Origin of the sequence: Streptomyces sp. RKAG293, from assembly GCF_023701745.1 — a bacterium.
Taxonomy (GTDB): Bacteria; Actinomycetota; Actinomycetes; order Streptomycetales; family Streptomycetaceae; genus Actinacidiphila.
Genome location: NZ_JAJOZB010000001.1, coordinates 4,488,483 through 4,543,334, shown reverse-complemented (window position 1 = coordinate 4,543,334; position 54,852 = coordinate 4,488,483). Strand labels below are relative to the sequence as shown.

The window sequence follows — 54,852 nt, the reverse complement described above, 5'->3', positions numbered from 1 at the left end:
ACAGCCAGCAATCGCCGGCCGCCCATTCGTGGAGGTCCCACAGAGCGTGCGCGTTGGGTTCGCCGACGAGGATGTCCAACGGGCGCCGGGTGGGGCGGTATACGACATCGGGGTCAGGGCGTGCTGAGGTGACAAAAGCGGTCGCGTTCATCGCGCGACCTCCGCCCATACGGCCTTACCAAACGGGCGGTCCGTCACGCCCCAACAGGCCGCGAGAGCTTCGACGATGAACAGGCCGCGGCCCCGTTGGCGTTCCTCTGATTCTGGCCGGAACTTTGGATGCCGGCGGATCGGGTCGTGCACCTCGACGCGTAATCGCTGTACGGAGAGGTCGAGAACTACGAGCAGGGAGTCGCCCGGTTCCGTGCCGTAGCGCACTGCGTTCGTGACCAGTTCCGAGACGATGAGCAGCATGTCGTCAACTTGGGCAGGCGCAGTTTCCGGCAAGTAGTAGTCGATGAACTCACGTGCGTACTGGCGAGCGTGGCCGGGTGCCTCGGATCCACCATCGAGCGCGAGGCGCTCCGGGGGTGCCGCCGAAAGGTGACAGCGGGCAACTTTTCGCCTCTTCGGGAGCATGGTCACCATGCAAGTCCCCTCATGAGCGTGAGCGGGCAGCACAAAATTGGCTTGTGCTGGCGTGACACAGTCGGGTTTCGTCATCACAGAGTGCCGCCCCAACTACGCACAGCGCAACCTGTCTCACATGAAAATGAGAAATTGCATCTTCATGTGAGAGTTGCCGTGTAGGGAGGGGTGGGCCGCGTGACACCGGATGAGGCCACACGGCAGACTGTCGAGCAGGACATCGACCAGGGAGGGGAAAGCGTGAGCGCACCCACCGTGCGACGGCGCAGGCTCGGCGCCAAGCTGCGCGGCTTGCGCGACGGCCTCGCCATGACGCTGGACGATGTCGCGGACAAGTCAGCCGGCACAATCACTACGGCCAAGTTGTCGAGGTTGGAAACGGCCAAAAGCGCCGCGAAGCCCGGCGACATCGAGAAGCTGCTCGACCTGTACGGCGTCGAGGAAACCGAGCTGCGGTCGGCCCTGCTGGCTCTCAGCCGGGAAGGGGCACGCCGCGGTTGGTGGCAGTCGTACCGGGCCGTCCTGTCGCCGGTCTACGAGGACTTGATCTCTCTGGAGGACGACGCCACGTCTGCGCGCACGTGGCAGATAGGCGTCATTCCTGGACTGCTACAGACAGCCGAGTACGCCCGCGAGTTCATGACGAGCATCGGCATGTCCGCGGCCGTCGAAGAGAAAATCGACGCGTTGGTCGAGGTACGCCTCGCGCGACAGTCCGTTCTGACATCGCGGGAGAACCCTCTCAACTTGTGGGCAATCATCGGCGAGAGTGCCCTGCGCACCCGGTGCGTAGGTGAAGGCGTGATGCTGGATCAGTTGACGCGGCTGCACACGTTGAGCCGCCGTCCCAACATCAACATTCAGGTCTTGCCTGCCGACGCACCGCCCCACGTGGGACAGATGGGCTCCTTCTCGATTCTCGGCTTTGAAGAGCATCCCGACCTCGACGTCGTACACGTCGAAAGCCTGACGTCGGCGCTGTACGTCGAGGAAGGCGAGCAGGTCGTCGCCTACCGGGACGCGTTCGAGCGGTTGACGGCGGCGGCCCTCTCGGTCGAGGCATCCGCAGAACGCATCGCACAGATAAAGGAAGACCACAGATGAGCCACATCGACGACGCCGCGACTCTCCCCGTGACCTGGTGGAAGTCGTCGGCGTCCGGCACCCAATCGGACTGTGTCGAGTGCGGTGTCGTTGACGCACAGCAGCAGATCCTTGCTGTCCGAGACAGCAAAAACCCGACCGGGCCGGCCCTGCTGTTCTCCTTCGCAGCGGTCAATGATCTCGTCGACGCTCTGCGCCGCGGCGAAATGCAGTAACCGCCCACCACAACGACGAAGGCGCCCCCGTCCCGGCATGAGCCGGAACGGGGGCGCGGTGCGTCAACGGGCAGCTAGCTGCCATGCGGAGAGGATGAGGCCGGCGACGCCGAGGACGGCGGCGATGCTGGCGAGGGGCCAGCGGGAGCGTTCGAGGGTGTCGAGGCGGCGGTCGTGGTCGTCGAGCTTCTTCTCGGTCTGGTCGGACCGCTGGACGAGGAGTGCAAGCGAACCGTCGGTGCGGGCGAATCCGACCTCGACCGCGCCGCGCAGACGCTCCAGTTCGACGGCGACGGCGGCCGGGTCGGGGTCGGTCACTCGACGTCGCCACCCTTGCGGAACAGGGGCAGCAGGGACTCGTCGCGGTCCGGCGCGGTGCGGAGCCATGCCGGCATGAGGGCCTGGACGCCGGGCAGGGCCATGACGCGGGCGAGGCCGCCAGCGACGGCGAGCGCGCCGGCGACCCACGGCAGGGCCGCGGGGATGCCAGATGCGTCGACGATGGCGGGCAGGATCACGGCGATTGCGACGGCAGTCTGCACGATGGTGCGGGCGGTGCGACGGGATGCGTCGGACATGTGGATCTCCTTCGGTTGGGGTGGGTTAGCTGGTGTGGGGGACCTTGAGCGCGTCCCATGAGGCGCGGCCGGGCCAGCCGTCGGCGGCGGCGCCGGTGTAGCCGAGGTGGCGCTGCCACTTCGCGTAGCTGCGGCGGTCGGCCTCGGTCCACTGGGCGCCGGGGCCCGAGGTGTAGGCGGAGCAGCCGGCCGCGACGAGCCGGCGGCCCATGGCGGTGATGATCGGGGACCGCGGGTAGCTCTTGAAGAACTCGTCGCCCGGGAATCGCTCGTACGTCGGGGCCGGCGGCGGGGTGCCGGGCTTGGTGCCGAGGCGGGCGTCGATGCGCTGGCGCATGGTGTCCATGTCGATGCCCCGCGGGTCGTTCTTGGTCGCGGTCCATTCCTTGTGCCCGATGACGCTGCCGGCGGTCCATCCGTAGGTGCGGCAGATCGCGGCGGACACGCGCTCGATGGCATCGAGCTGGGCGGCCGGCCACGGGTCGGCGCCGTTGCCGAGGTTGATGCACTCGAAGCCGTAGAAGTGGCTGTTCCCGTCGGTGTCCTGCTCGTTGGGCGCCGGCAGCTTGGTCTCGGCGATTACCGCGGCCAGTACGTCGCCGTCGCCGGAGCCGGCGTGGTTGGTGCGCCCGTTGCCGACGAGGTACACCGTGCCGTCCTTGGCGATGACGCCGTGACACAGCGGACCGGGCAGGCCGGCGTAACCGTCGAAGCACATCGACACCGAGGAATCCGTGCCGGACGAAACGGTGTGGTGGATCACGACGCCGTTGATCGGGCCCCAGGCGCCGTGTCCGGCGCGGTTGTGGGTGCGCCAACTGCCGTACTCAACGACGTGCACCCCCTCGGCGCGCAGTGCGGCGACGAACTTGTCAGCGGTCATAGGTGTTGCCATGCGGAGGTCTCCAGACATGAAAAAAGCCCCGACCGGTGACGGCGGGGCGTACGGGATGAAGGGGCGGAGTGGGCGCGCTACTGCATGCGCGTGATGCTGATCCAGCTACCGGCCTTGACGGTCGCCGGCAGGCCGGCGGCGTTGGTGACCCCGAATTGCAGGGTCAAGGTGGCGGGGCTGGCGCCGGTGGCGAGGGTGCCGGTCGGCGAGAGCGTCATCACCGTGCCGGAGTTGGCGGGGAAGTCGCGGGCGGCTCCGTTGGCGGTCAGGACGGTCTCGTACGTCGTTCCGCTGGTGATGTTGGCCGCGCCGCGCGAGGTCCAGTTCAGGACGGCGCCGGCGGTCGTCAGCCACCCGATACGAACGCCACTGTTCGCGGCGCCGGTGGCCATGTTCTGCGTGTACTGGATGTGGCCTTGCAGGACGTAGATCGCGCCGGCTTCGGCGGGAAGCGTCAGGTGGTTGTCGGGCTGCAAGACGGCGCCGGGCACGGCCTTATCGGCCGTCTTGTAGGCGAACGGAGGTTGCATGGCGGTCAGCAGGCCGGCGGTGATCTTCATGCCGGGCTGCCACACCGTGAACGGCATGGGGCTCCTCTACAGGGCGAAGACGGCGGGGTGGGCGAGGCGCACGTCGGCGCTGGCCGCGTGGGCTTTCGTGATCCCGTTGACGGCGCGGACGACGGTGAACGTCTGCGGGGACGTTGCCCCGGTGACCTTGGTGACGGTCATGACCTCGCCCCCGATCCGGATGTCCCACGGGGGCTCCGCGGCGCTGGTGGTCCAGGGCCGGCCGGCGGTGGTCTCCACGGAAAGCGTCACCGCGCTGGCCGTCGCCGCGGTTTTCAGGCGGCTTCCGTCGGTGTCGACGCGGTCGGCTTCGGTGACGGCGACGGTCCATGGGCCGGCGGGGGTGCAGGTATAGAGCAGGTCCCAGTCGAGCAGGCCGAGGGATTCGGTATACCCCTGCACGATGACGTCGATGGGGTCCGGGGGCAGCCACGGCGGGGGGTTGGCGATGGTGATGCGGTCGCCGATGTCGACGGCGAGGGCCTGGCCGATGAGGTGCGGAGCGGCGGCGAGGTTCACGTGCACCGTGGGATAGCGCGCTTCGTCCCAGGTCCCCAGGTGCAGACGCCACGCGGCGAGGTCCGACAGTTGGTCGTCGGACCGGACGGCGACGCTCTCGCTGGTGTTGTACCGGCCGACCCCGTTCGGTGGGGGCAGGACGGACAGGGGCCCGGTGTCCAGGACGGCGCGCGCGGAGGATCCGCCGGGCCGGGTGAGGGTGATGTCGTTGCGTACGGCCTGGTCGTCGTCGACAGGTTCCAACGGCGGGGCAACTTCATGGCGGGCGGCGTAATCCAGGGCGAGCGCCGGCCGCTGGTTGTACAGCGACACGCGACGCCGAAAGGCCAGGGCCGGTGTGGCGCGGTGTTCGTAGAGGATGCCGAGGTCTGCGTCGGCGGCCTCGCCGAGCAGGTCCAGAACGGCGCTGGTGCGCTGCGGACCGACCGGGGTCGTCGGGCCGGTCCCGGCGGGGAAGACGACCGGGATTCCCTCCTCTGCGCACAGCCGGTCGATACGGGCGGTGGCGTCGTCCCAGATGAACCCGGTGTCGGCGTCGTCGTAGACGCTGGTATCGGTGGCGTCGAACACCGCGAGGTGGCCCACCTTCATGCCAGCGAAGGTCTTCCAGTCGCCGGCGATGTTGAGGACCTTGCCGACGGTGCCGGGGTAGCTGGTCATCACGGCCCCGGATTCGGTGCCTCCGATGACGACCCATTGCATGGTCACCTCGACGTTGCCCCCGTTTTGGCGGCCCTTGATCTGCAAGCGGCGCCACCCACCCGCAAAGGCGGGCGCGGGGACTTCGTTGCTGCCGATGTCGGCGCCGGCGGCGTTGAAGCACCGGATACGAGCGGCGCCGGCGCCGGCACCGACGTAGACGTATGGGGTGTCGCTGGTCTGGATTTGCAGCATGAGGTCGACGGTCGTAGGGGCGGCGGGCAGGTTGTAGAGCATTTCGATCCGCCAACCCGCACCCGTGGCTGAGCCCTTGGGGACCAGGGCGGAGACGTACGCGCCCGTCCCGACGGTGGGTAGGGCTTTCGAGCCCGGCAGGGTGTCGTCGCTGGCGAACTGGAACCCGGCCACGGCCAGCGGGGTACCGCCGGGCAGCGCCGAGGCGGCGCTCGTGGCGGCCTGCTCGTCCTCCATCGACCAGTACGCCAGTGGTGCCCCGGTGGGGATGCGGCGGCGCAGGGTGGAGTCGAGGGGGGAGGCGCCTTGGCCGAGGCGGCGCAGGATGCCGGCGGCCTCGATGGGGACCTCGACCGCGCGGCCGGAGACGTCCCAGCGCGACGGCCACGCGCTCACGTCGCCGGTAAATCGGTAATCGCGGTCCGTGATCTCCGCGGTTCCGGCAACCGTCCAGAGCCGGCCGGCGCCATCGGTGAACGAGGATGCGCCGGGGGCCTGCGGGCGAAATATCGGGTTGGCGACGACCGGGCCATTGATGCCGGACCGGACCTCCGCGGCGTGGACCTTGCCGACAGGCGGGGCGAAGACGCTGGACGTTGTGCCGGTGCAGTCACCGATTTCCAGGGGCGCGGCGCTGTTGAAGACTTTCGTGGTGAACGGTTGGGGGATCGCGGCGAGGACCGCCCAGGGGCCGGCCATGGTGGGGGCGGTGTAGAAGGTGACCACGTTGCCGCCGGCGCCGTTGTCGACGTCCAGCGTTGCGCGGACGGCGAGGCGCCCGTCGGCGGGGACGGGGAGCCCTTGGAACCACTCGGCGTAGTTCGTGGTGGTGCCGTCCTCGGACCACTGGAGGTAGATCCCGCCGTAGCTGTCGAGGGTCAGCCGCCAGGACCGGGCGCCGGCGGCGCCGTATTTGCCCATCAGATCGACGGCGTGAGTGCCGGCCTGCCAGGTGGCGAGGGTGACGTCGAGCCGCACGTCGAGATCCCCGGTGATGTCCAGCGGCGCGGCGTCCGGAGTGGCGATCCGCGCGCCCAGGTCGCCGGGAAGGCGCAGGTACGTTTCTGCGGCCGGCACCGAGACCCGGATCGGGGTGTTGCGGCCGATCCGTTGGTAGAGGTCGGAAAGCGGGTTGCGGGGGCTGTAGCGGCCATCGCGGTTGATCAGGGTGAAGGCGCAACGGGAGGGGCCGACGCGTGATGCCTCGTCGGCCCTGCCGCGGTTGATGATGATGCGGTCCCGCAGGCGGACATCGCCGGTGATGTCCGCCCACGTTCCGCCCGCGTTGATCTCGACGGCTACGCCGAGAGGCTGGTCGGGGAATGGCAACGCTCCCCCTTTCCTAGGTGCCGAAGGCGGTTTGGACGTTGCCGCGGCCCTCGATACGGACCGTCTTACGGAGCCAGCGCGTCAGGTCGTCGCTGCCGCGGGCGTCGAAGACCACCCGGATTTCCGGGCCGGCCGCGGTCGAGCCGGCGGGGCCGGCCCCGGGGGTGCCCGCGGTGATGCCGAGGGCGGCCGAGGCGCGGGGAGTGCTGACGAGATTGGCCATGGCGTCGTCTACGGCGCCTTGCCCGGAGGTGATGCCGGCGACGAGGCCGGCGGGGATGTGCCGGCCGATCTCGTCCCGCATCACCCGCGACGGCGAATGAATGCCCAACGCCTTAGCGATCGGGCCCGGGATCATGCGCGATGCCCACGACATGAGCGTCGAGCGCAACCACGGACCCATGCCCTTGATGCCGTTCCACAGGCCGTAGACCAGATCGCGACCCTTGCCGTACAGGAGCGATCCGAAACCGGAGAAGTAGCCGGCGATAGCGCCAGGCAGGCCGCGGACGTAGGCGAGCATTTCGCCGGCCTTGCGCTGCGTGCCGTCCTTGATGGCCTGCCAGTGGCTGATGATCAGCCCGTACAGCGTCCAGTTCAGGAAGAGCGAGTACAGCCGGCCCGGGATGCCCTTGACGAACCCGAGGGTGGCATTCCACCCGGCAACGGTGCCGTCCTTGATCGCTTGCCAGTGGCTGAGGATCAGGCCGACCAGGGTGAAGTTCAGGAAGATGTCGACCAGGAACCCGGCAACGGCCTTGACCTTCGCCCAGATCCAATCCCACGCGGCCACGGTGGCGGAGACGATGGTGTCCCAGTTCGCCACGATGAGCGCGACGAGCCCGACCACGAGGGCGATGATCAGCCCGACGGGGCCCATGGAGATCAGCCACGCGGCGGCCATCCGGCCGGCTTGGATCAGCGACTGCGTGCCCATGATCACCCAAGCGGCCACCACTCGGAGCGCGGCCAGTCCTGCGGCGGCGCCTTGGGAGATCCAGCCGGCGAGCATGACGGCGTTGGTGATCAGGAAGCGGCCGGCGGCGAGCGTGCCGGCCGCGGACTGTGCCACCCATGCGGCGACCGCGGTCGCCGACGTCGTGACGGCCTGGACGGCGAGGACGATCAACGTCGGGAGCAGGACGGCGGTGATCATGCCGGCGAGAATCGAGAACGCGAGGCGGTGTTCGTCGACGTAACCGGCGCTGGTGCGGAGCTTGCCGCCCAGGGTGCCGAGCACCTTCGCGAAGATGATCACGCCGGGGATGACGTACCGGCCGAGGAGCTGCACGAACCCTTGCGTCAGGGATCGTTTGAAGACCTCGATCCTTGTGGATGCGTTGTCGCGCATGGAGTTGCCGGCGGCGTCGGTGGCGCCCTTGACGTCGCCCAGCGCCTTGACCGCGGTGGACGGGTCGAGCTTGTACAACGCGCCTTGAAGGTCCTCGGCCTTGGTGCCGAACAGGGCGACCGCTGTTGCGTTCCGCTTGGCCGGGTCCTCAATGGCCTTGATCCGCTTGAGGACGTCGCCGAGGGCGGCGGACGCGGCCGGCCCGCCCTTGGTGAAGACTTTCGCCATGGTGCCGCCGTTGAGGCCAATGGACTTGAACGCGTCGACTGACGTCGTCGACATGTCCTTGCTGCGGATCGCAAATTCCTTGAGGGTGTCCGCGACCGTGTCAGCGTCGCGGGCGCCGCCCTTGAGCCCCTGCTGCATCAGGCCCATGGCGGTCTGAGCGTCGAGGCCCAGGTCGCGGAACTGCGTCGGGTACTCGCTGAACGTGTCGAGCAGGTCCTCGGCGGCGTTGACGCCGTTCTGTGACCCGCGTACGAGTACGTCCATGGCCTCATCGGCGGACTTGGCGATGCCGGTTTTCAGCATCGTGCCGACCGCGCGGGAGACCTTGCCGACGTCCTCGCCCATCACCGCGGCGGTATCCGCGACGCGCTTTCCCATGGTCTGGATCTGCGCTTGCGTGGCCTCGGGCGGGAGCAGCCCGTTTTGAGCGATGCCCTTGATGATGTCGGCGCCGTCTTGGACGGATTCGACGATGGCGCCGGCGTACAGGGCGCCGGCCGCTTTGCCGTACTTCGCCGCTACCGGTCCGGTCGCGCCGAGCTGCGCCTGTAGGTGACCGGTGATCTTGGCCTGGTCCATGGCCTCGTTGATGCCGGCCATGAGCGCAATGCCGATGCCGGCGCCGATCGCGGCGGCGGCGAAACCCTTCAACTTGCCGGACAGGCCGTTACTGGCCCGGTCGGCTCCGTCGTTGGCGCCGTCGGCGAGGCCGGCGCCGAGCTGGTCGCCGGCTTGCTGGCCGGCGCGGTCGGCGGTGGCGACCATGCGGTCGCCGCCGGCCTGCATGGTCTGTTCGGCGCGCCGCACGCCGGCGGTGGCGCCGGAGTCGTCGACGCTGATCGTTGCGGCCAGTTCTCCGACCAGGAGCGCCATAGCGGATCACCCCCGGTCGGTCGGGCCGGCCCTATGGGGTCGGCTTGTCGGGTGGGGGGTTGAGCACGCGGGCGAGGCGGGATTCAGCGGAGAGCAGGCCGAGCACGCGCACGCGCAGCCATCGCCAGGAGCGGGTGTGGAGGATGCCGGGGGCGCCGAGGTCGAGCCCGTAGATCTCGTGCAGGTCGGCCTCGATGAGGGGCCACTGCTGGAGGATGCGACGCCAGTTCAGGTCGGGCGCCGGGCCGCGGCCTTCTTGGCGGCGGGTGCCCGGCGGGTACTCGTACCACTCGTGGAGCCCCGAGACTTCGTCGAGTTCGCCGCACCCGATCGGGTCGCGCGGCGAGCTGCTCGGTTCGGGGCCAGTCGAGAAGGGTCGCCGGCCGCGTTCCAGAACGTCTCTGCGGCGGCCTTGTCCTGTGCGATCCACACCATGGCGGTGATTGCGGCGTGCTTGAGCGCGGGCCAGGATGCGCCGTCGGCGAGCAGCTCGTCGTGAACGGGTCCGAGGACGTCGCGGTACAGGTCGCGCTCGGCGGCGTCGCCGAGTACCTGCTCGTCCACGTGCCCGCCGTCGGCGGCGACCGCGGCGGCGTGGATGAGGGTCTGTGTGCGCAGGCCGATTGCGGCGGACGGGGCCGGCACGGTGTAGAGCTTGCCGGCGATCGGGAGGTGCAGGGTTTCGTCGAGTAGCTCGTCGAGTGCCTCAAATGCCATCAGGCATCACCCCCGGCGGTCTTGAGGCTCTTTGCGGCGAGGGCGAACGTGCCGCCAGCGGCGGCCGGGTTGGTGATCTCCAGAAGCGGGCCGGAACCGGTCAGGGTGACTTTGATGGTGTCGACGGCGTCTGGGCCGCCGCCGTCCGGCTCCCACGTCACCAGGGCGTTGCCTTCGTAGGCGTCGGCGGCGCCGTTGCGGTCGTAGTACCGCACGTGCACGAACGACGCTGCGCCGAAGGAACGGGCGGCCTTCCTGAGCTTTTCCTGCGCGGCGTTGAACGCGCCGGTGGTCGGGTGTGCCCGGTGCGCGAGGGTCGTCTCGATCGACCACGCGAGCATCGTGACCGCGGACTCCGACCAGCCCTCGGCGTCGTAGGTGGTCACGTCCTGCTGCGTCGGGTCGGTCTTGGGGGTGAACTCGGTGACGCCCGGAACGAGGGACCATGCCGGGGTGCCGGGGGTGGTGCCGGTGTCGAGTTCGAGGCGGTAGCGGCGCGCGAGCGCGGTCACGGTCTCGACCGGCGGCGTTGGGGTGCCCATGAGGCGCCTCCTATTCGAGGTGTGGGGCCGCGCGGTGGGCGCGGGCGTAGTAGTTGGCGGATCGCTCCATGCGGCCGGCGGAGTCCGCACCGATCGGCGCGGCCGAGACGCGGAACAGGAGCTGCACGCGGGCGGCGCCCAGGAGCAGCGGGCCGGCGCCGTGCAGCACGTCGAACACCGCGTCGTCGAGGGCGTCGACGACGCGCGGGTCGGGGCCGGCGCGGGTGCGGACCTGGATTCCGGTGGTGGTGTCGGTCAGCACGGGGGAGTCGGTGACCGGGTACGCGGAAAGGCAGATCACGCGATCCGGTGCCGGGGGGATGGTGGCGATGGTGATCGCGGTCTCGTCGGCCGCGTACAGGCCGTCGGGCCGGTAGATGCCGGCGCCGGCGGTGTCGAGCAGGCGGGCGAGGCCGTCGAGCAGGTCGACGGTGTACGTCATCGCAGCGCCCGCCGTACGGCTGCGGCGAGCAGCTCGGCGACGGCGTGGCCCTGTTGGGTGGCGGCGCTTTCGAGGTACTTCGCTTGCCGGCCTTGGTCGTGGCGGGCGGTGAGGTCTTCGTGCACGCGGACGGCGTAAGGGGTGTCGTAGGCAACGGCTGCGGTGAGCTGCTGCTCGTCGACCGAGGTGGAACCGGAGCGTTCTAGGGTGCCTTCCTCGATCGGGACGCGACCGCGGGAGACCTGTAGGACGTGTTCGGCGCCGAGCAGCAGGCCGCGGGCGGCGCCAGCCCGGATGGCAGAGGTTGCGGCCTGCCCGTTGAACCGCAGGCGTGCGCGCTGCGTCATTCGCAACTCACCTCCGTGTTGGCCGGCACAGGCAGGCCCGGGGCGGTGTGGTGAGCGACGGTGATTGCGGTGGTGGTGCGCCCGCCGGGCAGCGTCAGGCGCGAACCGGGCGGGCAGTCGAGGGCGGGGCCGGCGATGACGGTCGCTGAGGCGACCACCTGCCGGCCGTCCGGGGCCCGTACGAGCCGCGGGGTCTCGTCGACGAGTGCGGGCACATCCGGGATGGGGTGGCGGTACTGCGGCCCGTACGCGGACTCGCCGGCATACGACTCGACGGTGATCCGGTGGCGCAGCAGGGCGACGGGGACTCTCACCAGATCACCCCCGGGAGCAGGCCGGCCCGTCGTAGGGCGCGGTGGGCGCGGGGGGCGAGGTCGACACCGGAAGCAGCGGCCGGGCCGGCGGTGCGGCCGGACATTGAGACCGGTCCGATAGAGACGGAGTCCCATTGGCCGGCCGCTCCGGTGCCGTCGTCGCCAGCGGCGAGCTGGTACTCGACCTGCGCGCACGTAGCGTCGACCAGGGCGCCAGCGACGGCCGGGTCGATCGGTGCGCCGTCGTCGTTGGTGGCGTAGCAGGCGGTGAGCAGGGCCGTGTCGATGTCTTCGGACGCGCGGGCGAGCAGCCGCTCGGCGCCCTCCGGGGCGGGGGCGCCGGTCCACGCGGCGAGCTGCTCGGGGGTGGCGTAGACGCGGCCCACGTTCACCCCCTCGTTGAGGTCTTGCCCGGGGCAGCAGAACGCCCCGCCAGCTGTGGGGCCTGCGAGGCGGTCAGGGGCTGCTCGTCGGCGCCCTGCTCGGGCGGCGGGGCATCCGGGGGCGGCCGGTGGTGCCGGCACAGGATCACGCCGCGGCCCCCTTGGTCTTGAGCACGACGATTCCCTCGTCGTCGAGGCGGTGCGTCGCGTAGTGCACGTTCGTCGTGACGACGGTGGTGCGGGCGAGGATGTCGCGGTCGGTCTCGACGACGGGGCGCCGCTTGTAGAGCAGGCCCAGGGCGCCGCGCCGGATGAGCAGCGCGTTATACGTCATGGTGGCGCCGGCGCCGGCGGTGGTGATGCGGTCGGACACGAAGATGTTCACGCCGCCGGCCTGGCCGATCACGCCGCGCGGGATGACGGCGTTCGCGCCGAGCTTGTCCGCGCTGATGAAGTTGGGATCCCGCAGCAGCGCGGCGCGCTGCACGGAGTGAATGACCAGGCCGGCCATGTTCTCCGGGTCCCACTCGTCGCCGAACTTCGCGATACCGGACACCATGACGTCCCAGGACAGGGCGGAGGTCGAGGCGTCCACGGTAATCACGCCGGCGGCCTCGGCCGCGGCGCGCAGGTCGACGTCGACCTTTCGGGCGATGAGTACGCCGAGCTGCCGCTGCGTCTCGGCGTACGGGTCGCCGAACGCGACAAGGCGGGCCTTGTCGGTGATCTCAACGGCCTTGCCAGCTTCCTTGATGGTCGCTGAGTTGCCCGGGTTGGTGCCGAGCTGCTCGGGGGTCATCGGGGTGCCCTCGACGAGGTCCTCGGCGTCGCCCAGGGCGGTCCACTTCGGGAAGGCGACCGAGTCGCCGGGCTTGCCTTCCAGGGTGTTGTCTTCGGTGGCGAGGGCGCCGAGGATCATGGCGCCCTTGAACTTGGCCTGCACCATGTCGGCCCAGACGTCGGGAACGATCATCTGTGCGGCGGTGGTCTTTCCAGCGGGCATGTGGCGCCCTCCTTAATCGGATGCGGCAGAGAGCTGCCGGTACAGGTCGGGGTCGGACTGGTGCAGCGCGACGCGGTCGCCGTAGGCCATGGCTGCGAACTGGGCGGCGGTCGGCGCGGCGGTGGTGCCCGGGGTGAAGTCGGCGCCGGCCGCGGGCGGGCCGGCCGGGGTGCCCTCGGCGCGCAGGTGCGGGCTGGCCTCGACGGCGGCCGTGATGACGGCGGCGAGCTTCTCGCCGAACTTCGCGTCGGCCGGGTCGAGGTCGGCGAGCTGCTTCTCAACGGTGCGGGAGTCGAGCAGTCGGCCCGGGTCGGCGCCGGCCCCGTGCGCGGCCTGGTGCGCGGCAAGCTCCACGCGCAGCCGGCGGGACTCGGCGAGGGCGGTATCGCGCTCGGTGGTGGCCTGCTCGGCGAGGCGGGCGGGGTCGGTCTCGGCGGCGGCGCCGGCCGGGTCCAGGACGCGGCGCAGGTTGGCGAGCAGGTCGTCGCGCTCGGTGGTGGCTTGCTGCGCGGCCTGCTCGGCGGCGGTGGCGCGCTGCTCGACCGCGGGGTCGACAACTGGTGCAGCCGGTACGGCCGGTGCCGGCGGGGTGGGGGCCGGCGGTAGGGCCGGCGCTGCGGGAACAGGCGGGGTAGCGGCCGGGTCGGTGGCGGGGGTGGCTGGGGCGGCGGGTGCCGGGCTTTCGGGCATGGGTGATCGGCCCTCCGTGACCGTGTGGGGACATGCGAAAGGGCCCGCCATCTGGCGGGCCCCTCGGGGTGTGCGGGTGAGGTGGAGCGGGCTATTCGGCGGGCGCGGCGCCCTGCCCGTAGCCGCGGAACCATGCGGTTCGCAGCAGCGTTCGGGGCGGGTGCGGGCACGTTGTTGGGGGCTGTTGGGTGCGGGCCGCAGTCTTGCCGGCGAGCACTGCGCGCGTGAGTTCAACGCGGCTTCCCATGCCATCCCCCGATCATCCGTCGTGCCTGCTCTGAGCTTCCCACAACGCCTGTTGCGCCTTGCGGATATCGCTCATGTTCTGGCCGGTGACTTCCGCGGTGAACTGCGCTTGCGTCTTGCGGGGGTTGAGCCGCCAAAACGCTTTCAGCTCGTCGGACGCATACGCGTAGGCGATGCGGGCCGGCCCGGTGAACAGGGCTGCCGGGTCGATGCCGGCCGCGGTGCCGCGACGGTTGAGCAGGTAGCCGCGCGTCGCGTCCTCGGCGGTTTGCATCTGCACCATGGCCCAGTCGAAATACATCTCGCGGGCCTCACGCCGGGTGACCCGGGGTGCGGGGGCATCGGCCGGCACCTCGTCGACCAGGTGCGCAGCGGCCGGCAGAGCGTCGTCCGCAACGTCGGCGTACTGGCCCCATTGGGTCGGCGGCGCCCCCGGTGCGAGGGCGTCGTCGAGAGCGGCCGAGGCGGCGAGGACGTCGTCGACGTCGTCCCCTGTCGGCAGCGGGTAGTCGGGAATCGGCCCGGGGTAGCGGCGGTCGAGTTCTTCGGCGATGCGCAGCAGCTCGTCGTCGGTGGCGTGCTGCTGCGCCCATGCGAGGACGTCGTCGCCGGGGCGGGTGAGATCGTCGAGCAGCCGGCCGTCGGGGAAGACAGCGGCGCGCAGGTCCGCGGCGTCGCGCCGGTCGGCTTCGCCGGCGATGCGGGCGACGTCCTGGTCGTCGAGGACGCCGGGGCGCAGGGCGCCGGCGAGCTGCTCGTCGCTCAGCTCGCGCAGCGTGACGTCGTCGCCGGCGCGCACGCGGGCGGCCTGCAGAACGTCGTCGGGGGGCGCGGTGAGCTTGGTGGGGAGGTTCGAGGCGCCGGGCTGCTCGCGGTGGCGCAGGCGGCGAAGGTCCGGGTGGGCGGTGAGGTGGTCGCGCATGGCACCCTGCCACTGCCGCACCTTGGCCTCGGCGGCCCGCTTACCCTCGGGGATCACGGACGCGGCGGCGCGCTGCTTGTACTGCCTGATTCGCCGCTCGATGGCGCGCTGCCGTTGGCCGGCTTCATAGCCGGCCGGGTCCGGGGCCGGCTCTTCAATGCGGGTGATGCCGGGAGTGTAGGCCGAGACGCTGTGTCGGCAGTTGGGGTGTTGCAGGCCGGACGCGCGGGCGTCTTCCAGGCTGCCGGCGACGTCCACGCGGACCATGCGGCCGTCGTCGACGGCGTGCTCGACGTCGACCGTGTGGGCGCCGGACGGGCCGTTGATCGACAACACCTTGCGCTCCCACGGGCGACACAGCGGGCATTCGCGCGGGGAGCTGCTGACGACGACCAGGTCGACGCCGGCCGCGGCGAGCGTCGTCATGTGCGCTTCGGTCGCGGCACGTCCCACAGAGGTACGCACCGCCATCTCGGCGTAACTGGTGAGTTGCCAGCGGCGGCCGGCGCGGTCGCGGAAGCTCGATACGCCGCGGTCGGCGAACCGGGTCATGGCCTGTTGTGTGGCCTGCCGGCGCGACTCGGTGCCGAGCAGCGGAGCGGCGGTGACCTCGGAGACGACTTGGCGGTATCCGTCCTCGACGCCGCGCAGGATCCCGCGGTGGGTGGCGGTGACGGTCTCGATCGTCTCGGCGGCGAGGCGGTCGACGGCCCGCGTGTTCGGGGTGCGCTCGGCGGTCAGGCGCCGGTCATGGTCGGACAGCACGTCCAGCTCGGCGAGCGCGGAGTGCCAGCCGCTGTCGTATGCCTCGGCGACGGCGTGCCGTACCTCGGTATGGACGCGGCCGGCGAGGGTGTCGAGCAGCGTGTCGGCCCTACGTCGCAGGGGCGCGACCGCGGCGAGCTTGGCGACGGCCCACCCGGGCGCCTCCATGCCGGCGGCGAGCTGACGCGCGCACAGGGCGAGCAGTCGCCGCTCGACATCGGCGTAGAGGTCGGCGGTGACGGCGGCGAGGTACTCGACCTGACGGGGGGACACGGGCACTGGAGATCACCGCCCAACGATCAGTCACAATCGGGAATCGGCCACCCCGTCTTTGCCCCAACTCGTTGCGCGATGACCAGTTTTGGGACCAAGCTGGTCTGGCCCAACGGTCGACCGCAGACCGGAGTAACGCGCTGGTGCAAACCGGCGCCAGTGCAACAACTCAATAGCGGGACGGGAGATCAAGGTGAAACGAGCATCAAGAGCGCTGCGCCGTATCAGCCACTTGGTACGGACGTATCGCACGTGCTTCGCCCCACCGACCGATGCCGAGGACTCGGCGCCACCTGCACGAGCGTGCTTTATGACGCTACGGTGCGCGCAGATTTCGGCAGCGCTGTTAGTAGCGCTCGTAACTGGCTTATTCCGGGTCGATGCGGGATGCGGCCAACCGCACTCACTCCACGCAGCTCAAAAACTGTGCGGATGGGTCGGAGCAGCACAGCCATCCATTGTGGTGGCGCCGCAGCCTCTACGGAATGTTACGAAGGTTTGACGGTCCCCCGGGCTGCCCCATGATGGACTAGGTAGCCGGGACCGGCTCGCGCAATCGTGCTTGCGCGGGTCGTTTTTACGTCTACAGCGGGAACGTCCCCACAGGATCGGGGGCGGCCTGGCCGGTCTCGGCGAGGATCCGGTCGACTTCCTTAGCGACCGCTTCGTCAGCCCAATCTGGATGCAGGATGCGCACCTTCGTGTCGGTGCTGACGGCCTGCGCCTGGGCGAGGAGCGAGAGCGTTTGTGCGGTGCTCCCGGGGTCCTCGGCCACGCCCGATCCGAAGTCGACGGTTGGCCGCTCCGGGGTTGCCTTGCCGGCGAATTGGGCACGGTCGACAGCGAGCAGGACATACAGGATGTCGGCAATCGCGCGACGCCAGTACCTCACCTTCTTGCCCCGGGTCACCATCGACCGATGGTCACGTGCCGCGATCTCCGTTGCGGTGACGGCGGCGCCGTCGCCGTCGAGGCCGAGGGACGTCGGGGAGTAGCCGGCCGCGGTTGTGGCCTGTCGCACGATCGCGTCGGCGGTCGTACGGTGCTCTTCAACGCGGATGGCGAACTGCGAGAGCGTGATGCCGTTGCCCTGCTCGGTCGGCGGGATCGCGAGTGTCTGCCAGACCTCGCGGTCGTCATCGAAGATGGCGCCCTTGCCGGCCCCGGTCGAGCGCAGGTACCCGTCGGGAACGATGAGCCGGGCCCGTGCGAGGCGGATGTCGCGCAGCCACGATGACCAGGTCTCGTCGAGTGCGTCGAGCAGGTCGTGCACGCCCTGCAAGTCGGAGCGGCCCCATGGTGCGCCGCGGTGCTTTCGGTTGGGCCCGATGTTCGGCACGTAGACGGCCGTGATCATGGGAACGCCGGTTGTAATGGCGTCGCCCTCGGCGCCGAGGGATGCAGCGAGGCGGGCTGTTTCGGGGTGCTCGGTGAGCGGCACGCGCCGGCCGAGCTGGTCGTCGGTCCCTTCGTACAGGCCGTGCAGGATCGTTCCGGGCTCGTGCCGTTCGAGGTGACGCCATACGGCGGACCCGGTCGAGGGCAGAGCCCGCCAGAAGGTGACGGCGGTCATGATCCCAAAGCGCCATTCGGGCACGGCTTGATCGGGGTGAACGACGGTCAACAGCGGCCGGTCAGGGGCGGCGTCGCGGTCCCAGGTCACGCGCAGGAACACACCGGACAGGGCGGCGGCGGTCTCGGCCGCGGTGAGCAGCAGCTCGGCGACTCCCCCGACGTCGAGCAGCTCGTCGAGGCGGTCCTGCGCCGCGGTGTCCGTCGTGGTGATGACGGGGGTGTCGGCGAACAGCAGGTCGGCGCTGGTCTGCGCGATCTCGCCGGCGAGGGGGATGTGCAGGCGCTGCTCGCGCTTGCCGGGCTGCGGGTGCCGGCCCCAGAGCCGGCGCCGGCCGTCCTTTCGGTGCTGCGGTCCGTGCCGGTAGACCTTGGCGAGGCGGTCGGCGTCGCCGGAGTACCACGCGTCATCGACGACGATGTCGGCGTACAGGGGGGCAATGCTGCGGGGCGGCCAGGCGGCGCCGTTGGCGGGCAGGGTCACGCGGCCTCCCTTGCTGTGGTGATCAGGTGGCGCCACTCGTGCGCGGTGGAGTGCACGGCGTAGCGCAGGGCGTCGACGGAGTGGTCGGCCGTCTTGATGGGGCGGTCTTCGCCCTTGGCGGAAGCGGCGGGATCCCATGAGTAACCGGGGATCTCGTCGAGCAGGCCGGCACAGGAGCGGTGGACGTAGAGCAGGCCGCCGGCCAGGACGCTGGAGACGGACCGTAGGCCGGCCTTGACCTCGTTGTCGGCCCGGGTGACGCCGGGGTGCCCGTCGGCCCATAGCTGCGTCTGGAACGATGCGGCGCTCGGGTCGATGAACGTCCACTCGGGTTCGATGTCCTGCCGGCCAAGCCACGCGCGGACGGCCTCGCTGTACTGCGCGTCGGTCATCTGCCGATGCGCGGCCTTGCTGTCGTGGCGCCACTCGCTCACGACGTACAGCCGGTCGTCGGCGCCGAGGCCCAGCACCAGGGCGGCGAACGGGTTGGTGGTGCCGTAGTCGGCCGCGGCCCAGTAGCGGAGCATCGGGGGCAGGGTGTCGACGACGTGAGCGCGCTCGTCCCACATGTCGAATACGGCGCCCTCGGCGACCACCCATGCGCCGTCGATCATGCGGCGGCGCCACAGGCCGACGTATTCGGCGGACAGGTCATCGACGTATTGACGCGTCAAGCTCGGGTTGTCGGAGAGCTTGAAATGCCAGTGCCGCAGGTTCAGCTCGTGGGCGCGGTCGAGGTATCCGACCTTGAGCCAGTGCCGCGGGCTGTCGGGGTTCGTGGTGGCGAGCAGCCGCGCCCCGGGGGTGCTGAGGCGGGCGAGGAGCTGCGTCCAGAAGGATTCGGGAACGAGGGTGGCCTCGTCGACGTAGGCGAGCTGCGCCGTCAGACCTCGCAGGCGCCCCTCGGCGCGGACGTCCGATGCGCCGATCAGGTGCACCGTGCGGCCGAGGATGGTTGCCGTGGTGGCGCCGCGGGTGTGGTGGATGTGGCGGGCGAGTGGCCCGAACAGGCTTGGGTCGGTGAGCGGCTCGAACACGTTGCGCTCGATCGTTTGCAGCGACCGGCCACAGATCAGGATGAGTCCCGACGGGCCGGCCGCGGCAACGGCGATGACGAACGCGAGCAGGGAAGCGACGGTCTTACCGCTACGCACCGACCCGTGCCACAGAGAGATACGGGCGGTGGCGCGGCCGATCGAACGGAGCTGCTTACGCGACAGGGGCAGGGTGAGTTCGGGGGGCAGGCGCACGGCTCACCCCCCGTCGTCGGCCCCCTGCTCGTCGTCGGCGAACGCGTCGGCGAGGACTTCGCCGAGGGTGCCCAGCATGGAGCGGACGTCTTCGGCTCCCTCGCCGCCCTCGGACGGGGCGAGCTTCAAGGACTTGTCGACGGCGATGGAGGTAGCGGCGAGGATCTGGCGTTGGTCGGCGAACGGCGGCCGGTCGAGGTCGACCTGCGCCCACTCGTTGTCCTTACCGCCGAACGCGCCGATAGTGCAGGGGGCCCAGAGCTGCGCGCGCAGCCGCTCGGCGTCCTCGTGCAGCGCCTCGGCGAGCTGCTGCCGGCGGGCGGCGAGATCGAGCCGGCGGGCGTCCGTGGCGGCAACCACTTCGGGACCGCGGGCGAAGCTCAGCCCTTCTTCGCGGGCGATCTTCGAGACGGTCGAGCCGCTACGGCCCAGCTCTCGGGCGATGTCGTTGCGGGCGCGGCCGGCGGCGTGCAGGGCCCGTACGCGGGTGCGCTCGGCGTCGGTGATCGGCTCTCGCACGGTTCACCTCCGGGCGCGCCAACGGCCCGACAGCAATGCGCCGTCGGGCCGTTGAGTGGAGCGGGTCAGTTCTTGGGGCAGAGGTTCGTGTGTACGGCCTTGAGGATCTTCTCGGCCTGCGCGGTGGTGAACTCCGTTGCGCCAGAGAACCGGACGCGGGTGGTCTCCACCTGCTTGGCATGATCCTTGGGGAACGAGTGAATGGTGCCGCAGGTGTCGCGCCCGCGGCTGACCGCCCGGTCGGGCTTACCGTTCACGATCTTGGTGGAGATCGCGTCAAGCGCCGCGAGGTACTTCGCTTGCGTGGCGGCGTTGGGCTTGGCCGGGATGCCGGTGTTGTCGGCGGGGGCGGTGGTGGCCTTGTCCGGGAGCGCAGACGGCGCCGCGGTCGTGGTCGCCGGCGCGGTCGTCTTGGCCGGCGCGTTGGCGTCGCTGCTACTGCTACACGCGGTGAGGCCGGCAGCGGTGATCACAACGGCGGATATGGCGATGGTGATGCGGCGGTGCATGGGCCCCCCTGGGCATACGGACATGATCACTCATCCTGGCATGCGAACGCCCCGTCACCAGGGGGGTTTGGTGACGGGGCGCCGCGGGGGGTGCAGTCTCATGGGTTCCGGGCATGCCGGGGACGGCCCCATTAGATCACGGATTGATAACGGTGCGCAATCCGGTGACCGCCGGAAGCCGCGCCGGCCGATCCCTGTCCGACGCGGCTCCCTGCTGCGCACCTACGGGCGCAAGAGCTGTCCGACAGGCGGGGCCGGCAACCGGCGCGCAACCGGCCGCGACCGTCCGCCGGTGTCCGACACGGCGTCATACCCGCTGCTCGGGGCCGGTGCGGGCGGCTGCTGCGACTCCAACTGATAGGCGAGCAGACGCGGCGCGGATCCCTCGGCGCAGACGCCGTGCGCCCACGCGGTGCGGTACATGTCCGCCAGAATCGCGACGGCTGCGCGCAAGGCGTCCGACGCGGTTCCGCCGGCGGACATGATCACGCTCAGATCGTCGGACATGGCGGCGTCGATGCGCACCGACGGCCGGCTGCCGGCAGCCGGCGCTTTGGGCGTAGCGGACTCGGTAGGGTTCTTCTTACCCATGGCGGGGTTAGCTCCCGTGTGGTGAGGGCCCGATCGGTGATGTGCAGTCGCCGGTCGGGCCTGCCTTGTCGGTGGGGTTACTGGTTGTCCGGGTCGGGCCACAGGACCGTTCGCACGGCCTTGTCGTCCGGCTGGTTCTCTTCCACCCACAGCAGCACGCGCAGGCGCGGTTCGCCCGCGGGCTTGGCGTGCTGCGGACGGGCCGCTAGGTACTCGTTCAGCACTGCGTCGGCGAGCAGCTCCGGCTCGTTCACGGGGGCGACCCGTTCCCCGTCCTCAAACCACTGCCACCCCGGGCCCGTCTCTTCGCCGTCGCGGATGTCGAGGCGGTACAGGTAGGCGACGTTCTCGCGCAGCACGCGGTATACGTACGTCTCGGTCATGCCGAGTTCCGCCGCGATCTGTGCCGGCGTCGCGCCCCCTTCGTGCCGAGCGTCGTAGATGATCTGCGCCATGCGCGGCTTGTAGTCCTCCTCCCACTTACGGCGGACACGGCCAGCCTCGCGAAGGCGATCAAGGGCGCGGCTTTCCGCGGTTCCCCTCTCGTCGGCGTGCCGCTGCTCGGCGAGCAGGGCCTCGACCCGCTGCTGCTCTTCGGGCGTCACGGCCCGTCCGGTCCGCCGGGAACGCACCTCGGGCCCACCAAGGAACTCGGCGAACAGGGCGAGCAAGTCGTCGCGGGCTTCCTCGTCCGACTCGTATCGCCTCGGCTGCTTGCTGGCCTTGGCCGCGCGGGCGACTTGGGGGCCGGTCCAGGTAGTTCCTCCTCCGTCGGGGGCGGCCTGCTCGTTCGGCTCGCTGCTCATCTGCTGCTCTCTCTGGGACGGGCCCGCCCCCGCGTGGTCACGGGGGCGGGCGGAACGGTCGGCCGTTAGGCGAACAATGCGCCCTGCTCGGCCTCGGCGGGAAGGGCGATCAGGTAGGCGTCGGTCGGCTCGGCGGGGATCCACTGTCCGCGCCACGTTCCGTCGACACGCTCGGCCTGCTCGATCACGTCGAGGGTGTCGTCGAGTTCCACACTGCGGGCGCCGGCCTCGGCCTGCGCGTTGGCGGCGGCGTCCTCGTCGTTGCACTCCTCGCAGTCGTCGACCTGCTGCCCGCTGTCGCGGTGATCGGCGCACAGCAGGTCCCATGTGTACGTCGGGTCGCCGGCGGGAGCGTCGTCCCTGACGTTGGCCTCGGCGGCGCGGTTCGCGGCCTGCACGGCGCAGTCGTACGCCTCGACGCATCCCTCGTCGTTGAAGACCCCGGCTTCCTGGTTGGGCTGCTTGCGGGCACACGCCGTGATCGGGTCGCCGGACACGTCCGCGCGGGCGGCAATGTGGTGGAGGCACTCGCGCGCGGCCGGGGCCGGCTGCTCGACGACGGCCGGCTCGACCGCGGCCGGCGCGTCGTCCGCGCCGGGGCGGTGGGCGGACACGCACTGCGAAGAACGCAGCAGCTTCTCGACGGTCCAGCCGGCGCGCACCATCGACCATGCGAGGCAGTCGAGAGACGCGCCGTGCCGCACGTCGTCGCGGCGGACGATGCGGCCCTCTTCGAGCCAGTACAGGGCGACGCGCCCCTGCCCGCGGGGTTCGGCCAGGTACCCGCGCACTGTGCGCTCGTCCTCGGTCGGTGCGCTCACATCGTGGTGATCGGTCATGGTCGCGGCGGCGAGGCCGGCGAGGACGGCACGGGCGGCGGCGATGTCGGGGTGCCCGGCGGCGCTGGGGGTGCTGCCCTTGGCGGTGCGGTGCTCCTCGACCTGGACGTCGTCGACGGCCGGCTGCGCGGCGTGGCGGCGGATAAGGACAGGGTCGGCGGCGGGCATCGGGTCGCAGACGTCCCACGGTGTGTCGGTGGCCAGGATGACGACTGGTCCGCGGTGGTCGGCCAGCATGGCGCACCCGTCGCAGCAGCCGGCGCCGGCGAACGGGGTCGGGTCGGCGGTGTAGGGGTTGGCGTGGGTAAGGGCGTGGTTGGCCTCGGCGCTTTCGACGGTGACCCCTTCGGCGAACCCTCCGAGGACGGTGTCGCCGGCCTGGACCTGGTCGGCGCGGACGATGATCGGCGCGGGTTCGGTGGCCTGCTCGATGGTGTCGACCAGGGCGACGACTGCGGCGGCGAGGGGGGATCCTGCGGCGAGGCGAGCGGCCTCGGCGCGCTTCTCGGCGGCGCGGTGGCAGGGCGCGCACAGTTCGTACCCGTTGTCGAACAGGGCGACGGCTTCCTCGACGGTCAGGTACGCGGTGATGGCGCGACCGCACAGGCCGTCGTCGTTGCTCGGCGAGTAGTGCACGCGCTTGCCCTTGCCGATTGCGGCGTACTTGACGCCGGCCTGCTCGGTGAACGTCTGCTGCTCCATGGGGTTAGCTCCCGTGGTTGTGGTCGGTGCCGGTGTGCAGCCGGCGGGGTGAACGAGGTCGACTGTACTAGGTTCAGAACTAAGTTCACAAGAGGGCCAAGCAAAGGGCCCGGGGTCAATTCCGGGCCCTGCTCGGTGCGTTGGGGGTCACGCGGCCCGGGGGGTCCCGGCATTCGGGGCCTCGGGGGTGAGCAGCAGGGGGAGGCAGGCCGGCCACCCCCACGCGCGCCGGCCGCGGGCGTCGCGCCCGGTGTCGGCTCCGCACGCCTCCCCCGTTCGGCAGACCACCATGGGCGGTTCGGACGGGGCGGCGCGCACCGTCAGGGCGCCGCCGCATCCGGGGCAGGGGGTCGGCAGGGTGCGGCTCCCGGTGATCGCGTCGGGGGCGACGATGCGGGCGATGCGCTGCTCGCAGGCGCGGGTGACGCGGGCGGCCTCGGCGAGCAGGTGCTCGGGCAGGGTGGCGAACGGGGCCGATACGAGGGTGCCGTCGGCGAGCAGCTCGGGGGCGGTGTCCTCGTCGAGCACGCGGGCCTCGACGTACACGCAGGCCCAGTGCAGCCCGTGTGCGCGCGATCCCGCGGCGCTGCGCGCGTCCGGTGCGCCCGGGTCCTGGTAGGTCCACCTGCGGGCGTCGTGGGGGCCGGCGTGCTGCACGGCGGCGGCGAGCGTGTCCGCGAGGTCGAACACCTGCTGCTCGACGAAGCGGCCGGCGTCGAGGGCGTCGAGGTTGGCCGGCGCGGGGTGCTCGCGCAAGACGAGTGGTGCACGGTCGGCGACCATGAGCGCCCCCTCGTCGGTGCTCCCGGTGTGTAGGAACGCCCGGGTCTCGACCGGCGGCCATGCGCGCGATGCGGGCGAAGTCTCGACGGCGGCGAGCAGGGCGCCCCACTGCTCTCGGATGGTGCGCAGGCGGGCGGCGGTGTGGTGGGCGACGGGATGCGGCACGGCTGGTGTTCTCCTCGGCAGGGCGCGGCTGATGGGTCGAGGGGCGGGGCCGGTTACGCGGCCTGCCCGGGGTGGATGCGGTCGCGGATCGTGTCGGCGAGGGCCGGCCAATTGGGCGCGCCGCATGCCCGCTGCGCTGCGGCGAGATAGTTCGCGTACCGCAGGCCGGCAGCCTCGGCCTCGGCGAGCTGCGCCCGCACAGCGGCGAGAGCGGCCTCGGCAAGCTCCGCGCGCTGCTCTTGCTCGGCGGCCTCGGCGCGGGACCGCCTGCGCTCGGCGGCGGCCTGCTGGGCGAGGCGGTCGCGGTCGGCCTCGGTCTCGACGATGGCCTGCTCGGCTGCGGCGAGCTGCCAGCGCAGCCGGCTAACGGTGGCCTGCGCGCCGCCGGCGCTGCGCCGGGATCCGTCGAGCCGGCGGATACCCGCGCGCAGCAGCTCGGCCTCGACAGGCAGCAGCCGGCCCTCGGCGCCGCGGTCGACGAGGTGCAGCAGTTCCTTCGTCGACGGGGCCGGCTTCATCGGAACCCCAGCACGGGAGCGAGCTTGGGCTGCTCGGTCTTGGCCGGCACGACGTAGGCGACGACGAGGGCGGCGTCGTCGAGGCGCAGCAGTGCGTCGGATGCGGGCCGGCCGTCGGTCACCAGCTCGGTACGGACGACGTCGAGCAGCTCGGCCACGTCGACGAGTGAGGCCGGCAGAGACAGGGCGCGCTCGGCCCTGGTCTCGTACACGGTGACGCGGGGCGGGACGTTCACGGGATCACTCCAAAGTGTGCGGGTGGCGCTCTCGCGCGCACGGGGGCGGCATCGACCGGTCGCGGGCGAGGGTCAGTACGGGGGCTCGTCGTTGTAGCCGTTGGCGTGCCGGGTCGGCTGTGGCTGCTGAGGACGCTGTGCGGGGCGTTGCTGCTGCTGGCTGGTCCACTGGTCCGCGGCCGGCTGCTGGCCGCTGGTGCCCGTGGTCTTGGTGACAGCGGCGGTCGCGCGGAGCAGGGAGGGGCCGACGTCCTCGACGTCGAGTTCGAACACGGTGCGCTTGACGCCCTCGCGGTCGTCGTAGGTGCGCTGCTTGAGCCGGCCCTGCACGATGACGCGAGATCCGCGGGCAAGGGTCGCGGCGGCGTTCTCGCCGAGGGTGCGCCATGCCGAGCAGGACAGGAACAGGCTCTCGCCGTCTTTCCACTCGTTGGCCTGCTTGTCGAACGTGCGCGGGGTGCTGGCTACTCGGAAACTGGCGACGGCCACGCCTGCGGGGGTGTACCGCAGTTCGGGGTCGTCGACGAGGTTTCCAACCAGGGTGATGACGGTCTCGCCAGACATCGGCGTCCCTTTCATTTGTGAGACGAAAGCGCGATATTGAATCGTACGTGAAATCTACCGGGCATGGGTCTGCTCTGTCGTCCCGTTTGACCCGGGGGGTTAGCGGATTCCGCGACCGCCGACTACGTGCCGGCAGGCGACGCGTCCGCGGTGGTCACGGCCGTTCGGGGCCTGTCGCATGAGCCGCTCGTACAGGTCGCTGTCGTCGACGTCGTCCTCGACGGCCGGCGGCGGAACCTCGACGACGGGCGCCGGCACCTTGACCGCCGGCGGCTCGTAGGTCTTGACGTGACGCCACTGCCAACCGCCGACGTCCTGCTCGACGGTGGCGGTTGCGCCGGCGGCGGCCCACCTGCGGGCGAGGGCGCACACCTGGGCGCGGTCGGTCTTCTCGTACGTACTGTCGGGGGCCCACGGCCATACGGCGGTGACGCGGAACCTGGGGCGGGGACGGCTCATGCGGCGTACTCCTGACGGTTCAGTGCGGCGGTAGCGAGGTCGAGGCGGGAGGGGTGGGGGGTGGCGCGGCGTGCGTTGCCGCGGGCGCCGCCGTCCAGGTCGGTTCGGCGGGCGCGGCATGGTTCGCCCTCGGGGGCCTTGCACCATTCGCATCGGACGCTGAGCGGGTCGGGCCGGCCCTCGACGGCGGCGGCCTCGCGTGCGGCCCGGGCCGGCCGGTAGCGCGACAGTTCGGCGCGTATGGCCGGCGGGATTACGGATCCGATGGCGCGCAGGCGGGCGGCGAGGTCCGGGTGCGGGTTATCGCTGGTCAGTGCGCGGCTTTCATGCGGGGGCCGTTGGCCGGCTGCGACCGCGTGCCGGGTGCCGAGCAGTTCGGCCCGCCATGCGTGCGGGTCGTCCGGGTCTGCGGCCGGCGTCGGGTCGGTGTGCCGGGCGAGGCGGTCGCTGCTGTGCTTGGTCCACTTGCGGGCGATGTCCACGGGCAGGATCGGGTACGGCGACGACAGGACGTGCGCCCGGATCGCGTCGCGGGCGTCCCACCCGTAGGCGGTCGCGAGGGGGACCTCGCCGAGCAGCTCGTGCCACTGCTCGATCTGGTCGCGCAACTCGTGCTGATCGCTGCGCATGGTGCGGGGGTCGAGCCGGCCCATGTAGGCGAGCAGGCCGGCAACTTCACGGCGTTCCATGGGGTTACTCCGTTCCTGTGGGGTCGTCGGCGAGGGCGGCGAGCAGGGCGGCGGTGTGCTGCTCGGCGCGGGTCATGCCGGCCGCGGGGGCGGGGGCGCCGCCGGGCAGGGCGTAGAGGTTCGGGCGGCCGGTGGCGGGGGTGCGCTCGCGTGCGATCCACGCGCGCCAATCGGCGGCCCATCCGGCGGCGGTGCGGGGAGCAGCAGCAGCTCGGTACGCGCGCCACTTTCCGTCGGCCGCGTCGAGGCCGTCCTCGCCGAGGCGGTCGAGGTGGCCGTGCTGCTCGGCCCACGCGAGGGCGTCGTCGTCGACCTGCCACTCGGCGGCGGGGGCGGTAGAGCTGCTCTTACCGTTCACCTTCGGTTCTCTTCTGTTCTGGGGGTCGGAATCCGGCCCCCCTCCGGGTCGGTATCCGGTCCCCCCCGGGGTCGGAATCTGGCCCCCCGGGTCGGTATCCGGCCCCCCGTCGGATGCGTCCGCAGGGTCGGAATCCGATCCCCCGGGGGCCGGTTTCCGGTCCCCCTCGGCGGCCTGCTCGGCAAGGAATTGAGCGGCGGCCGGCAGGTGGTAAAACGTTTCCCCGCGGGGCCCTCGGCGGTTCAGCAGCTCGTCGAGTTCATCGCCGGCGAGCAGCGTGTCGAGGGCGGCGCGCACCGCGGTACGGCCGGCGTTGCACCGCTTCATCAGGGCGGGGACGGACGCGTACGCCACGCATCGGCTGTCGACGCACCGGTCGGCGATGGCGAGCAGGATCATGCGGGCCGCGTTCTTCGCGGTGCTGTGTTCCCACACCCATTCGCGGGCGGCGTGGCTCATCGGGGGGTGTCTCCTAGGTCGAGGTCGAGGGCGAGTTGCTCGGCTTGTGGTGGCCGGCAGTCGTATGGGGGGAGCAGGCCGGGGCGATGCGGGTGGTGGCCGACCGGGGGCCGGCGGCCGAGGGCGCAGGCGATGACGTCGGCCGGTTGCATGCGCCGGCCGTTCGCCCGGGTGACGGCGAGGGGGTGCGCGGTGGGGTCGAGCAGTTCGCCGGCCGGCGTGCGGATTACGGGGACGCCGCACGCCGGGCAGGGGATCGTCGAGGCGGTCAGGGCCGCTTCGCCCGTCGGGTGGGTGGCGGAGGGGTCGAGGGCGGTTCCGGCAGACCCGCGAGGGCGGCGGGGGTGTGCAGGGGGCACCGGTAGCCGGGGATGTAGCGCCGGGCCCCGGGGATGCGGCAGTACCGGGCACCGAGCCAGCGACCGCACGTCATGCGGCCTCGCGGACCAGGGCGAGGGCGTCGACCTGCCCGGGGCCGGCGACCGGCTGTGCGTCCGGTCGCGCGGTGCGTCGGCGACGTTTGCGCGGTCCGGTCGGCAGCGTGTCGGGGTACGGCAAGTCGGCGCCCTCGATGCCGAGCTGCACCGCGGGCGGCGGCAGCAGGTCGGGCCACTCCACGCGGGCGAGGGCGGCCCGGTTGATCGCCGGCGCCTTGGCGAGGGGGTCGCCGAGCCAGTCATGCCCCATGGCCAGCAGCGCGTACGCGTCGCCTTGGTTGTCGTCGCGCAGGGCAACGCCGTACCGCGCGCCGATGGCATCGACAACGGCCTGCTTGCCGGCCCGCCCGTTGCCGGTGGCGTACTTCGCGCGGGCGGTCGGGGTGACGACGGCGACGGGGATGTCGAGGGCGGCGAGGCGGTCGACCACTAGCCACCACAGGCCGGCGCGATCCCAGGTGCCGGCGCCGCGCGACCCGTAACTCGGCCCCTCGACGACGGCGAGATCGCACGGGGCGACCGCCTCGACGATGCGGTCGGCGAGGCGGTGCAGCCGCACGCGCCGCATGGCGTAGGTGTCGGCCCGCTTGCCCTTGCTGCCGAGGGTCTGCGCCCAACCGGCGCCGGCGATGCCGGCACCGGTCAGGGACAGATCGAGTCCGCGAACGATACGGCGGCTCATGCTGCGGCCTCGCTCTCGTCGACCGGGGCCGCGGGGGCGGCCGGCGGGGCGAGGGCGGGCAACACGATCGGGGCGAGGATGCCGGCACGCCATGCCTCGGCGACCAACTCGCGGCCGGCCCGCTTCACCTTGCTTTCACGGGTGAAGTTCACCGAGTGCGTGCGGGCGCGGCTGGGCTTGATCTCGACGCCGGGCACGTCGAGGATTTCGCCGGTCTCCTCGTTGTGGACCTGCGCTTTGCCAGCGGCCGTCATCCGTTCGAGCAGCAGCGTCACAAATCGCGGCTGCACGCCCTTGACCAGCCGCGCCGGCACGGGCCGAACCAACCTGGTGACGGCCTCGCTCGGGAACGTCTTGTGTGCCCACTCGACGAACGCGCGCTCGTCGAGGATCTTCGCCGCCGCTTCCCCACTACTGAGCCGGACGTCGCCGACCTTGGTCCCGTCCGGCAGAGACGCGTCGAACTTCGTACCGCCGGTCGTGCGCTGCTGCTCGTCGAGCATGGCCTGCACCTCCGTGCGGGCAACCTTGTAGGCCGTGTCGACCTGGTCGAGCAGGGCCTTAAGGACGGCCTCTTTCGTGGTGGCGGACCGGATCTGTTCCGCGCTGTACTTCGGCGCCTCGGCGGCCTGCTCGGTGCTCTTTTCGGCGCTCACGCGGCGACCCCCTCGGCCGCGGCGCGCAGGTCCGCGGTGAGGCTGGCGAGCTGCTCGACGGTGCACTCGGCGGCCGGGCAACCGGCCTCGACACGGGCAATGTCGTCGAGGTGCGACGGTTCCAGCGCCAGAACGGCGCCGGCGGCGAGCAGCTCGGCCAGGGCGACGCCGTGTTGCTGCGCGGCGTCGGGGCCCGCGGCCGGCGGTGCAGCCGCGGGCCGCGAGGCGCCGGCCTTCTGCTGGCCGGCCTGCGCCTTCTGCTGCGCGATGGCGTCGAGTTGGGCGAGGTACTCGGGCGGCGCGCCCTCGGCAACGGCTGCGGCGCGCACCTGGTCGAACCGCTCGCGCGATGGGGCGGCCTGCGCCTCGACGAGGTAGTCGCGTGACGGGCCGGCAGGATTGGCCGGCGGGTGGTCCGGGACGGCCCGCGGGCGTTGCTGCGGGGGCGCCGGCTGCTTCTGCGGCGGCGGGGTCTCCCACGGCCCACCCTCGGCGCGCTTGCCCCGCTGCACCTGCTGCTCGGCGGCCGGGGCCGGCTCGACGACGGGGGCCGGCTCCGGCTTCACGGGCGCGTCATCCGGGACCGTGGGCGCCTCGACGTCGGCACTCCTCGGCGCGGTGTGCGCCGCCGACCACAGACCAACGGCGGCCCGCGATCCGTCGTTGTACAGGCTGAGCCCGAACTGATCACCCAAGTTGACGGCGCACCGCTTCAACGCCTGCGACAGGGCCGTTTTCATGGCCTGGTCGTGGGCGGCGCCGAGGGCCGGCTGATTGCGGCTGTCGCCCATGGCGGCGTCATCCCACGTCGACAGGGTGCGCCCGTCGATCGTCCGCACGGTCAGGCGCACCTGTGCCCTGTAGATGACGGTCCAGCGGCCCGGGTTGATCTCCATCTGAGCCACGCACACCAGTTCGAGCGTCTCGTCGGACCAACCGCCGAATCCAAATACGCGGTTGAGCCACCGACGGTCGTCCCACGCTTCGAGGTGGGACTGCCCGTGCAGGTTCTGCACGCGGCTGGGGTTGATCGGGGCGAGCAGCGTCTTTACCTGCTCGACGGTGAGGTCGGCAGGGCCGGCGGTCGCCGGGGTAGCGCGGCGCTCCATGGGGATGACGGTCACGGGGCACTTCCTTCAAGATCGGCGGGCAGGGCGAGGACGGCGAGCAGGTCCTCGCGGGCGGCGTCGTACGCGGCACCGGCGCACTCGCGCCCGTAGTCGGTGGCGGCCGGGTAGTGCCGCATGTGGTCGGCGTGGCCGGCCGTGTCGGCGAGGTCGAGCAGCAGGCGCTCGACGAGGGCCGGCTCGTCCGCGTAGGCGGCGGCGACGGCGTCGAGGACGGTCTCGGCGACGGTCATCGGGCACCCCCGAGCAGGGCCGGGGTGGTGCGCAGCAAAGCGCCGCGGCGGACGTCGTACCGGTACTCGTCGCTCGTCCACGCGGCCCGGGGATAGGCGCGGCGCAGGATCTTGTACGCGGCGCGGTGCTCGTCGGGGCCGGCGGCGAGAGGCAGGCCGAGGACGTCGACGAGGTGGACGTGCACGGCGACGCGGGCGCCATGCTGCGGAGACTCGGCGTAGACCGGCGTCGTCTGTGCGACGTCGACCTGCGGAAGACGGTGCAGGAATTGCCGGGCGACCATGACGGCGCGCACGGCCTCGGCGGCGGTGAATCGGCGGCGCTGCATGGGATCTCCCGGAATGGGCGGGGCGTCGGCGGGGCGCTGCTGATGGGATGGGCGGGTACGGTGCATGGGGTGACCTCACGTGCGTGAAACGGGTGGTCTCGCGGGCCGCCCCGGGTGCAACCGGGGCGGTTTTTTCGTGGCTCAGGCCGCGGCTGCGGCGGGATTCGCCGGCACGGGGCGGCGGTCATTGCCAGCGGCGCGGTGCAGCCGGCGCAGAATCAGCTCGATCTCGTCCGCGGTGCGGAAACTGCCGACGGCGGCCTGCTCGGCGGCCTGCCGGATCGACAGGGCATCGCGGCGAGCGCGGGCCTGGTCCAGGACACGGCGCGCGTTGACGAGGGCCTGCCCGCGCGGGGTGATCGCGTTCATGTGGTGGGGTCCTCTCGCATCAGGTCTGCCGGGGTGAGCCCGTACGTCCGCTCGATGGCCGCGAGGCCGTTCGGGCTGGGGGCGTGCCGGCCGGTGGCCCACCGATAGACGGCGAGGTACGGCAGGCCCATACGCCGGGCCATGTCCGCGGGCGTCTGGTCGCCGGCCCTGTGGGCGGCGGCGAGCAGGGCGGCCGGGGCGTACGCCATGACAGATTCCTTTCGCGAGAGGACCGACTTTGTCTCTCTCATGCATGAAACATAGCAGGTTCGTTTCGCACATGAAATCGACTGCGCAGCACAACCATTCACGCGACACAAGAGTCGTCAGAATCGGGCGCAACCGTCCCACCAGGGACAAGCGTCCTGTCAGAGGGTGGCAGTACGGTTACGGAGGTGACAGGGTGGACGTCGCGTCCTAAACTCCACTCGATAACGTGTTCGAGAAGACGGAGGGACGGGCGACGGCGCGCACCAACGGGGGAGGGGTGGACTATGCCAAAAAGCATGGGTCGAGGTGTGCAGGCATTTCATGCGCGATATGTTTCATGCATGACACAAGACGGCCCCAAGGCCCCCCACACCCCCCAGAGCTTCGCCGCATGGCTGCGAGATCGGCTCTTGAAGCGCGGCTATCCAGAGCGCGGCGGACAACAACGCTTCGCCAAGGAGTCGGGCATCAGCCCAGCGACCGTCTCGCGGTTGCTGCGCGCTGAGGGGCTGCCCGACGTACGCACCCTCGGCCTACTCGCCGAGGCACTCCGCGTCCCCCTCGGCGAAATCCTCGTACGCGCCGGCGTCGCCACCCCGGAAGACCTCGCCGCCGCCGCCCGACCCATCAACCCCAATCCGATCACCGCCGCGCAAGCGGCGGCCGAACTAGGCATCACAGACCCACAATCCGTAGCAGCGTTCGAAACGATGGTGGCCGCCCTGCGCGCCACCCGACCGGACGACCGCAGCGCCAACGGATAGCACCAGAAAGGCACCGCCCCTGATGTCCACCCGTGAGCAGCTCGCCGTCGTCGCATCGCACGCCGTATTCGCCGCCGGCCTCTGCATGGTCGTACTCGCCGCCGTAGCCGGCGATCGACCACGCCTCGCAGACATCGGGGCTGGCGTTACCCTCGCCGCCCTTCCGTTCGTGATCCTCGCCCTGGTCCGTCGCCAACACCACATCAACGCAGAGACGGCCGAAGCGCTCCGCCGAGAGGGGTACCGCCTTGGCCTCGAACACGCTGCCCGGGGCCTGATCTGCCCGCCGCCGACCATCGGCGGCGGCGAAGGCACCCCCACGCCGGTAGGCGCCACCGTGCACCACCTGTACGCAGTGCAACGCCAAGCAACAGAACTAACCGAAGGGAACGCGCGGGCCCAGTGAGCGCCACCCGCGGGGGGTGGCGCAATCCTCACCCCGCAGTGAACAACCAAGGGAGGGAAGCACGTTGATGCGTGCACCGGTCCTCGACCAAGAGGACACATCCAACGCCAAGCAGGACGCGCTCGAAACGTTCCTGTCCGGCGTAGAGATCCCCGACGACCTGTCCGGCCTTGAGCCGTACATCGGATACATCAGGGTCTCCACATGGAAAGAGGAGAAAATCTCTCCTCAGATCCAGAAGGCAGCCATAGAGGAATGGGCCCGGCGCACCCGCCGGCGGATCATCCGATGGGTTGTCGACCTCGACATGACAGGCCGCAACTTCAAGCGGAAAGTCATGAGGGCAATCGAGGGCGTCGAACGCGACGAAGCCAAAGGCATCGCCGTTTGGAAGTACTCACGGTTCGGGCGCAACCGCGACGGAATCGCCGTCAATCTCAAGCGCGTTGAGTCCGTCGGCGGCCACCTCGAAAGCGCAACAGAACAGATCGACGCACGAACCGCGCTGGGCAAACTTCAGCGCGGCATCCTGTTCGAGTTCGCCGCGTACGAGTCGGACCGCGCAGGCGAACAGTGGAAGGAGACACATCAGCTCAGAAGAGAGGCCAAGCTCCCAGCAACAGGCCGCGCTCGGTTCGGGTACACCTGGCACCCCCGACGCGTCCTGACACCCAATGGAAGCTGGACCACTCAGAAAGAGTGGTACGAAGTCTGCCCCGAACTCGGCCCAGTCGTAGCCGAGTTGTACCGCATGTACATCGCCGGCAGCGGGTTCCCCAAGCTGTCGGCATGGCTGACAGGCCAGGGGTACACAACCACCCGCGGCACCACGTGGCGAGCGGAAACACTCAAGCGATTCATGGACTCAGGGTTTGCCGCCGGCCTACTCCGTTTCCATGACCCGAAATGCACGTGCGACAACCGACTGACAAACGGAGGATGTCCGAACCACTTCCTGACCGAGGGCGCACACGAGGAACTCATCGCCCTTGATCTGTGGCAGCAGTACCAAGCACGCCGTCAGCAGGTGAGAAACACTCCACCTCGCCAGCGGCAGGCTACCTACACCCTTACTGGCCTGCCGAGGTGCGGTTCCTGCCGAGGTGGAACGTCGCTCAATCCGATTACAACGAAAGAGAGGAAGGGCCCCAATGGATCAATGATCCCCAAGGTCACCACGCCGGGCCACGCCTACCGGTGCAGTGCCCGCACGCAGTCCGGGGGCGCTATGTGTGAGGGCGTCTGGATTCAACGCGAAAAGGTCGAGAAGGAGGTATTCGAATGGCTGAGTAGGCAGGCGGCCGGCGTTGACCAGGTGCCCGCGACGGCGGTCGAGCAGCGCGACGCTGATGCAGAGCGCGCACGCGTCCTCAAGCAGCGCGGGCTCATGCAGGCTGAACACGCGAAGTACGTCGAGGCACTCACGAGGCTTGCGATGGACAACGCCGTCAACCCCGAGAAGTACCCCGAAGGCACCTACGAGGCGGCGCGAGACCGCCTTATGGCGCTCCGCGACAAGGCCAGAGGCAATCTGGCCAAGCTTGCTGTCGTCGACGATCAGCCGAGTGCTGAGGACTTTCGGCCGCTCGCGGTCGGTCTCGTAGAAGAGTGGGAGACGCTGTTGGTCGTCGAGCGAAACGCCATCCTTCGCCAACTCATGCACCGCGTCGTGCTGACGCGACACGGGTCGGGGGCGGACAACGTCACCATGGAGATTCAACCGGTGTGGGAGCCCGACCCATGGGCCCCCGAAGACGGATCCCAGAGCGACACCGAAAGTATGTTCGAGATCCACAGCGGGACGGCGCCTGAGTTGCAGCTCGCCGGGTAGTGACATACCGCTAGGTATGCAAGCACAATCACCGGGAACTTACCCTCGCGTAATGGCGCGCTGAATGGGAGGCCCCCGGTGCAGAGCACGATCGGGAACGTACCGCTGTTGATCTCGCGGATCCTGACCCACGGGTCAACGATCCACGGACGGTCACAGGTCACAACCTGGACGGGCGACGGCGAACCACACCGCCGGAGCTTTGCCGAGATCGGCACCCGAGCTGCTCAGCTCGCACACGCACTGCGTGACCTCGGAGTTTCCGAGGGGAGTGCAACAGGAACGTTGATGTGGAACAACGCGGAGCACGTCGAGGCGTACCTCGCGATCCCGTCCATGGGCTCGGTGCTGCACACCCTGAACCTGCGGCTGCCCACCGAGCAGCTGACGTTCATCGTCAACCACGCCGCCGACCGCGTCATCCTCGTCAACGGCTCGCTGCTGCCGCTCCTGGCGCCGCTGCTGCCCGCCCTGGAGCCCGTCGAGCACATCGTGGTCGTCGGCCCCGGGGACCGCTCGCTGCTCGACGGCTGCCGCCCCGCCGTGCACGACTACGAGGAACTGCTGGCCGGCCGCCCGACCACGTACGACTGGCCGGAGCTGGACGAGCGCACCGCCGCCGCCATGTGTTACACCTCGGGCACCACCGGCGACCCCAAGGGCGTCGTCTACTCCCACCGGTCCGTCTACCTGCACTCGATGCAGGTCAACATGACCGAGTCGATGGGCCTCACGGACCGCGACACGACCCTCGTCGTCGTGCCGATGTTCCACGTCAACGCCTGGGGACTGCCGCACGCCACCTTCATGACCGGCATCAACATGCTCATGCCGGACCGCTTCCTGCAGCCCGCCCCGCTCGCCGAGATGATCGAGAGCGAGCGCCCCACCCACGCCGCGGCCGTCCCGACCATCTGGCAGGGCCTGCTCGCCGAGCTCGCGGCCAAGCCGCGCGACATCTCCTCCATGGCGACCGTCACCATCGGCGGCTCCGCCTGCCCGCCCTCCCTCATGAAGGCGTACGAGGAGCACGGCGTGCGCCTGTGCCACGCCTGGGGCATGACGGAGACCTCCCCGCTCGGCACCATGGCCCACCCGCCGGCCGGCCTCACCCCCGAGCAGGAGTGGCCGTACCGCATCAGCCAGGGCCGCTTCCCCGCCTCCGTCGAGGCCCGGCTGGTCGGCCCGGCGGGCGAGATCATGCCCTGGGACGGCGAGTCCGCGGGCGAGCTGGAGGTACGCGGCCCCTGGATCGCCAACTCCTACTTCGGCGGCGCCGGCGCCGAGCCGCTGCGCCCCGAGGACAAGTTCAGCCCGGACGGCTGGCTGCGCACCGGCGACGTCGGCGTCATCACCCACGACGGCTACCTCACCCTCACCGACCGGGCCAAGGACGTCATCAAGTCCGGCGGCGAGTGGATCTCCTCCGTCGACCTGGAGAACCAGCTCATGGCCCACCCGGACGTCGCCGAGGCCGCGGTCGTCGCCGTGCCCGACGAGCGTTGGGGCGAGCGGCCGCTGGCCACCGTCGTGCTGAAGGAGGGCGCCACCGTCTCGTACGAGGAGCTGCGCGAGTTCCTCGCCGGACGCATCGCGCGCTGGCAGCTGCCGGAGCGCTGGGCGATCATCCCGGCCGTGCCGAAGACCTCGGTCGGCAAGTTCGACAAGAAGGTGATCCGGGAGCAGTACCGCCTGGAGCAGATCGCCGTGACGTACGTCGCCGGGGCGGCGAAGGACTGATCGCCGCGGCGGGTCGGGTCCTAGGCCACCGGCCAGGACCCGATCTTGCCGAGGAGGTCCACGATGCGCGACTGCACGTCCGTACTCGTCGACCGCTCCGCGAGGAACAGCACCGTCTCGCCGGAGGCCAGCCGCGGCAGTTCCGCCGGGTCGATGTCCGCGGACGTGTAGACGACCAGCGGGGTGCGGTTCAACTGGCCGTTGCTGCGCAGCCAGTCGATGATCCCCTGCCGGCGGCGGCGCACCAGCATCAGATCCATCACCACCAGGTTCGGCCTGACCTGCGCGGCCGTCGTCATCGCCTCGACCTCGGAGGAGGCGTGCGCGACCTGCATGCCGCGCCGCTCCAGTGTCGCGGTGAACGCCTGGGCGATGTCCAGGTGGCTCTCGATCAGCAGCACCCGCGGCGGGTGCTGCTCGCTGTCACGCGGCGCGAGCGCCTTGAGCAGGACGGCCGGGTCGGCGCCGTAGGCCGCCTCGCGGGTCGCCTGTCCGAGCCCGGCGGTCACCAGGACCGGCACCTCGGCCTCGGCGGCCGCCTGGCGCAGTGACTGCAGCGCCGTGCGGGTGATCGGACCGGTCAGCGGGTCGACGAAGAGCGCGGCGGGCGGCTCGGCGACCTGCGCGTCCACCTCGGCGCGGGACCGGACGATGACCGGGCGGTAGCCGCGGTCGGTCAGCGCCTGGCGCGTCGAGACATCCGGCTCCGGCCAGACCAGCAGCCTGCGCGGCTCGTCCAGCAGCCGGCCGGGCTCGCCCGCCGGCTCCTCGATGACCTCGACGGCGCCGTTCGGACCGTCGAGCGGCTCGGGGCCCTCGTCGCCCTCGGCGGGTGCCCCTATGGCGAACGCCCGGCCGGGAACGACCGTACGGAGCAGTGCCGTCTGCTGGTCGCCGTCCTGGTGCTCGACGCCCTGGCCGTCGCTCCGGTCGTCGGTGGCGGGCGGCCGGGCGATCGGGAGCTGGCCGCTGTCGGGGTCCGCCTGTGGGTGCGGGCGGGCCTCCACGTCATGGCCGTCGTCCTGCTGTGCTCCGTTGAGCTTGCGCCGGCGGCCGGACCCGGAGGGATTCTGCTGGGGGAACGACTCTGGCTGCGGCTGCGGTTGCGGCTGGGCCTGGGTCGGGATCGGCTGGACGAAGGCGACGCCCTGGCCGAGCGTGCGCACGCTGATCGCCCGGCCGTGGCTCTGCCCCTGCTGCTGCCCCTGCTGCTGGCCCTGGTTCTGGGCGTAGGGCTGCGGTGTTCCGCCCGAGGGCGGCATCGGGGTGCGCTGTCCCTGCCCCGGAATCGCCTGGGACGGACCCTGGTTCTGGTTCTGGTTCTGGTTCTGGTTCTGGTTCGGGCCCTGGGCCGGGCCCTGCGCGCCCGGTTCGGCCGTGGGCGCCGTCGGCGGCACCGGCCGGCCGGCGTCCGGCCACTGCGGACTCACCGGCTGCGGCGCGCTGTTCTGGTCCTGCGGCCCGCCCTGGTGCGGAACCGGCGGGGCCTGCGGTACCGGCTGGCCGGGCGCACGCTCCTCCGCCGGCATCGGTGCCGACGCCTCGTGGGAGTGCTGCGCGGGCAGGGCGATGGGACCGCTGCCGTTCCCGTTGCCGTTTCCGTCCGACTCCCCCGGCTGCGGGGGTGCGATCCGGCGCGCGCGACGTCCTGCCCCGGGCTCCTGCCCGGCGAGGGAGGCGCCGTTGCCGTCGCTCCCCTGCGGCGGTCCCTGCGGCACGGCCTGTTCGCCGGCCGCCGGGAGGGCGTGCTGGACGGGTGCCGCGGGAAGTTCGGGTGCCGGCTGCTGACCGTCGGACAGCGTCCGGCGGGCCCGCCGGCCGCTGGGCTGCTGGCTCTGCTGCACCGGGTGGTTCTGCTGGTCCGGCCCTTCGGCCGGGGTCAGGTCGGCCGCCGCGGCGCCGCCCGCGGTGTCCCCCGCGCCCGGCTCGTCGGGCAGCGGGCGGCGCAGCGCGCGCCGGCGACCCGTCGGTGTCTCGTGCTCGCCCGGCTGCGCCTGGCTGTGTCCCTCGTTCCGGGCGCGGCCGTCCTGCTGTTCGTCCGGTCCCGCGGTGGGGATCGCCCACGGCGCGACCACGGTGCCGCCGTCGTCCCCGGCCCGGCGCGGCCGCGCCGCGCGTTCGGTGCCCGCGACCCCGGGCTCGCCGCTTCCGGCCCAGCCCGTCGCGGGCGTGCCACCGGCGGGCGTTCCGGCCGGCGCGCCCTGGCCGCCCTGGCCGTTCGTACCGTTGGTGCCCGCGGGAGGCGTCGCCGCGCCGCGCGCCGGAGCCTTGCCGCCCGTGCCGTTGCCGGTCGCGCCGCCCGTACCCCGGGCGGGCTTCGCGGGCATCGGCATGACGGTGGTCTCGGACTCGCGGGCCCCGTCCTTCACCGCGGCGGCGGCCGCCGCACGGCCCGCGGCCGCGATGGCGGCCGAGCCCAGCGGCACCTCAAGGACGTACGCGCTGCCCTGGCCCGGCACTTCGTGCGTCTGCAGGACGCCGCCGTGCCGTTCGACGATGCCGCGGGCGATCGGCAGGTGCACCGCGTTGCCGCCGGCGTGCGGGCCCCGCACGTCGATCCTTATGACGTCGCCGCGCTGGGCCGCCGCCACCACGATCGTCGAGTCGCCGCCGCCGGTGATGACGGTGGCGTTGCCCGCCGCGTCCACCCCCGCGACGTCCGCGATCAGGTGCGCGAGCGCCTGCGACATCCGCTCGCCGTCGATCGCCGCCTCGATCGGCGGCGCGTGCACGGCGTACTGCGCGCGACCGGGGCCGATCAGCTCGATGGCGCCCTCGACGGCCGCCGAGACGACCTTGTCGAGCCCGACGGGCTCGCGCCGCAGCCGGTCCTCGCCGCGGTCGAGCCGCTGGAAGGCCAGCACGTTGTCGATCAGTGTGGTGATGCGGGCGTAGCCGGCCACCAGGTGGTGCAGGATCTGGTTCGCCTCGGGCCACAACTGCCCGGCGGGGTCGGCGGCCAGGCCGGTCAGCTCACCGCGCAGCTCGGCCAGCGGGCCGCGCAGCGCCTCGTCCAGCACGGCCTGCAGCTGCTCGGCGCGGGCGACGGCGGCGTCGAACGCGGTCCGGTCGGTGAACGTCATGACCGCGCCGACCAGCTGCTCGCCGTCCCGTACGGGAGCGGTCGTCAGGTCGACGGGCACCGCGCGGCCGTCCTTGCGCCACAGCACCTGGCCGCGCACCCGGTGCTTGCGGCCGGAGCGCAGCGTGTCGGCGAGCGGGGTCTCCTCGTACGGCAGCGGTGTGCCGTCGGCGCGCGTGTGGTGCGCGAGCGGGTGCAGTTCCTGGCCGCCGAGGTCGGTCGCCCGGTAGCCGAGGATTTGCGCGGCGGACGGATTGACGAGGACGACCTTGCCCTCGGTGTCGACGCCGACGACGCCCTCGGCCGCCGCGCGCAGGATCATCTCCGTCTGGCGCTGCTGGCGGGCGAGTTCCGCCTCGGTGTCCATCGTGCCGCTGAGGTCCCGCACGACCAGCATCAGCAGCTCGTCACCGGTGTAGCTCTGCGGCTCGTCGTACGGGGTGCGGCCGTCCTCGAGGTTGGCGCTGGTCACCTCGACGGGGAACTCCGAGCCGTCGGTGCGCCGCGCGACCATCCGGGTCGGCTTGGTGCGGCCGTTGTCGTCGCCGGTGTTCTGCGCGCTGCGCATCGAGCCGGGGATCCGCTTGGAGTCGAACGCGGGCAGCAGGTCGAACAGACCCCGCCCGACCAACGCCGTCCCCGGTGACTCGAAGGTCTCGATCGCTATGGCATTGGCGTTGACCACCGTGCCGTTGCCGTTGACCAGCAAGAGTGCGTCGGGGAGGGCGTCGAGTATTGAGGCGAGGCGAGCAGCGCCTCTGGATGGCCTGCTGCTCACGAGACGCGTCCTCCCTGTTACCGCACTTACCGCACTTCCTGCGGTGGCCCCGCGCAACCCGCGCGATCGGCTCTCACCGGCGGCCCATCTTGCCGCTGACCCCATGGCATGTCACTAGAGCGAGTGTACGTGCAGCGGTTGGCCGAGCGGCCGCGGATGCCCATGTACCCCTGTGGGATTCGGTGTTCGAGCGTGTGCGGTGCGAGATCGTCCCTGGTGTGGCGTGCGTCACGCACCTCCGGTGGCGGCGGGCAGAACCGGTGCCATCCGGTTCCACCGGGCGACCTCGCAGCCGTTGGCCCGGCTGTACTTCTGCGTGACGGCCGCGCCGTGCCAGGTCCCCGTGACCTGCGCGGTCTGCGATCCGCCGTAGATCATCGAGCACATCTGGCCGGCCGGAACGGGACCCACGGGGCCGCCCAGCCGCTCCAGCTGGTCGCAGGAGTCCGCCACGGACCTGGCCGGCCCGACCGGAGCGGGGAGCGTGGCGGGGGCGGGGAGCGGAGCGGGAAGCGTGGAAGGGGCGGGGAGCGGAGCCGGGAGCGTGGTGGGGGCGAGGGGCTCCGGTTCGGCCACCGGGCCGCCGGAGGTCGCGGGCCCGGCCGACGGGTCCTGGTCGGGTCCGCAGTCCAGCCTGCTCGTGGTGACCTTCCCGGTGCCGTCGTCGACGGTGACGGTCAGCTGGTTGTTCCCGGCGGGAGCCGGCGGCGCGAGGAGCGCGGCAGCGGCGGACGCGGAGGGCGTCGCGCCGGCGTCGGTCGCCAGGAGCAGCGGCAGCCCGGCGGCGAGCACCACACCGAGGACGGCGGCGAGCGGCAGCCGCGCTCCGGGCCGGCGGCGGGCGGCGGGACGGGGCGCGGGGTGGGAGAGGGGACGGTCGAGGGGGCCGGGGCCGTTGAGTCGCATGCCCCAGTCCCTACCGTCCCGCGCGCCGCTTTCCGCGCAACCCACCCGAACGTGGGCGAGCCACGCCTGGAGGGCGCGCATCCTCTTTGCCCTGCACGCCGACGGGCTTGTACCCTGGTCTGCGATTGGTGACAGCCTGCCGGGCTGTGCCATCATCTGCACACGCCCTCGCTCGCGCGGGTGTGTCTGGAGGCTTCGCCTAGTCTGGTCTATGGCGCCGCACTGCTAATGCGGTTTGGGACTTCAATCCCATCCGGGGTTCAAATCCCCGAGCCTCCGCTCGTTTCCGGAGCCCCGGTCGTCCCAGGACGGCCGGGGCTCCGTTGCGTGTCCCCGGCTCCGGGTGTCCCTCGCCGGTACCTCGTCAGACGCTGTTTTCGCAGCTCAGATGGGGTGCGGGCAATGGATTTCACCTGAAGCCGCAGGTCATGTAATGTTGTTCCCGCAACGCCAACCGGTGAGAAAACGCCGGAAAGCACAAGCACTCGTAGCTCAACGGATAGAGCATCTGACTACGGATCAGAAGGTTGCAGGTTCGAATCCTGCCGAGTGCACTCAGGTCAGGGCCCCCGAGGAGATCGTCTGAGGGGGTCCTGGTTTGCTTTTCGGAGCAATCCGGAAAAACCGCGTCGAGCGGGACTGGTAGTTGAGGGTCCCGCGGATGGCGTAGTGTTCAGTTCAACGGCGCGGGGTGGAGCAGCTCGGTAGCTCGCTGGGCTCATAACCCAGAGGTCGCAGGTTCAAATCCTGTCCCCGCTACTACGGCCAGAGGCCCGACACGAAAGTGTCGGGCCTCTGGTGTTTCCCGTCCCGTGGGTTGTCATGAGCGGGCGCTAGTGTCGGCCGGATGGTGGCGATGACTGCGCGGGGGCTGAAGGCGGCGTGTCTGGCGATGCCGGGCGCCGAGGAGGAGTTCCCGTTTCCGCGGAACCCGGATCTGTCGGTGTTCAAGGTGGCCGGGAAGATCTTCGCGTTGAGCGTGCTGGAGGCCGAGCCGCTCAAGGTGAGCCTCAAGTGCGATCCGGAGATCGCCGAACAGCTGCGGGCGGAGTACCCGGCGGTCATCCCCGGCTACCACCTCAACAAGCGGCACTGGAACACGGTGACGGTCGACGGGTCGCTGCCGGTCCGGATGGTGCGGGAGATGATCGAGGACTCCTACGACCTGGTGGTGGCGTCGCTGCCGCGCGCCGTCCGGCTCACCTACGACGCGCGCTGAACCGGCACCGTCCCGGCTGCCGGCCCGCCCGTCAGCCCACCCATCGGCCCGGCTACCCGCCCGTCTACCAGCCCGCCTCGACGTAGAGCGTCAGTTGGCGGACCTCGCCCGCGCCGCACAGCCGCAGCACGCGGGCGTGGGTGGCCGGGCAGTGGACCGCGAGCCTGGCCGTGGCGGGCAGGCCGGCGGCGAGCCGGATGAGGGTCGTGGCGCAGTGGGCGTCGATGAACGACAGCGCCGTGAGGTCGACGAGGCGCGGGGGCGGGCCCGGTCCGCCCAGGGACCGGAGCAGCTCCGTGTCGAACTGCTCCCGGGTGGCGAGGTCGGCGTTTCCCGCGAGGTGCAGGATGGTGCCGGTCCTGGTGATGTGCAGGGCGTCGAGGGACTGCAGGACCTCGGTGGGGTGGGAGGCGCCGACCCGGCACATCAGCTCGGGCGGGAACAGCCGGCGGTCGTATTCGCAGATCGCGGTGAAGCCGATGTCGGCGAAGAGCGGGGTGAGCCCGGTCTCGTAGTCGATGAGCTCCTCGTGGTCGACGCCGGGCTCCAGCGCCCAGGACATGTCGCCCACGGCGCGCAGCCCGCTGAAGCCCATGACGCTCGCGTTCTCGGTGAAGCCGAGCCAGGTCGCGGCCCGGCTCTCGGCGTCGAAGCCGCGCTCCGGGTCGTAGCCAGGGGTCTCGTTGATGACGAGCAGCCGCTCGTCGCGCAGGGCCTGGGCGGCGGGGACGCCGTGGTCGGCGAGGCGGGCGGCGGCCTTCCCGGGGGTGGTGCCGCGGTCGACGAAGAGGATCACCCGCTCGCCGCGGAGCAGCCCGGCCTCGGTGAAGGCGGCCCGGACCGCCCAGCGGGCCCGGTGGCTGTCGAAGCCCAGACAGGCGTGATCTCCGGAGGCCATGCGGTCGACGGAGACGGTGTAAGGGACGGCGCCACTGTCCATGCGGCGAACGTACCTCCGTTTGTCGCGGGGTGGAGGTGCGGGGATCGGTTTCGTACGAATACGACATGATGCGTTTGAGTGGGCGTTGACAACTACCCTTGTTTGTCACGAATATGACGATTGATCACATAACGGACAAACAACCGCAGTTGATCAACTCATCAACTCCGTGAACTCGGTTGATCAACACCACTGAACACTCCGTCAGTTGTGGAGGTCCGCGCGCCGGATGCCGCCCGCGTCAGGCCAACACCTCCGCCAGGCGCCGCCATTCGGCGCGGGGCAGCACGGATCGGTCCTGGCCGGTGACGATTTGCAGGGCCACATGGTCAGCACCCGCCGCGTGGAAGGATTCGATCCGCCGCCGGATGCGATCCTCGTCGCCCCAGGCGAAGACGGTGTCGATCAACCGGTCGCTGCCGCCGCCGGTGAAGTCCGCCTCCTCGAAGCCGAGTCGGAGGAAACTGTTGGTGTAGTTCGGCATCGCCAGATAGGCGGCGAGATACCCGCGGGCCGTCTCGCGGGCGACGGCCGGGTCCGTCTCCAGCACGACCTTCAACTCGGGTGCCAGCAAAGGGCCGTAGCCCAGCAGTGAGCGGGCCTGCTCGGTGTGTTCCGGCGTGACGAGATACGGGTGCGCGCCACCCGCCCGGTCGCGGGACAGTTCCAGCATCTTCGGACCCAGCGCGGCCAGCACGCGCCGCCCGGCCGGCACCGGTGCGGGCGCGGCGTCCAGCGCGTCCAGATAGGCCACCATCGCCGAGTACGGGCGCCGGTAGCGGTCGGCGAGCTGTGCGTGGCTCACCCCGAGGCCGAGCAGGAAACGGCCCGGGTGGGCGGCCTCCACCGCCGCCGTGCTCGCGGCGACCGCGTCCGCCCCGTGCTCCCAGATGCTGAGGATCCCGGTGGCGACCGCGATCCGGGGCGTCGCGCCGAGCACCCGGGCGGCGTGCTCGACGGAGCTGCTGCCGCCCAGCCAGATCGCGCCGAAGCCCAGCTCGTCCAGTTCGGCCGCCGCCTCGGCGATCTCGCCGCGCAGCGCCGGATCGTCCGAGCGCAGCCCGGCGTTCCAGATGCCGTACCGGCCGACGGATTCCCTGGCGGCCGCGACGCCGCCGCTGTCCTTGCTCCCCATGATCCCGGCTCCCTGGTTCTCGGTGCGTGCAGGCGGCAACCCGGTGACCGACCGCCGTATTCCGGACCCCGACAGACCCCGGCCCGTCTCTCTCGGAGCGCGCCCGACCCCCACCGGCCGTTTCTCAGGAGATTCACAGGTAGCCGAAAGAATGCTCTCAGGGCCCCCTTCCAGGCTGGTCCCATGCCTTCCTTCCCCGCTGCGGCCTCCGCCGACCTGTCCCGTCCCGACGGGTCCCCGGTGCGTGTCCTCGTCGTCGACGACGAGGCCGCTCTCTCCGACCTGCTGTCCATGGCCCTGCGCTACGAGGGCTGGGAGGTCCGTACCGCGGCCGACGGCGCCGGCGCGCTGCGCGCGGCCCGCGACGCCCGGCCCGACGCCGTCGTGCTCGACGTGATGCTGCCCGACATGGACGGCCTGGAGGTGCTCGCCCGGCTGCGCCGCGACGCCCCGGACGTGCCCGTGCTCTTCCTCACCGCCAAGGACGCCGTCGAGGACCGGATCGCCGGGCTGACGGCGGGCGGCGACGACTACGTGACGAAGCCGTTCAGCCTGGAGGAGGTCGTCGCCCGGCTGCGCGGGCTGATGCGCCGCTCGGGCGCCGCCGCGGCACGGAGCGAATCCATGCTCGTCGTCGGCGATCTCGTACTGAACGAGGACAGCCACGAGGTGTACCGCGGCGACGACTCGATCCATCTCACCGCCACCGAGTTCGAGCTGCTGCGCTTCCTGATGCGCAACCCGCGCCGGGTGCTCAGCAAGGCGCAGATACTCGACCGGGTCTGGTCCTACGACTTCGGCGGCCAGGCCAATGTGGTGGAGCTCTACATCTCCTACCTGCGGCGCAAGATCGACGCCGGACGTGCCCCGATGATCCACACCCGGCGGGGGGCGGGGTATCTGATCAAGCCGGGCGAGACGGCGTGAAGGCCCCGCGCCGGCGGCCCTGGTCCCTGCCGGGCCGCCCGTGGTCGCTCCGGCGCCGGCTCGTGGTGTCGTCCGTCGCCCTGGTCGCCGTCGTGTGCGCGGTGATCGGCACCGTCACCGCCATCGCCCTGCACACCTATCTGTACGGGCAGCTCGACACCCAGCTCGCCGCCGTCGCGCACCGCGCCGAGGGCCCGCCGCCCGGCTCGAACCCGCTGCCGCACCTGCGGTCCGGCAACGACCTGGGCTTCGTCATCGGCGGCGGCCAGCCGCTCGGCACGATCGGCGCCAAGGTCAGCGGCGGGCAGATCACCGAGACCGCGCTCAGCGCCCAGCGGGAGAGCAGCGAGTCCGGGCCGCAGGTGACGCCCGAATCCCTCGACGCCGCGCAGACCGCGGCGCTGGGCAGCCTGCCGCTCGACGGCGCCGCGCACAGCATCGACGTCCCCGGCCTGGGCACCTACCGCATGCAGTCGGTCTCGACGCAGAACGGCACGTACCTCGTCGGCATCCGGGCCTCCGGCGCGCAGGACACCCTCAACACCCTCGTCTGGGTGGAGGTGTGCGTGACCGCCGCCGGTCTCGCGGCGGCCGGGCTCGCCGGGACCGCCCTGATCCGCATCTCCCTCCAGCCGCTGCGCCGGGTCGCCGCGACCGCCTCCCGGGTGTCGGAACTGACCCTGCACCGGGGCGAGGTGGCGCTCCACGAGCGGGTGCCGGAGGCGGACACCGATCCGCGCACCGAGGTGGGGCAGGTCGGGGCGTCCCTCAACCGGCTGCTCGGGCACGTCGGTTCGGCGCTGCACTCCCGGCAGGAGAGCGAGATGCGGGTCCGCCGCTTCGTCGCGGACGCCAGCCATGAACTGCGGACGCCGCTCGCCTCGATCCGCGGCTACGCGGAGCTGACCCGGCGCGGCCGGGAGGACGTCGGCCCCGACACCCGGCACGCGCTGGGCCGTATCGAGTCCGAGGCCGGACGGATGACGTCGCTGGTAGAGGACCTGCTGATGCTCGCCCGGCTGGACGCGGGGCGGCCGCTGAGCCTCACCGGGACGGATCTGTCACCGCTCGTCGTGGACGCGGTCAGCGACGCGCGGGCGGCCGGGCCCGACCACGTGTGGCGGCTGGACCTGCCCGACGAGCCGGCCACCGTGCACGGGGACGCCGAGCGGCTGCAGCAGGTGCTGGCGAACCTGCTGGGCAACGCCCGCACCCACACCCCGCCGGGCACGACCGTGACCGCGCGGGTCACCGGTGACCGGAACCACGGGGTGTTGCTCCAGGTGGTGGACGACGGTCCCGGCATCCCGCCCGACCTCACCCCGTACATCTTCGAACGGTTCGCCCGCGGTGACGCCTCGCGGGCCCGGGGTGCCGGATCCGGTTCCACCGGTCTGGGGCTGGCGATCGTGTACGCGGTCGTCGCGGCGCACGGCGGCCGGGTGTGGGTCGAGAGCGTCCCCGGCCGCACCGCGTTCACCGTCCAACTTCCGTCCCCCGTAAGGGAGCCGGCAGCGGGGGGCGCGGCAGCGGACGTGCCGCAGGACTCACAGCAGGGCCTCAGGTTCACCACAAGGTCGTGACAGCGCGGCGGTGGAGCGTCGGGGTATGCGAACTCACCTCGGCACTCTGCCGTCCCGGCAGCACCTGCCGGTCGCACACAGCGACCCGGTGCTCGATGTCGTGATCCCCGTCCACAACGAGGAGAACGACCTGGAGCCCTGTGTCAGGCGGTTGCACGCGCACCTGGCAGGCACCTTCCCCTACCCCTTCCGGATCACCATCGCGGACAACGCGAGCACCGACCTCACGGAGGCCGTCGCGAAGAGCCTCGCGACGGAGATCCCCGAGGTCGAGTCGTTCCGGCTCGACCAGAAGGGGCGCGGGCGGGCCCTGCGGGCCGTCTGGACGGAGTCCGAGGCGCCGGTGCTCGCCTACATGGACGTCGATCTGTCGACGGACCTGAACGCGCTGCTGCCGCTGGTCGCCCCGCTGATCTCCGGCCACTCCGACCTGGCGATCGGCTCCCGGCTGGCCCGCAGCTCCCGCGTCGTGCGCGGCGCCAAGCGCGAGTTCATCTCCCGCACCTACAACCTGATCCTGCGCGGCTCGCTCGCCGCCCGTTTCTCCGACGCGCAGTGCGGCTTCAAGGCGATCCGCAAGGACGTCGCCGAGCGGCTGCTGCCGATGGTGGAGGACACCGGCTGGTTCTTCGACACCGAGATGCTGGTGCTCGCGGAGCGCGCCGGACTGCGGATCCACGAGGTGCCGGTCGACTGGGTCGACGACCCCGACAGCACCGTGGAGATCGTCCGCACGGCCGCCGACGACCTCAAAGGGGTCTGGCGGGTGGGCCGGGCGCTCGCCACCGGCGCGCTGGCGCTCGACCGGCTGCGCCGGCCGTTCGGCGACGATCCGCGCGACCGCGAACTGGGCGGGGTGCCACCGGGCCTCGCCCGCCAGCTGGTCGGCTTCTGCGTCGTCGGGGCGCTGAGCACCCTGGTCTATCTGGTGCTGTACTCGGGCTTCCGGCTCGGGCTCGGCTCACAGCCCGCCAACGCGGCGGCGCTGCTGGTCTCCGCGATCGGCAACACCGCCGCCAACCGCCGGCTCACCTTCGGCGTCCGCGGCCGGGAGCAGGCCGTCCGCCATCAGGCCCAGGGCCTGGTCGTCTTCGCGATCGGCCTCGCCCTGACCAGCGGCTCGCTGGCCGCCCTGCAGACGGCGAACACCCGCCCCTCGCACGGCACGGAGCTCGCCGTCCTCATCGCCGCCAACCTCGCGGCGACGGTGCTGCGCTTCCTGCTCTTCCGCGCCTGGGTCTTCCCGTCCGGGGCGGCCCCGTCCGACGCCGGCCCCACTGCCACCCCGACCCTCACCCCGATCTACGACTACGACTCCGACTACGACTCCGACCCGAGGAGCGCACGATGACCGCGCCGTACAGCACCCCGGCCGGCCTCCCGGCCGGTCCGCCGCCACCGCCCGACGACCTGCCAGGACCGGTGACCCGGACCCCGGTGCCCGAGCACGCGCCGCCGCCGCCCGGCGGGCACCGGGCGGCCGCTCCGGTCGCTTCGGTCGCTCCGTCCGGCCCCCGCGGCTTCGGGGCGCGTGTCTGGCGGGGCCGGGCCGAGGACGCCCGCTGGGTGCGTCCCGCGTTCCTGGCGCTGCTGGCCGTGACCGCCGCGCTGTACCTGTGGGACCTGAGCGCGTCCGGATACGCCAACTCCTTCTACTCCGCCGCCGTCCAGGCGGGCAGCGAGAGCTGGAAGGCGCTCTTCTTCGGCTCGTCCGACGCGGCGAACTCGATCACCGTCGACAAGCCCCCGGCGTCGCTCTGGCCGATGGATCTCGCCGTCCGGATCTTCGGCCTCAGCTCGTGGTCGATCCTGGTCCCCGAGGCGCTGATGGGCGTCGTGACGGTGGGCGTGCTCTACGCCGCCGTCCGCCGCCGCTTCGGCCCGGCCGCCGGTCTGATCGCGGGCGCCGTACTGGCGGTCACCCCGGTCGCCGCGCTGATGTTCCGCTTCAACAACCCGGACGCGATGCTCGCGCTCCTCATGACGGCCGCCGTCTACTGCGTGCTGCGCGCCCTCGAAGGCGCCCGGACGAAATGGCTGGTCTGGGCCGGTGTCGCCTTCGGCCTCGCCTTCCTGACCAAGACGCTGCAGGCGTTCCTCATCCTTCCGCCGCTCGCGGTCGTCTACGCGGTCGTCGCGCCGACGGCCTTCCGCAGGCGCATCGGCCAACTGGCCCTGGCGGGGCTCGCGCTGGTCGTCTCCGGCGGCTGGTGGGTGGCGATCGTCGAGCTGTGGCCGGCCTCGTCCCGCCCGTACATCGGCGGCTCGCAGGACAACAGCTTCCTGTCGCTGACCTTCGGCTACAACGGCTTCGGCCGCATCACCGGCAACGAGACCGGCAGCGTCGGCGGCGGGGGAGCGGGCGGCGGCCAGGGCGGTGGCCAGTGGGGCGCCACCGGCATCACCCGGCTCTTCGACGCCGACATGGGCGGTCAGATCGCCTGGCTGCTGCCGGCCGCGTTCGTCCTGCTCGCCGCGGGGCTGTGGCTGACCCGGCGGGCCCCGCGCACCGACGCCCGCCGCGCCGCGTTCCTCGTCTGGGGCGGCTCGCTGCTGATGACCTTCGGGGTCTTCAGCTTCATGTCGGGCATCTTCCACCAGTACTACAACATCGCCCTGGCCCCCTACATCGCCGCCCTCGTCGGCATGGGCGCCACGCTGCTCTGGGAGAAGCGCACACACCTCGCGGCGGCGGCCACGCTCGCCGCGACGTCCGCGGGCACCGGGTACTGGGCGTATGTCCTGTTGGGCCGGGCGACCGACTGGCACCCGTGGCTGCGCTGGACGGTGCTGGTGGGCGGCCTGCTCGCGGCGGCCGGACTGCTGCTCGCCGTACGGCTCGGCCGGCGGTTCGCGGCCGCCGTGGCGGGTCTCGGTATCGCGGCGGCGCTCGCGGCACCGTTCGCGTACACCCTGAACACCGTCGACACCGGACACAGCGGCTCGATCGTGACGGCGGGCCCCGCAGTCCAGGGCGGCAGGGGCGGTCCCGGCGGCATGCGCGGCGGCGGTCCCGGCGGCATGCCGGGGCAGGCGGGCCAGAACGGCCAGGGACTGCCTGGCGGCGGCCAGCAGACGCCGACGGTTCCGGGCGGCGGCCAGAACGGCCAGCCAGGCCAGCAGGGTCAACAGGGTCAACAGGGGCAGCAAGGCGGGCCCGGCCAGGGCGCGCAGGGCTTCCCCCGGGGCGGTACAACCGGTGGCGGTACCGCGGACGGCGGCACGGCCGGCGGTCGCGGTGGCGGCGGGATGGGCGGGCTGCTCGGCGGCGCCACCGTCAGCTCCGCGATGAAGACGCTCCTGGAGCAGAACGCCTCCGACTACACCTGGGTCGCGGCGGCCATCGGCTCGCAGAACTCCGCCAGCTACCAACTCGCCACCGGTGACCCGGTCATGGCCATCGGCGGCTTCAACGGCAGCGACCCGTCGCCGACGCTCGCGCAGTTCCAGCGGTACGTGGCCGAGGGGAAGATCCACTACTTCATCTCCTCCTCCGGCGGCATGGGCGGCGGGATGGGCGGCCAGGGCACGTCCTCGGAGATCACCACCTGGGTCACCTCCGCGTTCACCGCGAAGACGGTCGGCAGCACCACGGTCTACGACCTGACAAGCCCCGCGAAGAGCTGACGCAGGGCCATCGAGAGAGCGATCCAGCGAGCGATCGAGAGGGCGATCGAGAGGGACAGGGCGGTATCCGCAGGCTTCCTGGCCTGCGGACACCGCCCTGTCCGCGAAATCTCTTGTACGGCGTACAGGAGAAGCTGTACGGTGTACGACGCATCGTCCCGTACGCCGTACAAGGAGTCCGCTTGCCAGCCACGGCAACCACCGCCACCCCGCGAGCAGCCACGGAACGCCACCCCCAGCGCTGGCTGATCCTCGGCGTCATCTGCCTCGCCCAGCTCACCGTGCTGCTCGACAACACGGTCCTGAACGTCGCGATCCCCTCCCTCGGCACCGAGTTGGGCGCGACCACCTCCGACATCCAGTGGATGATCAACGCCTACGCGCTCGTCCAGTCCGGCCTGCTGCTCACCGCGGGCAGCGCCGCCGACCGCTACGGCCGCAAGCGGATGCTGCTCGTCGGCCTCGCCCTCTTCGGCGCCGGCTCGTGCAGCGCCGCCTTCGCGCACTCCGCCGGGCAACTCATCGCGGCCCGTGCGGGCATGGGCATCGGCGGCGCACTGCTGATGACCACCACCCTCGCCGTCGTCGTCCAGATATTCGACGACGAGGAACGACCGAAGGCGATCGGCCTGTGGGGCGCGATCAGTTCGCTCGGCTTCGTCGCGGGACCGCTCATCGGCGGGGTGATCCTCGATCACTTCTGGTGGGGGGCGATCTTCCTGGTCAACATCCCCGTCGCGCTGCTCGGCCTCGCCGCCGTCGCACGGCTCGTCCCGGAGTCGAAGAACCCGTCGGGCGACCGCCCCGACCTCCCCGGCGCGCTGCTCTCCATGGTGGGCATGACCGGCATCGTCTACGCGATCATCTCCGGCCCCGGGCACGGCTGGACCTCGGCCGACGTCCTGCTCCCGGCCGTCGCCGGCTGCGCCGGGCTCGCCGCGTTCGTCCGCTGGGAGCTGCACACCCCGCACCCCATGCTCGACATGACGTTCTTCCGCGACCGCCGCTTCGTGGGCGCCGTCGCGGGCGGCATCCTCGTCTCGTTCGGCATGGCGGGCTCGCTCTTCCTGCTCACCCAGCAGCTGCAGTTCGTGCTCGGCCACACGCCGTTGGAGGCGGGGCTGCGCACCGCGCCGCTCGCGCTGAGCATCGTCGTGCTGAACCTCGCGGGCGTCGGCGCCCGGCTGCTGGCGAAGGCCGGCACCCCGGTCGCCATCCTCGCCGGGATGACGATGCTCGCCACCGGCCTGGCCGTCGTGGCCCTGCTCGGCGGCCACGGCTATCCGGGGATGTGCGCGGGCCTGGTCCTGATGGGCGCCGGTATCGCCTTCGCGATGCCCGCCATGGCCAACGCGGTCATGAGCGCCATCCCGGTGGAGCGGGCCGGCATCGGCGCGGGCGTCAACGGAACGCTCACCGAATTCGGCAACGGACTCGGTGTCGCCGTTCTCGGTGCCGTCCTGGCCTCCTCCTTCGCGGCGGGCTCGCTGCCGGCCGCCCTGGCCGGCGCCGGTACGGCCGCGGAGCGCACCCGGCTGGTGGACGACTTCTCCGCCGGCCTCGAAGCCAGCCAGCTGATCGGCGCCGTCGCCGTACTGTTCGGCGGCCTCCTCGCGGCACTCCTGCTGCGCAGGGCCGAGCGTTCGGAAGCGGCATAGCATCGGGGGCGGGCAGCCCTCAGGCCCGACGACCCGGAACACCCGAAGGGAACCGCCCGCCATGGCCGAGGACAGCCGTGCGACCACGCCCGGGGCCAGCGTGTGGCTGCACGAACGCCCCGCGGGCAAGCGCCGCAGCGAGCAGCCGGCCGGACTGGACCGCGACAGGATCGTCGCGACCGCCGTCCGGCTGCTCGACACCGACGGTCTCGCCAAGTTCTCGATGCGCAAGCTCGCCGCCGAGCTGGGTGTGACCGCGATGTCCGTCTACTGGTACGTCGACAGCAAGGACGATCTGCTGGAGCGCGTCCTGGACGCGGTGCACGGCGAGATCGCGCTGCCGGCCGAGGAGCCGGACGCCGACTGGCGCGACGAGGTGCGCCAACTCGCCGTCGGCTACCGGGCGATGCTGGTGGCGCATTCCTGGACGGCGCACCTGATCGGCGAATACCTCAACATCGGCCCGTTCGCGATGGACTTCGCGAACCTCTCGATGCGCGCCATGGCCCGTTCCGGCCTGGCGGCCGAGCAGATGACCGGCGCCCTCGGCTGCCTCTTCCAGTTCGTCTACGGCTACGGCACCGTCGAGGGCCGGTGGGGCGAACGGTTCCGGGCCAGCGGCCAGGACGAGGACGCGTTCTACGCCGACTGGGCCGGCACCGTCGAGAACCGTCCCGGCTTCGAGCAGTCGCTCGACCTGCTCAAACACCGCTCTGCGGCCGTGTCCGTCGCCCAGCAGCGGGAGCGCGATTTCACCTTCGGGCTGGAGTGCGTGATCGCCGGTATCGAGACGATGCGCGACCGGCACCTGCGGACGTGACGACCTGAGGGACTGGGGCCCCGGGGACCGGCGTGCGCACCGGCCCAGCAGGGAGCCGCGCCGCTAGGGTTTCGCCATGGCTCCCAAAACGATTGCCACCAACACCAAGGCGTCCCTCGACGAGCTGCTGGAGTTCGTCCGCCCACGCCACCGCGCGATCCTGCTCACCACCCGCGCGGACGGCCGGCCCCAGGGTTCGCCGCTGACCTGCGGTGTCGACGACTCCGGGCGGATCGTCGTGTCCACCTACCCGGAGCGCGCCAAGACCAGGAACGCCCGGCGGGATCCGCGTGCCAGCGTCATCGTCCTCTCCGACGACTGGAGCGGGCCCTGGGTGCAGATCGACGGCTCGGCCGAGGTCATCGATCCGCCGGACTCCGTCGAGCCGCTCGTCGAGTACTTCCGCACCATCTCGGGTGAACACCCGGACTGGGACGAGTACCGCGCAGCGATGATCAAGCAGGGCAAGTCGCTGATCCGCATCACGCCGGAGCGCTGGGGCCCGATCGCGACCGGCGGATTCCCGGCCCGGCTGGCGTAGCGCCCCCGGCACCCTGGCTCTCGCGCTACGCCCCGGGCAGTTCGGTGCCGCGCACGGCCTGGATGGCGAGTTCGACCTTGAGCGTGGTGCCGATGGCCGCGATTCCGGCCTGGACGACCTGGTTGTAGTTCATCGCGAAGTCGGCGCGGCGCAGCTCGGTGGTGGCGCGGAAGGCGGTGCGCACCCCGCCCCACGGGTCGGGGCCGGTGCCGAGGTACGCGAGGTCGAGGTCGACGGGTCGCGTCACACCGTGCAGGGTCAGCTCGCCCTGCACGGTCCAGCGGTCCTCGCCGGCCGGCGCCAGGCCGCCCGTACTGCGGTAGGTGATCTTGGGGTGGACCTCGGCGTCGAGGAAGTCGGGCGAGCGCAGATGCGCGTCCCGCAGGGCGTTGCCGGTGTCGATCGACGCGGCCTCGATGACGGCGTCGACCGATGACGCGGCGGTCCGCCCGTCGATCTCGATCCGCCCGCCGAACACGGTGAACCGGCCCTGCACGCTGGAGATCCCGAGGTGCTGGGCGGTCGCGGTGACCGAGGAGTGCGCCGGGTCGATGGTCCAGGTGCCGGGCGGCGGCAGTTCCACGCCGCCCGCGCGGGAGAGCGTCACGGTGCCCGCGTCGGCGGAACCCGACGCGGTGACGATCGCGGTCGAGGCGGCCGGCAGATAGCCGATGGCGGTCACGATGGCGGTGTACGAGCCGGCGGGCAGCGGTCCGGTACGGACGACGCCGTCGGAATCGGCCTCCTGGCGGTCGACTTGACTGCCCGTCATATCGGTGACGGTCAGCACCGCGTGCGAGACGGCCCAGCCGTCCCTGGTGCGTACGCGGGCCCGCAGGCCATGGCTGCTCATCGAGGTTCGCCTCCCGTGACGTGCCGGTGTCCCGTAGGCCCGGCCGTGGTGCTCTGGTGCTCTGGTGCGGTGCTGCGGTGGTGCCGCGCTGCTGTCGATCGCCGGGCGGGCCCGTTCGACGGAGCCCGCCCGGCGAAGGGATCCGGTGCGACGGCCTCGGCCGTCCCCTGCTCCGGCCGTCGCTCGGATCCCGATCCCTCCGGACCGGCCCGCACCTCTCCGCAAGGCACGCGGGCCGACCGTCCGGAAGCCTGTCCCCCCGAAGTCCGCAGTCCGAAGTCCGAAGTCCGCAGTCCGGGGGCCGGGGGCCGTTCCCGTTACCCCTCGGGGTGGTTGAGCTCGACGTCGAACTCCTCGGCGCCGCGCCCCTGCACGCTCAACGCGGTGGCCAGCGGCGGGTAACCGCTCGCGACGAGTGAGTACTCGCCCGCGTCGAGGTCGGTGAACGCGTACGCGCCGTCCGCGCCGGTGGTCGTCGTACCGGCCACGTTCCCGGCCGCGTCGACCAGGACGACCTTGGCGTCCGGCAGCGGCCGCCGGTCGGCGCCCGCCCGTACGACGCCGCGCACCTGCGCGCCGGGTTGGAGCACGACCTCGACGCGGGTGGCGCCGGTGCCGCCGACCTCGACGGGCAGCGCGGCCGGCCGGAAGCCGGGGGCGTTCACGGCGACGGTGAAGTCGCCCGCGGGCAGCTCGCCGAAGGCGAACC

General features: G+C 71.5%; 59 protein-coding genes and 3 tRNA genes (1 of these 62 cut by a window edge). 17 read left to right on the top strand and 45 right to left on the bottom strand.

The features are described from left to right. Positions 1-147 precede the first annotated feature (147 nt). The gene (locus LNW72_RS20125; RefSeq protein ID WP_250976680.1) at positions 148-588 is read right to left on the bottom strand and encodes an ATP-binding protein; all 441 of its coding nucleotides are present in this window, start codon (positions 586-588) and stop codon (positions 148-150) included. 240 nt (positions 589-828) lie between these two features. Between LNW72_RS20125 and LNW72_RS41690 the strand changes: the two genes are divergently transcribed. Continuing rightward, positions 829-1,692 carry a helix-turn-helix transcriptional regulator gene (locus LNW72_RS41690; RefSeq protein WP_250976679.1) on the top strand — a complete coding sequence of 288 codons (864 nt, stop codon included), beginning with the start codon at positions 829-831 and terminating at the stop codon, positions 1,690-1,692. Next, on the top strand, positions 1,689-1,907 hold the full coding sequence (locus LNW72_RS20115) for a DUF397 domain-containing protein (RefSeq protein ID WP_250976678.1): 219 nt from the start codon (positions 1,689-1,691) through the stop codon (positions 1,905-1,907). The genes LNW72_RS41690 and LNW72_RS20115 overlap by 4 nt, the downstream gene beginning before the upstream one ends. A 63-nt stretch (positions 1,908-1,970) precedes the next feature. Here the strand turns inward: LNW72_RS20115 and LNW72_RS20110 are convergent, their stop codons facing one another. From LNW72_RS20110 to LNW72_RS19930, 38 genes are all read right to left on the bottom strand, one after another. Next, positions 1,971-2,225 carry a hypothetical protein gene (locus LNW72_RS20110; RefSeq protein WP_250976677.1) on the bottom strand — a complete coding sequence of 85 codons (255 nt, stop codon included), beginning with the start codon at positions 2,223-2,225 and terminating at the stop codon, positions 1,971-1,973. Continuing rightward, positions 2,222-2,485: a hypothetical protein gene (locus LNW72_RS20105; RefSeq protein ID WP_250976676.1), complete on the bottom strand. Its 264-nt coding sequence runs from the start codon at positions 2,483-2,485 to the stop codon at positions 2,222-2,224. The genes LNW72_RS20110 and LNW72_RS20105 overlap by 4 nt, the downstream gene beginning before the upstream one ends. A gap of 25 nt (positions 2,486-2,510) precedes the next feature. After that, entirely contained in the window at positions 2,511-3,380 is an 870-nt protein-coding gene (locus LNW72_RS20100) for a peptidoglycan-binding protein (protein ID WP_250976675.1), read from the bottom strand. A 77-nt stretch (positions 3,381-3,457) separates the two neighbouring features. Continuing rightward, positions 3,458-3,967, bottom strand: coding sequence for a hypothetical protein (locus LNW72_RS20095; protein WP_250976674.1), 510 nt, complete (start codon positions 3,965-3,967; stop codon positions 3,458-3,460). 9 nt (positions 3,968-3,976) lie between these two features. Continuing rightward, positions 3,977-6,691: a hypothetical protein gene (locus tag LNW72_RS20090; protein WP_250976673.1), complete on the bottom strand. Its 2,715-nt coding sequence runs from the start codon at positions 6,689-6,691 to the stop codon at positions 3,977-3,979. Positions 6,692-6,704: 13 nt separating this feature from the next. Next, complete coding sequence (locus LNW72_RS20085; protein WP_250976672.1) at positions 6,705-9,143, bottom strand: phage tail tape measure protein; 2,439 nt, start codon at positions 9,141-9,143, stop codon at positions 6,705-6,707. A gap of 228 nt (positions 9,144-9,371) precedes the next feature. Beyond that, positions 9,372-9,860, bottom strand: coding sequence for a hypothetical protein (locus LNW72_RS20080; protein ID WP_250976671.1), 489 nt, complete (start codon positions 9,858-9,860; stop codon positions 9,372-9,374). After that, a complete protein-coding gene (locus tag LNW72_RS20075) occupies positions 9,860-10,402 on the bottom strand; it encodes a phage tail tube protein (protein WP_250976670.1) in 543 nt (180 codons plus the stop codon). Before LNW72_RS20075 ends, LNW72_RS20080 begins: the two co-directional genes overlap by 1 nt. Before the next feature lie 10 nt (positions 10,403-10,412). Further along, a complete protein-coding gene (locus LNW72_RS20070) occupies positions 10,413-10,844 on the bottom strand; it encodes a minor capsid protein (protein WP_250976669.1) in 432 nt (143 codons plus the stop codon). Further along, the gene (locus LNW72_RS20065; RefSeq protein ID WP_250976668.1) at positions 10,841-11,191 is read right to left on the bottom strand and encodes a hypothetical protein; all 351 of its coding nucleotides are present in this window, start codon (positions 11,189-11,191) and stop codon (positions 10,841-10,843) included. The genes LNW72_RS20070 and LNW72_RS20065 overlap by 4 nt, the downstream gene beginning before the upstream one ends. Then, positions 11,188-11,505, bottom strand: coding sequence for a hypothetical protein (locus LNW72_RS20060; RefSeq protein ID WP_250976667.1), 318 nt, complete (start codon positions 11,503-11,505; stop codon positions 11,188-11,190). The genes LNW72_RS20065 and LNW72_RS20060 overlap by 4 nt, the downstream gene beginning before the upstream one ends. Then, a complete protein-coding gene (locus tag LNW72_RS20055; protein ID WP_250976666.1) occupies positions 11,502-11,891 on the bottom strand; it encodes a hypothetical protein in 390 nt (129 codons plus the stop codon). The genes LNW72_RS20060 and LNW72_RS20055 overlap by 4 nt, the downstream gene beginning before the upstream one ends. Positions 11,892-12,033: 142 nt before the next feature. Next, positions 12,034-12,891, bottom strand: coding sequence for a N4-gp56 family major capsid protein (locus LNW72_RS20050; protein WP_250976665.1), 858 nt, complete (start codon positions 12,889-12,891; stop codon positions 12,034-12,036). A gap of 12 nt (positions 12,892-12,903) precedes the next feature. Then, a complete protein-coding gene (locus LNW72_RS20045; protein ID WP_250976664.1) occupies positions 12,904-13,581 on the bottom strand; it encodes a hypothetical protein in 678 nt (225 codons plus the stop codon). Between the two features lie 91 nt (positions 13,582-13,672). After that, complete coding sequence (locus tag LNW72_RS41685; RefSeq protein WP_308401990.1) at positions 13,673-13,828, bottom strand: Rmf/CrpP fold protein; 156 nt, start codon at positions 13,826-13,828, stop codon at positions 13,673-13,675. A gap of 12 nt (positions 13,829-13,840) precedes the next feature. Beyond that, complete coding sequence (locus tag LNW72_RS20040) at positions 13,841-15,787, bottom strand: phage minor capsid protein (protein WP_250976663.1); 1,947 nt, start codon at positions 15,785-15,787, stop codon at positions 13,841-13,843. A 583-nt stretch (positions 15,788-16,370) separates the two neighbouring features. Continuing rightward, a complete protein-coding gene (locus LNW72_RS20035) occupies positions 16,371-17,843 on the bottom strand; it encodes a phage portal protein (protein ID WP_250976662.1) in 1,473 nt (490 codons plus the stop codon). Further along, positions 17,840-19,093 carry a PBSX family phage terminase large subunit gene (locus LNW72_RS20030; protein WP_250976661.1) on the bottom strand — a complete coding sequence of 418 codons (1,254 nt, stop codon included), beginning with the start codon at positions 19,091-19,093 and terminating at the stop codon, positions 17,840-17,842. The genes LNW72_RS20035 and LNW72_RS20030 overlap by 4 nt, the downstream gene beginning before the upstream one ends. 3 nt (positions 19,094-19,096) lie before the next feature. Next, positions 19,097-19,612 carry a helix-turn-helix domain-containing protein gene (locus tag LNW72_RS20025; protein WP_250976660.1) on the bottom strand — a complete coding sequence of 172 codons (516 nt, stop codon included), beginning with the start codon at positions 19,610-19,612 and terminating at the stop codon, positions 19,097-19,099. Between the two features lie 65 nt (positions 19,613-19,677). Beyond that, a complete protein-coding gene (locus LNW72_RS20020) occupies positions 19,678-20,121 on the bottom strand; it encodes a DUF732 domain-containing protein (protein ID WP_250976659.1) in 444 nt (147 codons plus the stop codon). A gap of 222 nt (positions 20,122-20,343) precedes the next feature. Beyond that, positions 20,344-20,712 (bottom strand): hypothetical protein, encoded by a 369-nt coding sequence (locus tag LNW72_RS20015; RefSeq protein ID WP_250976658.1) that lies wholly within the window; start codon positions 20,710-20,712, stop codon positions 20,344-20,346. Positions 20,713-20,789: 77 nt separating this feature from the next. Next, positions 20,790-21,518: a hypothetical protein gene (locus tag LNW72_RS20010; RefSeq protein WP_250976657.1), complete on the bottom strand. Its 729-nt coding sequence runs from the start codon at positions 21,516-21,518 to the stop codon at positions 20,790-20,792. A gap of 65 nt (positions 21,519-21,583) precedes the next feature. After that, entirely contained in the window at positions 21,584-23,059 is a 1,476-nt protein-coding gene (locus LNW72_RS20005; RefSeq protein ID WP_250976656.1) for a hypothetical protein, read from the bottom strand. A 147-nt stretch (positions 23,060-23,206) separates the two neighbouring features. Continuing rightward, on the bottom strand, positions 23,207-24,007 hold the full coding sequence (locus LNW72_RS20000) for a hypothetical protein (protein WP_250976655.1): 801 nt from the start codon (positions 24,005-24,007) through the stop codon (positions 23,207-23,209). Between the two features lie 53 nt (positions 24,008-24,060). Then, complete coding sequence (locus tag LNW72_RS19995) at positions 24,061-24,525, bottom strand: hypothetical protein (RefSeq protein WP_250976654.1); 465 nt, start codon at positions 24,523-24,525, stop codon at positions 24,061-24,063. Next, complete coding sequence (locus LNW72_RS19990; protein WP_250976653.1) at positions 24,522-24,761, bottom strand: hypothetical protein; 240 nt, start codon at positions 24,759-24,761, stop codon at positions 24,522-24,524. Before LNW72_RS19990 ends, LNW72_RS19995 begins: the two co-directional genes overlap by 4 nt. A 72-nt stretch (positions 24,762-24,833) precedes the next feature. Beyond that, positions 24,834-25,325 (bottom strand): single-stranded DNA-binding protein, encoded by a 492-nt coding sequence (locus LNW72_RS19985; protein WP_250976652.1) that lies wholly within the window; start codon positions 25,323-25,325, stop codon positions 24,834-24,836. A 99-nt stretch (positions 25,326-25,424) separates the two neighbouring features. Then, on the bottom strand, positions 25,425-25,784 hold the full coding sequence (locus tag LNW72_RS19980) for a hypothetical protein (RefSeq protein WP_250976651.1): 360 nt from the start codon (positions 25,782-25,784) through the stop codon (positions 25,425-25,427). Beyond that, on the bottom strand, positions 25,781-26,473 hold the full coding sequence (locus LNW72_RS19975) for a hypothetical protein (protein ID WP_250976650.1): 693 nt from the start codon (positions 26,471-26,473) through the stop codon (positions 25,781-25,783). Before LNW72_RS19975 ends, LNW72_RS19980 begins: the two co-directional genes overlap by 4 nt. Positions 26,474-26,477: 4 nt before the next feature. Beyond that, positions 26,478-27,290, bottom strand: coding sequence for a helix-turn-helix domain-containing protein (locus LNW72_RS19970; RefSeq protein WP_250976649.1), 813 nt, complete (start codon positions 27,288-27,290; stop codon positions 26,478-26,480). After that, a complete protein-coding gene (locus LNW72_RS19965; RefSeq protein ID WP_250976648.1) occupies positions 27,287-27,649 on the bottom strand; it encodes a hypothetical protein in 363 nt (120 codons plus the stop codon). The genes LNW72_RS19970 and LNW72_RS19965 overlap by 4 nt, the downstream gene beginning before the upstream one ends. Before the next feature lie 70 nt (positions 27,650-27,719). Next, entirely contained in the window at positions 27,720-28,409 is a 690-nt protein-coding gene (locus LNW72_RS19960) for a hypothetical protein (RefSeq protein WP_250976647.1), read from the bottom strand. Then, positions 28,406-29,065 carry a hypothetical protein gene (locus tag LNW72_RS19955; RefSeq protein WP_250976646.1) on the bottom strand — a complete coding sequence of 220 codons (660 nt, stop codon included), beginning with the start codon at positions 29,063-29,065 and terminating at the stop codon, positions 28,406-28,408. Before LNW72_RS19955 ends, LNW72_RS19960 begins: the two co-directional genes overlap by 4 nt. Then, positions 29,062-30,189 carry a Rad52/Rad22 family DNA repair protein gene (locus tag LNW72_RS19950; RefSeq protein ID WP_250976645.1) on the bottom strand — a complete coding sequence of 376 codons (1,128 nt, stop codon included), beginning with the start codon at positions 30,187-30,189 and terminating at the stop codon, positions 29,062-29,064. The genes LNW72_RS19955 and LNW72_RS19950 overlap by 4 nt, the downstream gene beginning before the upstream one ends. Continuing rightward, entirely contained in the window at positions 30,186-30,425 is a 240-nt protein-coding gene (locus LNW72_RS19945; protein WP_250976644.1) for a hypothetical protein, read from the bottom strand. Before LNW72_RS19945 ends, LNW72_RS19950 begins: the two co-directional genes overlap by 4 nt. Then, positions 30,422-30,754 (bottom strand): hypothetical protein, encoded by a 333-nt coding sequence (locus LNW72_RS19940; RefSeq protein ID WP_250976643.1) that lies wholly within the window; start codon positions 30,752-30,754, stop codon positions 30,422-30,424. The genes LNW72_RS19945 and LNW72_RS19940 overlap by 4 nt, the downstream gene beginning before the upstream one ends. Positions 30,755-30,895: 141 nt before the next feature. Continuing rightward, positions 30,896-31,123 carry a hypothetical protein gene (locus tag LNW72_RS19935; RefSeq protein ID WP_250976642.1) on the bottom strand — a complete coding sequence of 76 codons (228 nt, stop codon included), beginning with the start codon at positions 31,121-31,123 and terminating at the stop codon, positions 30,896-30,898. Then, positions 31,120-31,332 carry a helix-turn-helix transcriptional regulator gene (locus LNW72_RS19930; protein WP_250976641.1) on the bottom strand — a complete coding sequence of 71 codons (213 nt, stop codon included), beginning with the start codon at positions 31,330-31,332 and terminating at the stop codon, positions 31,120-31,122. Before LNW72_RS19930 ends, LNW72_RS19935 begins: the two co-directional genes overlap by 4 nt. Positions 31,333-31,674: 342 nt before the next feature. Between LNW72_RS19930 and LNW72_RS19925 the strand changes: the two genes are divergently transcribed. The 4 genes from LNW72_RS19925 (at position 31,675) to LNW72_RS19910 (ending at position 36,074) form a co-directional block, all read left to right on the top strand. After that, positions 31,675-32,097, top strand: coding sequence for a helix-turn-helix transcriptional regulator (locus tag LNW72_RS19925; protein WP_250976640.1), 423 nt, complete (start codon positions 31,675-31,677; stop codon positions 32,095-32,097). A 22-nt stretch (positions 32,098-32,119) separates the two neighbouring features. Further along, entirely contained in the window at positions 32,120-32,503 is a 384-nt protein-coding gene (locus tag LNW72_RS19920; RefSeq protein ID WP_250976639.1) for a hypothetical protein, read from the top strand. A 67-nt stretch (positions 32,504-32,570) separates the two neighbouring features. After that, on the top strand, positions 32,571-34,334 hold the full coding sequence (locus LNW72_RS19915; protein ID WP_250976638.1) for a recombinase family protein: 1,764 nt from the start codon (positions 32,571-32,573) through the stop codon (positions 34,332-34,334). Positions 34,335-34,412: 78 nt separating this feature from the next. Further along, positions 34,413-36,074, top strand: coding sequence for a long-chain fatty acid--CoA ligase (locus LNW72_RS19910; protein WP_250976637.1), 1,662 nt, complete (start codon positions 34,413-34,415; stop codon positions 36,072-36,074). 20 nt (positions 36,075-36,094) lie between these two features. On the opposite strand, the gene LNW72_RS19905 is transcribed toward LNW72_RS19910, so the two are convergent. Together LNW72_RS19905 and LNW72_RS19900 are read right to left on the bottom strand one after the other, a co-directional pair. Further along, positions 36,095-39,934: a PAS domain-containing protein gene (locus LNW72_RS19905; RefSeq protein WP_250976636.1), complete on the bottom strand. Its 3,840-nt coding sequence runs from the start codon at positions 39,932-39,934 to the stop codon at positions 36,095-36,097. 228 nt (positions 39,935-40,162) lie between these two features. Next, positions 40,163-40,840: a hypothetical protein gene (locus LNW72_RS19900; protein ID WP_250976635.1), complete on the bottom strand. Its 678-nt coding sequence runs from the start codon at positions 40,838-40,840 to the stop codon at positions 40,163-40,165. Between the two features lie 188 nt (positions 40,841-41,028). On the opposite strand from LNW72_RS19900, the gene LNW72_RS19895 reads away from it, so the two are divergent. From LNW72_RS19895 to LNW72_RS19880, 4 genes are all read left to right on the top strand, one after another. Further along, positions 41,029-41,119 (top strand) — tRNA-Ser (locus tag LNW72_RS19895). 202 nt (positions 41,120-41,321) lie between these two features. Continuing rightward, a tRNA-Arg gene (locus LNW72_RS19890) sits at positions 41,322-41,394 on the top strand. A gap of 131 nt (positions 41,395-41,525) precedes the next feature. Then, positions 41,526-41,599, top strand: a tRNA-Met gene (locus tag LNW72_RS19885). A gap of 97 nt (positions 41,600-41,696) precedes the next feature. Then, positions 41,697-42,059 carry an MmcQ/YjbR family DNA-binding protein gene (locus LNW72_RS19880; protein WP_250980232.1) on the top strand — a complete coding sequence of 121 codons (363 nt, stop codon included), beginning with the start codon at positions 41,697-41,699 and terminating at the stop codon, positions 42,057-42,059. Between the two features lie 64 nt (positions 42,060-42,123). On the opposite strand, the gene LNW72_RS19875 is transcribed toward LNW72_RS19880, so the two are convergent. Beyond that, complete coding sequence (locus tag LNW72_RS19875; protein ID WP_250976634.1) at positions 42,124-42,999, bottom strand: MEDS domain-containing protein; 876 nt, start codon at positions 42,997-42,999, stop codon at positions 42,124-42,126. A 241-nt stretch (positions 43,000-43,240) separates the two neighbouring features. Continuing rightward, positions 43,241-44,134 (bottom strand): LLM class F420-dependent oxidoreductase, encoded by an 894-nt coding sequence (locus tag LNW72_RS19870; protein ID WP_250976633.1) that lies wholly within the window; start codon positions 44,132-44,134, stop codon positions 43,241-43,243. 183 nt (positions 44,135-44,317) lie between these two features. Between LNW72_RS19870 and LNW72_RS19865 the strand changes: the two genes are divergently transcribed. The 7 genes from LNW72_RS19865 (at position 44,318) to LNW72_RS19835 (ending at position 53,290) form a co-directional block, all read left to right on the top strand. Then, the gene (locus LNW72_RS19865) at positions 44,318-45,061 is read left to right on the top strand and encodes a response regulator transcription factor (RefSeq protein WP_138356286.1); all 744 of its coding nucleotides are present in this window, start codon (positions 44,318-44,320) and stop codon (positions 45,059-45,061) included. Continuing rightward, entirely contained in the window at positions 45,058-46,644 is a 1,587-nt protein-coding gene (locus LNW72_RS19860) for a HAMP domain-containing sensor histidine kinase (protein WP_250976632.1), read from the top strand. The genes LNW72_RS19865 and LNW72_RS19860 overlap by 4 nt, the downstream gene beginning before the upstream one ends. Before the next feature lie 25 nt (positions 46,645-46,669). Beyond that, entirely contained in the window at positions 46,670-47,995 is a 1,326-nt protein-coding gene (locus tag LNW72_RS19855) for a bifunctional glycosyltransferase family 2/GtrA family protein (RefSeq protein WP_250976631.1), read from the top strand. Then, positions 47,992-50,271, top strand: coding sequence for a glycosyltransferase family 39 protein (locus LNW72_RS19850; RefSeq protein ID WP_250976630.1), 2,280 nt, complete (start codon positions 47,992-47,994; stop codon positions 50,269-50,271). The genes LNW72_RS19855 and LNW72_RS19850 overlap by 4 nt, the downstream gene beginning before the upstream one ends. Before the next feature lie 182 nt (positions 50,272-50,453). Continuing rightward, positions 50,454-51,929, top strand: a complete 1,476-nt coding sequence (locus LNW72_RS19845; RefSeq protein WP_250976629.1) for an MFS transporter — start codon at positions 50,454-50,456, stop codon at positions 51,927-51,929. Positions 51,930-51,990: 61 nt separating this feature from the next. Continuing rightward, the gene (locus LNW72_RS19840) at positions 51,991-52,749 is read left to right on the top strand and encodes a TetR/AcrR family transcriptional regulator (RefSeq protein WP_250976628.1); all 759 of its coding nucleotides are present in this window, start codon (positions 51,991-51,993) and stop codon (positions 52,747-52,749) included. A 76-nt stretch (positions 52,750-52,825) separates the two neighbouring features. Further along, positions 52,826-53,290, top strand: a complete 465-nt coding sequence (locus tag LNW72_RS19835; RefSeq protein ID WP_250976627.1) for a PPOX class F420-dependent oxidoreductase — start codon at positions 52,826-52,828, stop codon at positions 53,288-53,290. Between the two features lie 25 nt (positions 53,291-53,315). Here LNW72_RS19835 and LNW72_RS19830 read toward each other — a convergent pair whose 3' ends face one another. After that, positions 53,316-54,143: a YceI family protein gene (locus tag LNW72_RS19830; RefSeq protein ID WP_250976626.1), complete on the bottom strand. Its 828-nt coding sequence runs from the start codon at positions 54,141-54,143 to the stop codon at positions 53,316-53,318. A gap of 317 nt (positions 54,144-54,460) precedes the next feature. Continuing rightward, on the bottom strand, positions 54,461-54,852 hold the final stretch of the coding sequence (locus LNW72_RS19825) for an MFS transporter (RefSeq protein WP_250976625.1). Its footprint extends 2,113 nt past the window's final position; the window shows 392 of its 2,505 coding nt (coding positions 2,114-2,505); its start codon lies off the right edge, out of view; the stop codon is at positions 54,461-54,463.

Excerpts from the sequence above, each read along its gene's own strand:
- LNW72_RS20125 (WP_250976680.1), bottom strand. The coding sequence starts at position 588 with ATGGTGACCATGCTCCCGAAGAGGCGAAAAGTTGCCCGCTGTCACCTT.
- LNW72_RS20115 (WP_250976678.1), top strand. The coding sequence starts at position 1,689 with ATGAGCCACATCGACGACGCCGCGACTCTCCCCGTGACCTGGTGGAAG.
- LNW72_RS20105 (WP_250976676.1), bottom strand. The coding sequence starts at position 2,485 with ATGTCCGACGCATCCCGTCGCACCGCCCGCACCATCGTGCAGACTGCC.
- LNW72_RS20100 (WP_250976675.1), bottom strand. The coding sequence starts at position 3,380 with ATGGCAACACCTATGACCGCTGACAAGTTCGTCGCCGCACTGCGCGCC.
- LNW72_RS20095 (WP_250976674.1), bottom strand. The coding sequence starts at position 3,967 with ATGCCGTTCACGGTGTGGCAGCCCGGCATGAAGATCACCGCCGGCCTG.
- LNW72_RS20085 (WP_250976672.1), bottom strand. The coding sequence starts at position 9,143 with ATGGCGCTCCTGGTCGGAGAACTGGCCGCAACGATCAGCGTCGACGAC.
- LNW72_RS20080 (WP_250976671.1), bottom strand. The coding sequence starts at position 9,860 with ATGGCATTTGAGGCACTCGACGAGCTACTCGACGAAACCCTGCACCTC.
- LNW72_RS20075 (WP_250976670.1), bottom strand. The coding sequence starts at position 10,402 with ATGGGCACCCCAACGCCGCCGGTCGAGACCGTGACCGCGCTCGCGCGC.
- LNW72_RS20070 (WP_250976669.1), bottom strand. The coding sequence starts at position 10,844 with ATGACGTACACCGTCGACCTGCTCGACGGCCTCGCCCGCCTGCTCGAC.
- LNW72_RS20065 (WP_250976668.1), bottom strand. The coding sequence starts at position 11,191 with ATGACGCAGCGCGCACGCCTGCGGTTCAACGGGCAGGCCGCAACCTCT.
- LNW72_RS20050 (WP_250976665.1), bottom strand. The coding sequence starts at position 12,891 with ATGCCCGCTGGAAAGACCACCGCCGCACAGATGATCGTTCCCGACGTC.
- LNW72_RS20045 (WP_250976664.1), bottom strand. The coding sequence starts at position 13,581 with ATGCCCGAAAGCCCGGCACCCGCCGCCCCAGCCACCCCCGCCACCGAC.
- LNW72_RS41685 (WP_308401990.1), bottom strand. The coding sequence starts at position 13,828 with ATGGGAAGCCGCGTTGAACTCACGCGCGCAGTGCTCGCCGGCAAGACT.
- LNW72_RS20020 (WP_250976659.1), bottom strand. The coding sequence starts at position 20,121 with ATGCACCGCCGCATCACCATCGCCATATCCGCCGTTGTGATCACCGCT.
- LNW72_RS20015 (WP_250976658.1), bottom strand. The coding sequence starts at position 20,712 with ATGGGTAAGAAGAACCCTACCGAGTCCGCTACGCCCAAAGCGCCGGCT.
- LNW72_RS20010 (WP_250976657.1), bottom strand. The coding sequence starts at position 21,518 with ATGAGCAGCGAGCCGAACGAGCAGGCCGCCCCCGACGGAGGAGGAACT.
- LNW72_RS20005 (WP_250976656.1), bottom strand. The coding sequence starts at position 23,059 with ATGGAGCAGCAGACGTTCACCGAGCAGGCCGGCGTCAAGTACGCCGCA.
- LNW72_RS19995 (WP_250976654.1), bottom strand. The coding sequence starts at position 24,525 with ATGAAGCCGGCCCCGTCGACGAAGGAACTGCTGCACCTCGTCGACCGC.
- LNW72_RS19985 (WP_250976652.1), bottom strand. The coding sequence starts at position 25,325 with ATGTCTGGCGAGACCGTCATCACCCTGGTTGGAAACCTCGTCGACGAC.
- LNW72_RS19980 (WP_250976651.1), bottom strand. The coding sequence starts at position 25,784 with ATGAGCCGTCCCCGCCCCAGGTTCCGCGTCACCGCCGTATGGCCGTGG.
- LNW72_RS19975 (WP_250976650.1), bottom strand. The coding sequence starts at position 26,473 with ATGGAACGCCGTGAAGTTGCCGGCCTGCTCGCCTACATGGGCCGGCTC.
- LNW72_RS19970 (WP_250976649.1), bottom strand. The coding sequence starts at position 27,290 with ATGAGCCACGCCGCCCGCGAATGGGTGTGGGAACACAGCACCGCGAAG.
- LNW72_RS19960 (WP_250976647.1), bottom strand. The coding sequence starts at position 28,409 with ATGAGCCGCCGTATCGTTCGCGGACTCGATCTGTCCCTGACCGGTGCC.
- LNW72_RS19945 (WP_250976644.1), bottom strand. The coding sequence starts at position 30,425 with ATGACCGTCGCCGAGACCGTCCTCGACGCCGTCGCCGCCGCCTACGCG.
- LNW72_RS19940 (WP_250976643.1), bottom strand. The coding sequence starts at position 30,754 with ATGCAGCGCCGCCGATTCACCGCCGCCGAGGCCGTGCGCGCCGTCATG.
- LNW72_RS19935 (WP_250976642.1), bottom strand. The coding sequence starts at position 31,123 with ATGAACGCGATCACCCCGCGCGGGCAGGCCCTCGTCAACGCGCGCCGT.
- LNW72_RS19930 (WP_250976641.1), bottom strand. The coding sequence starts at position 31,332 with ATGGCGTACGCCCCGGCCGCCCTGCTCGCCGCCGCCCACAGGGCCGGC.
- LNW72_RS19925 (WP_250976640.1), top strand. The coding sequence starts at position 31,675 with ATGACACAAGACGGCCCCAAGGCCCCCCACACCCCCCAGAGCTTCGCC.
- LNW72_RS19920 (WP_250976639.1), top strand. The coding sequence starts at position 32,120 with ATGTCCACCCGTGAGCAGCTCGCCGTCGTCGCATCGCACGCCGTATTC.
- LNW72_RS19915 (WP_250976638.1), top strand. The coding sequence starts at position 32,571 with ATGCGTGCACCGGTCCTCGACCAAGAGGACACATCCAACGCCAAGCAG.
- LNW72_RS19900 (WP_250976635.1), bottom strand. The coding sequence starts at position 40,840 with ATGCGACTCAACGGCCCCGGCCCCCTCGACCGTCCCCTCTCCCACCCC.
- LNW72_RS19880 (WP_250980232.1), top strand. The coding sequence starts at position 41,697 with ATGACTGCGCGGGGGCTGAAGGCGGCGTGTCTGGCGATGCCGGGCGCC.
- LNW72_RS19875 (WP_250976634.1), bottom strand. The coding sequence starts at position 42,999 with ATGGACAGTGGCGCCGTCCCTTACACCGTCTCCGTCGACCGCATGGCC.
- LNW72_RS19870 (WP_250976633.1), bottom strand. The coding sequence starts at position 44,134 with ATGGGGAGCAAGGACAGCGGCGGCGTCGCGGCCGCCAGGGAATCCGTC.
- LNW72_RS19865 (WP_138356286.1), top strand. The coding sequence starts at position 44,318 with ATGCCTTCCTTCCCCGCTGCGGCCTCCGCCGACCTGTCCCGTCCCGAC.
- LNW72_RS19855 (WP_250976631.1), top strand. The coding sequence starts at position 46,670 with ATGCGAACTCACCTCGGCACTCTGCCGTCCCGGCAGCACCTGCCGGTC.
- LNW72_RS19850 (WP_250976630.1), top strand. The coding sequence starts at position 47,992 with ATGACCGCGCCGTACAGCACCCCGGCCGGCCTCCCGGCCGGTCCGCCG.
- LNW72_RS19840 (WP_250976628.1), top strand. The coding sequence starts at position 51,991 with ATGGCCGAGGACAGCCGTGCGACCACGCCCGGGGCCAGCGTGTGGCTG.
- LNW72_RS19835 (WP_250976627.1), top strand. The coding sequence starts at position 52,826 with ATGGCTCCCAAAACGATTGCCACCAACACCAAGGCGTCCCTCGACGAG.
- LNW72_RS19830 (WP_250976626.1), bottom strand. The coding sequence starts at position 54,143 with ATGAGCAGCCATGGCCTGCGGGCCCGCGTACGCACCAGGGACGGCTGG.